Annotated in this window: 45 protein-coding genes and 9 pseudogenes (2 of these 54 only partly in view); 24 read left to right on the top strand and 30 right to left on the bottom strand. The window is 72.6% G+C overall.

Features of this window, described 5'->3' with window-relative positions; all coding sequences use genetic code 11:
• Positions 1-185 carry the end of an SMI1/KNR4 family protein gene (locus OV079_RS10195; RefSeq protein ID WP_267767844.1) on the top strand. The gene continues 565 nt to the left of window position 1, outside the view, so the window shows 185 of its 750 coding nt (coding positions 566-750); its start codon lies off the left edge, out of view; its stop codon occupies positions 183-185.
• A 114-nt stretch (positions 186-299) separates the two neighbouring features.
• Here the strand turns inward: OV079_RS10195 and OV079_RS10190 are convergent, their stop codons facing one another.
• From OV079_RS10190 to OV079_RS10165, 6 genes are all read right to left on the bottom strand, one after another.
• A complete protein-coding gene (locus tag OV079_RS10190; protein WP_267767842.1) occupies positions 300-1,280 on the bottom strand; it encodes an oxygenase MpaB family protein in 981 nt (326 codons plus the stop codon).
• A gap of 127 nt (positions 1,281-1,407) precedes the next feature.
• On the bottom strand, positions 1,408-1,707 hold the full coding sequence (locus OV079_RS10185) for a hypothetical protein (protein WP_267767840.1): 300 nt from the start codon (positions 1,705-1,707) through the stop codon (positions 1,408-1,410).
• A 159-nt stretch (positions 1,708-1,866) separates the two neighbouring features.
• On the bottom strand, positions 1,867-3,132 hold the full coding sequence (locus tag OV079_RS10180; protein WP_267767839.1) for a hypothetical protein: 1,266 nt from the start codon (positions 3,130-3,132) through the stop codon (positions 1,867-1,869).
• Between the two features lie 61 nt (positions 3,133-3,193).
• Positions 3,194-4,468 carry a hypothetical protein gene (locus OV079_RS10175; RefSeq protein ID WP_267767838.1) on the bottom strand — a complete coding sequence of 425 codons (1,275 nt, stop codon included), beginning with the start codon at positions 4,466-4,468 and terminating at the stop codon, positions 3,194-3,196.
• Positions 4,469-4,645: 177 nt separating this feature from the next.
• On the bottom strand, positions 4,646-4,987 hold the full coding sequence (locus tag OV079_RS10170) for a hypothetical protein (protein ID WP_267767837.1): 342 nt from the start codon (positions 4,985-4,987) through the stop codon (positions 4,646-4,648).
• Positions 4,939-5,202, bottom strand: coding sequence for a hypothetical protein (locus OV079_RS10165; protein ID WP_267767835.1), 264 nt, complete (start codon positions 5,200-5,202; stop codon positions 4,939-4,941). Before OV079_RS10165 ends, OV079_RS10170 begins: the two co-directional genes overlap by 49 nt.
• Here OV079_RS10165 and OV079_RS55700 point away from each other — a divergent pair.
• Both OV079_RS55700 and lon read left to right on the top strand, forming a co-directional pair.
• Positions 5,174-5,542 carry an LON peptidase substrate-binding domain-containing protein gene (locus OV079_RS55700; protein WP_338089062.1) on the top strand — a complete coding sequence of 123 codons (369 nt, stop codon included), beginning with the start codon at positions 5,174-5,176 and terminating at the stop codon, positions 5,540-5,542. The two genes, OV079_RS10165 and OV079_RS55700, sit on opposite strands and share 29 nt — an antisense overlap.
• The gene (lon, locus tag OV079_RS10155) at positions 5,539-7,662 is read left to right on the top strand and encodes an endopeptidase La (protein WP_267767832.1); all 2,124 of its coding nucleotides are present in this window, start codon (positions 5,539-5,541) and stop codon (positions 7,660-7,662) included. Before OV079_RS55700 ends, lon begins: the two co-directional genes overlap by 4 nt.
• 89 nt (positions 7,663-7,751) lie before the next feature.
• Here lon and OV079_RS10150 read toward each other — a convergent pair whose 3' ends face one another.
• The 8 genes and pseudogenes from OV079_RS10150 to OV079_RS57575 all read right to left on the bottom strand — a co-directional run.
• Positions 7,752-8,114 carry a hypothetical protein gene (locus OV079_RS10150; protein WP_267767831.1) on the bottom strand — a complete coding sequence of 121 codons (363 nt, stop codon included), beginning with the start codon at positions 8,112-8,114 and terminating at the stop codon, positions 7,752-7,754.
• Positions 8,090-11,341 carry a hypothetical protein gene (locus OV079_RS10145; RefSeq protein WP_267767829.1) on the bottom strand — a complete coding sequence of 1,084 codons (3,252 nt, stop codon included), beginning with the start codon at positions 11,339-11,341 and terminating at the stop codon, positions 8,090-8,092. The genes OV079_RS10150 and OV079_RS10145 overlap by 25 nt, the downstream gene beginning before the upstream one ends.
• Before the next feature lie 317 nt (positions 11,342-11,658).
• A complete protein-coding gene (locus OV079_RS10140; RefSeq protein WP_267767826.1) occupies positions 11,659-13,272 on the bottom strand; it encodes a DUF3857 domain-containing protein in 1,614 nt (537 codons plus the stop codon).
• A gap of 379 nt (positions 13,273-13,651) precedes the next feature.
• Positions 13,652-13,999: pseudogene (locus tag OV079_RS10135) on the bottom strand (tetratricopeptide repeat protein); the annotation flags it as partial.
• Between the two features lie 572 nt (positions 14,000-14,571).
• On the bottom strand, positions 14,572-15,471 hold the full coding sequence (locus tag OV079_RS10130) for a hypothetical protein (protein WP_267767825.1): 900 nt from the start codon (positions 15,469-15,471) through the stop codon (positions 14,572-14,574).
• 95 nt (positions 15,472-15,566) lie between these two features.
• Positions 15,567-17,521: pseudogene (gene acs, locus OV079_RS10125) on the bottom strand (acetate--CoA ligase).
• A 384-nt stretch (positions 17,522-17,905) separates the two neighbouring features.
• On the bottom strand, positions 17,906-18,469 hold the full coding sequence (locus OV079_RS10120; protein ID WP_267767824.1) for a DNA-processing protein DprA: 564 nt from the start codon (positions 18,467-18,469) through the stop codon (positions 17,906-17,908).
• 59 nt (positions 18,470-18,528) lie between these two features.
• A pseudogene (locus tag OV079_RS57575) lies at positions 18,529-18,621 on the bottom strand (hypothetical protein); the annotation flags it as partial.
• Between the two features lie 343 nt (positions 18,622-18,964).
• On the opposite strand from OV079_RS57575, the gene OV079_RS10110 reads away from it, so the two are divergent.
• The 5 genes and pseudogenes from OV079_RS10110 to OV079_RS10090 all read left to right on the top strand — a co-directional run bounded on the left by OV079_RS10110 (position 18,965) and on the right by OV079_RS10090 (position 28,913).
• Complete coding sequence (locus OV079_RS10110; protein WP_267767821.1) at positions 18,965-19,522, top strand: hypothetical protein; 558 nt, start codon at positions 18,965-18,967, stop codon at positions 19,520-19,522.
• Positions 19,523-19,532: 10 nt separating this feature from the next.
• Positions 19,533-20,643: pseudogene (locus OV079_RS10105) on the top strand (S-(hydroxymethyl)glutathione dehydrogenase/class III alcohol dehydrogenase).
• Positions 20,644-20,854: 211 nt separating this feature from the next.
• Positions 20,855-25,111: a serine/threonine-protein kinase gene (locus OV079_RS10100; RefSeq protein ID WP_267778495.1), complete on the top strand. Its 4,257-nt coding sequence runs from the start codon at positions 20,855-20,857 to the stop codon at positions 25,109-25,111.
• Between the two features lie 110 nt (positions 25,112-25,221).
• A complete protein-coding gene (locus OV079_RS10095; RefSeq protein WP_267767819.1) occupies positions 25,222-25,737 on the top strand; it encodes a hypothetical protein in 516 nt (171 codons plus the stop codon).
• A 113-nt stretch (positions 25,738-25,850) separates the two neighbouring features.
• Positions 25,851-28,913 carry an NAD(P)-binding protein gene (locus OV079_RS10090; protein WP_267767817.1) on the top strand — a complete coding sequence of 1,021 codons (3,063 nt, stop codon included), beginning with the start codon at positions 25,851-25,853 and terminating at the stop codon, positions 28,911-28,913.
• Positions 28,914-29,051: 138 nt separating this feature from the next.
• Here the strand turns inward: OV079_RS10090 and OV079_RS10085 are convergent, their stop codons facing one another.
• Complete coding sequence (locus tag OV079_RS10085; RefSeq protein WP_267767816.1) at positions 29,052-30,683, bottom strand: serine/threonine protein kinase; 1,632 nt, start codon at positions 30,681-30,683, stop codon at positions 29,052-29,054.
• Between the two features lie 160 nt (positions 30,684-30,843).
• A complete protein-coding gene (locus OV079_RS10080; RefSeq protein ID WP_267767814.1) occupies positions 30,844-33,057 on the bottom strand; it encodes a serine/threonine-protein kinase in 2,214 nt (737 codons plus the stop codon).
• A gap of 225 nt (positions 33,058-33,282) precedes the next feature.
• On the opposite strand from OV079_RS10080, the gene hutH reads away from it, so the two are divergent.
• The 3 genes from hutH (at position 33,283) to OV079_RS10065 (ending at position 36,719) form a co-directional block, all read left to right on the top strand.
• On the top strand, positions 33,283-34,830 hold the full coding sequence (gene hutH, locus OV079_RS10075) for a histidine ammonia-lyase (protein ID WP_267767813.1): 1,548 nt from the start codon (positions 33,283-33,285) through the stop codon (positions 34,828-34,830).
• Between the two features lie 600 nt (positions 34,831-35,430).
• Positions 35,431-36,228, top strand: a complete 798-nt coding sequence (locus tag OV079_RS10070; RefSeq protein WP_267767811.1) for a hypothetical protein — start codon at positions 35,431-35,433, stop codon at positions 36,226-36,228.
• Between the two features lie 8 nt (positions 36,229-36,236).
• Positions 36,237-36,719, top strand: coding sequence for a hypothetical protein (locus OV079_RS10065; protein ID WP_267767809.1), 483 nt, complete (start codon positions 36,237-36,239; stop codon positions 36,717-36,719).
• 194 nt (positions 36,720-36,913) lie between these two features.
• Here OV079_RS10065 and OV079_RS10060 read toward each other — a convergent pair whose 3' ends face one another.
• The 3 genes from OV079_RS10060 to OV079_RS10050 all read right to left on the bottom strand — a co-directional run bounded on the left by OV079_RS10060 (position 36,914) and on the right by OV079_RS10050 (position 40,320).
• Positions 36,914-37,054, bottom strand: coding sequence for a hypothetical protein (locus tag OV079_RS10060; protein WP_267767808.1), 141 nt, complete (start codon positions 37,052-37,054; stop codon positions 36,914-36,916).
• A complete protein-coding gene (locus tag OV079_RS10055; protein WP_267767806.1) occupies positions 37,036-38,604 on the bottom strand; it encodes a sodium-dependent transporter in 1,569 nt (522 codons plus the stop codon). Before OV079_RS10055 ends, OV079_RS10060 begins: the two co-directional genes overlap by 19 nt.
• A 114-nt stretch (positions 38,605-38,718) precedes the next feature.
• Positions 38,719-40,320 carry an aldehyde dehydrogenase family protein gene (locus tag OV079_RS10050; RefSeq protein ID WP_267767805.1) on the bottom strand — a complete coding sequence of 534 codons (1,602 nt, stop codon included), beginning with the start codon at positions 40,318-40,320 and terminating at the stop codon, positions 38,719-38,721.
• A 103-nt stretch (positions 40,321-40,423) separates the two neighbouring features.
• Here OV079_RS10050 and OV079_RS10045 point away from each other — a divergent pair, with 103 nt between their 5' ends.
• Positions 40,424-41,269 carry an arylamine N-acetyltransferase gene (locus OV079_RS10045; protein ID WP_267767803.1) on the top strand — a complete coding sequence of 282 codons (846 nt, stop codon included), beginning with the start codon at positions 40,424-40,426 and terminating at the stop codon, positions 41,267-41,269.
• On the opposite strand, the gene OV079_RS10040 is transcribed toward OV079_RS10045, so the two are convergent.
• Positions 41,259-42,107, bottom strand: a complete 849-nt coding sequence (locus OV079_RS10040; protein ID WP_267767802.1) for a ribulose phosphate epimerase — start codon at positions 42,105-42,107, stop codon at positions 41,259-41,261. The two genes, OV079_RS10045 and OV079_RS10040, sit on opposite strands and share 11 nt — an antisense overlap.
• Before the next feature lie 205 nt (positions 42,108-42,312).
• On the opposite strand from OV079_RS10040, the gene OV079_RS10035 reads away from it, so the two are divergent.
• Positions 42,313-43,641, top strand: a complete 1,329-nt coding sequence (locus OV079_RS10035) for a hemolysin family protein (protein WP_267767800.1) — start codon at positions 42,313-42,315, stop codon at positions 43,639-43,641.
• Positions 43,642-43,904: 263 nt separating this feature from the next.
• On the opposite strand, the gene OV079_RS10030 is transcribed toward OV079_RS10035, so the two are convergent.
• A complete protein-coding gene (locus OV079_RS10030) occupies positions 43,905-44,417 on the bottom strand; it encodes an NUDIX hydrolase (protein WP_267767799.1) in 513 nt (170 codons plus the stop codon).
• Positions 44,418-44,588: 171 nt separating this feature from the next.
• Here OV079_RS10030 and OV079_RS10025 point away from each other — a divergent pair, with 171 nt between their 5' ends.
• The 4 genes and pseudogenes from OV079_RS10025 (at position 44,589) to OV079_RS10015 (ending at position 46,326) form a co-directional block, all read left to right on the top strand.
• Complete coding sequence (locus OV079_RS10025; protein WP_267767798.1) at positions 44,589-45,395, top strand: hypothetical protein; 807 nt, start codon at positions 44,589-44,591, stop codon at positions 45,393-45,395.
• Between the two features lie 59 nt (positions 45,396-45,454).
• Positions 45,455-45,508 (top strand): annotated as a pseudogene (locus tag OV079_RS57570) (hypothetical protein); the annotation flags it as partial.
• 52 nt (positions 45,509-45,560) lie between these two features.
• Positions 45,561-45,938, top strand: a complete 378-nt coding sequence (locus tag OV079_RS10020) for an RNA polymerase sigma factor (protein ID WP_267767797.1) — start codon at positions 45,561-45,563, stop codon at positions 45,936-45,938.
• Positions 45,916-46,326 (top strand): hypothetical protein, encoded by a 411-nt coding sequence (locus tag OV079_RS10015; protein ID WP_267767796.1) that lies wholly within the window; start codon positions 45,916-45,918, stop codon positions 46,324-46,326. Before OV079_RS10020 ends, OV079_RS10015 begins: the two co-directional genes overlap by 23 nt.
• Before the next feature lie 327 nt (positions 46,327-46,653).
• Here OV079_RS10015 and OV079_RS10010 read toward each other — a convergent pair whose 3' ends face one another.
• The 6 genes and pseudogenes from OV079_RS10010 to OV079_RS09990 all read right to left on the bottom strand — a co-directional run bounded on the left by OV079_RS10010 (position 46,654) and on the right by OV079_RS09990 (position 48,906).
• Positions 46,654-47,274 carry an HTTM domain-containing protein gene (locus OV079_RS10010; protein ID WP_267767795.1) on the bottom strand — a complete coding sequence of 207 codons (621 nt, stop codon included), beginning with the start codon at positions 47,272-47,274 and terminating at the stop codon, positions 46,654-46,656.
• Positions 47,238-47,495: a hypothetical protein gene (locus OV079_RS10005; protein WP_267767794.1), complete on the bottom strand. Its 258-nt coding sequence runs from the start codon at positions 47,493-47,495 to the stop codon at positions 47,238-47,240. Before OV079_RS10005 ends, OV079_RS10010 begins: the two co-directional genes overlap by 37 nt.
• Positions 47,488-47,937: a hypothetical protein gene (locus OV079_RS10000; protein ID WP_267767792.1), complete on the bottom strand. Its 450-nt coding sequence runs from the start codon at positions 47,935-47,937 to the stop codon at positions 47,488-47,490. Before OV079_RS10000 ends, OV079_RS10005 begins: the two co-directional genes overlap by 8 nt.
• A 36-nt stretch (positions 47,938-47,973) precedes the next feature.
• Positions 47,974-48,111 (bottom strand): hypothetical protein, encoded by a 138-nt coding sequence (locus OV079_RS09995; protein ID WP_267767790.1) that lies wholly within the window; start codon positions 48,109-48,111, stop codon positions 47,974-47,976.
• Positions 48,112-48,169: 58 nt separating this feature from the next.
• Positions 48,170-48,478: pseudogene (locus OV079_RS57565) on the bottom strand (YhjD/YihY/BrkB family envelope integrity protein); the annotation flags it as partial.
• The gene (locus tag OV079_RS09990; RefSeq protein ID WP_267767788.1) at positions 48,418-48,906 is read right to left on the bottom strand and encodes a YhjD/YihY/BrkB family envelope integrity protein; all 489 of its coding nucleotides are present in this window, start codon (positions 48,904-48,906) and stop codon (positions 48,418-48,420) included. The gene OV079_RS09990 and the pseudogene OV079_RS57565, both read right to left, overlap by 61 nt.
• Positions 48,907-49,022: 116 nt before the next feature.
• Between OV079_RS09990 and OV079_RS09985 the strand changes: the two genes are divergently transcribed.
• Both OV079_RS09985 and OV079_RS09980 read left to right on the top strand, forming a co-directional pair.
• Positions 49,023-49,895 (top strand): 23S rRNA (adenine(2030)-N(6))-methyltransferase RlmJ, encoded by an 873-nt coding sequence (locus OV079_RS09985; protein WP_267767787.1) that lies wholly within the window; start codon positions 49,023-49,025, stop codon positions 49,893-49,895.
• Positions 49,896-49,907: 12 nt separating this feature from the next.
• The gene (locus tag OV079_RS09980; RefSeq protein WP_267767786.1) at positions 49,908-50,507 is read left to right on the top strand and encodes a hypothetical protein; all 600 of its coding nucleotides are present in this window, start codon (positions 49,908-49,910) and stop codon (positions 50,505-50,507) included.
• A gap of 92 nt (positions 50,508-50,599) precedes the next feature.
• On the opposite strand, the gene trpA is transcribed toward OV079_RS09980, so the two are convergent.
• Together trpA and trpB are read right to left on the bottom strand one after the other, a co-directional pair.
• Positions 50,600-51,376, bottom strand: coding sequence for a tryptophan synthase subunit alpha (trpA, locus tag OV079_RS09975; RefSeq protein ID WP_267767784.1), 777 nt, complete (start codon positions 51,374-51,376; stop codon positions 50,600-50,602).
• Entirely contained in the window at positions 51,261-52,754 is a 1,494-nt protein-coding gene (gene trpB / locus OV079_RS09970; RefSeq protein ID WP_276602658.1) for a tryptophan synthase subunit beta, read from the bottom strand. Before trpB ends, trpA begins: the two co-directional genes overlap by 116 nt.
• Positions 52,755-53,018: 264 nt before the next feature.
• Between trpB and OV079_RS09965 the strand changes: the two are divergent.
• The 4 genes and pseudogenes from OV079_RS09965 to OV079_RS09945 form a co-directional block, all read left to right on the top strand.
• Positions 53,019-53,999, top strand: a pseudogene (locus OV079_RS09965) (sensor histidine kinase); the annotation flags it as partial.
• Positions 53,918-54,346: pseudogene (locus tag OV079_RS57560) on the top strand (response regulator); the annotation flags it as partial. The pseudogenes OV079_RS09965 and OV079_RS57560, both read left to right, overlap by 82 nt.
• Positions 54,347-55,202: 856 nt before the next feature.
• Positions 55,203-56,041 (top strand): annotated as a pseudogene (locus tag OV079_RS57555) (SPFH domain-containing protein).
• Complete coding sequence (locus OV079_RS09945; protein WP_267767776.1) at positions 56,038-56,238, top strand: type II toxin-antitoxin system antitoxin; 201 nt, start codon at positions 56,038-56,040, stop codon at positions 56,236-56,238. Before OV079_RS57555 ends, OV079_RS09945 begins: the two are co-directional and overlap by 4 nt.
• A gap of 368 nt (positions 56,239-56,606) precedes the next feature.
• Here the strand turns inward: OV079_RS09945 and ygfZ are convergent, their stop codons facing one another.
• Positions 56,607-57,515, bottom strand: a complete 909-nt coding sequence (gene ygfZ / locus OV079_RS09940) for a CAF17-like 4Fe-4S cluster assembly/insertion protein YgfZ (RefSeq protein ID WP_267767774.1) — start codon at positions 57,513-57,515, stop codon at positions 56,607-56,609.
• Between the two features lie 120 nt (positions 57,516-57,635).
• Here ygfZ and OV079_RS09935 point away from each other — a divergent pair, with 120 nt between their 5' ends.
• Positions 57,636-57,671: the beginning of a TolC family protein gene (locus tag OV079_RS09935; RefSeq protein WP_267767772.1), read on the top strand. Its footprint extends 1,683 nt past the window's final position; 36 of the gene's 1,719 nt are visible here — the first part of the coding sequence; it begins with the start codon at positions 57,636-57,638; its stop codon lies off the right edge, out of view.

Genomic DNA, 57,671 nt, shown 5'->3' with positions numbered 1-57,671 from the left:
CGCTCTTCGAGCGGGAGGACATGGTGATGATCACGACCTCGTCCAGCCCGGCCGAGGCGCCAAGTCGGCATGTGTTCAGGCTCGCCGGCCCCGACCCCGCCATCCTGCGCAGCGTGCTCGGCACGATCATCGACGAAACCCCGCTGCGCCTCGAGCAGCTCGAGTGGCGGCCGCCCCTGCCGTGATCCACCGCGGCCGCAGGCCACCCGCGGATCGCGGGCTGAGCGGCGGCCGACACATCTCGCTTCAGAGCATGACCATGACTCCCAGGACAGGTCCTCCGGGACATGTGGCCGAGATCATCGCGACCGCGGGCTGAGCGGCGGACGATTCCGGCCCCGCCGCGCGTTCACCCCGAACCGGTCGCCGCGGCCGCCGGCGGCGCCACGCGGGCCAGCAGCGCCTCCTGGCGGCGCTGGCTGAGATACAGAATTCGCGGGCAAGCCGAAGCGCAGCGGCGCCTGCGTCGACGGGGCGTCCTTCGCCGGGAACCGCTCCGCCACCGCCGCGGCCGCGCGCACCAGCATGCGATCGACTGCGCCCAGGTCGTACTCGGCCCCGAGCTGCAGCTTCGCCCGCACCGGCGCTGGCACGATCGACACCGCCGCGCGTGCGACGGCCCGGTAGAAGAACCCGAGCGCCCGCGCCTGCCCCTTGCCCGTCTTGATGATGGTGAGGAACTCGTCGACGATCGGGTGCGCCTCGAAGCGCGGCGCCAGTCGGTGCATCATCGCCTCGAAGTCGGCCTCGCTCGTGAGGACGTTCTGGACCCCGTAGAGCCGCGCCACCGGCCCGCTCTCGGCGAAGTAGCGGCGCCGGTCGGCGGCAGACACGGGCGCGACGAAGCGGTCGTAGGCGGTGAGGAACCCGTACACCGCGGTCGCGCTGACCCAGTCGAGCAGCTCCGTGTCGAGGGCGCGGTACGGTTCACCGGCCGGCGTCGCGCCGTTCACCTTCGCGTGCAGCTTGTTGACCCCGGCGATCACGCGCCGCGCGGCGCTCTGCGGCCCGTACGCGCCGACCATCGCCGCGATCGCGGTCCTGCGCGAGCGCCCGACCGGGTCGGCCTTGTACGTCGAGTGGTCCCACACGCCGCTGCGGATCCGCGGATCCGCGAACTCGAGCAGCACCGCCGCCACCCCGCCGATCGCCAGCGCCACCGGATTTTTATAAATCCGCCAGTGCACCGAGTCCGGCCCGACGAAGCCGGGCTCGCCTCGCGGGTTCGCGTAGTCGATCCGCCACCCCATGTACTGCGTCTGCGAACCCCTGGAGTCCATGCCGCGCCTCCTCGCCGGCGATCGTATGACGCTTCGCCCGGCCGCGGGCAAGACGCACCGCAAGAACGATCGCGGGGCGACAACGAGCGGCCCGCTTGGAGCTCCGGGAGCCAGGCCGCAGCCGCGGTCAGGCCAGAGAGGAGTCGTTTCGGCCCGTCACGGCCTCGAACAAGGTCCGCAGGCGACCGACCTCGACTCGACAGTTCGGCCTGGTCACCTCGAGTGCGTCGAAGAAGACCGCGTCGAGGGTCCGCATGCGCCTCAGGTATTGAATGACACCAAAAACAAAGCCTTCGAAGCTCTGCCCAGGAGTCAGCGAACACAAGACGGCGGAGCCGTAGGTATCTGCGAGAAAAATTTCCAGCTCATCCCGGCTGAAGCATTGGACGAGCAACTTCCGCAGCTCTGTTTCCGGAAAAGCCGACACTCAACGAGATATATTCTCGTCGCCGGGAAGCATCAACAAAAATCTGTAATCCAATACATTTTGGGACTCTTTGGTTCGGCGCGAAATCGCCTCAAGAAAGAAGAGGGCCCGCGCCGGAGCGGCGGCGGGCCTCACGTCGCGCCTGGAGGCGCCAAAGCCTCAGAAGTTGAAGCCGAAGCCGAAGCCCTGCATGCCGCGGCTGAGGATCGGGCCGCCGCGGACGTTCTGGATCCGCGACACCGACTTGAGGCTCTTCTCGGTCTTGATGAAGTCCTTCGCGTCGGTGCGGTCCTGATAGATGATGACCGCGAGGACGCCGGCGAGGAGCACCGTGGTGAGGAGGGCGACGTCGCCGCCGATCAGGCGGTTGCGCATCGTGTTGCCCTTGTCGGCCACGTCGGCGGCCATGCGGGTGTACTCGTCGGACTGCAGCGGGTCGGTCTTGTCGAGGCCCGAGTTGTTGAGGTCGTCGAGCGCCGACTTGTAGGGCCCGCGGGCCGCGAGGCCGAGCGAGTAGAAGATGCCGGTGGTGAGCAGCGCGCCGGCGGTGAGGCCGAGGGCCACCCACGCGCGGGTCTGGAAGTAGCCGAAGGTCGGCCCGCGCTTGCACACCGGGCGCAGGTCTTTCGGGTCGTCCTTGTTGACGCGCGGCTTGGCCGGGCCGGTGCGGCAGAAGTCCTTGAAGTCCTTCTTGAGGTCGACCTGGACGTTGCTGGTGTCGATGAGCTCGCCCTGGCCGGCCGCGACCTTGCCGACGGCGTCGTCGATGGCCGCCTTCTCGGCCGCCAGCTCCTCGGGCGTCTTGGCCGGCTCGTCGAGCTCGGCGAGGATCTTCTGCTCCTCGGCCGTGGCCGAGGCGGCGGGCGTGCGGTAGTTGTTCAGGTTGGCGACCATCGCCCGCGGCAGCGCGAGCGGGAGGATCAGGTCGTCGGGGTTGAGCGACGGCGTGAACTCCTTGACCTTGGCCTTCTTGGCGACGTCGTAGATGACGATCGAGCTCGCGCCGGTGGGACCGCCGACGTTGCCGTAGATTAGGTAGTCGTAGACGGTGCCGGACTTGGCGGCGCCCTTGTTGAGCCACTCGATGACCTTGCCGACGCACGCGTCGGCCCCGCCCTTGCACTTGACCTTGCCCGCCGCGCCCTCGATGTCGAGGGCGACGCCCTTGACGTTGTAACCGGCGGCGCTCATGTCGGTCAGGATCTGCGAGCGCAGCGCCTCGGCCGACGCCGGGTCGCCGCTCAGGCGAAACAGACCGATGGTGTTGCCGGTCGAAGCAGGAGCCGGCGCCGCGGCGAACATGCCGAAGGACGCCGGCGAAGCCGCAGCCGCGGGCAACGGCGAGAAAGCGAGCGCCGCACAAAGGACGCCGGTGAAGGCGCGGAGGAGCGGCGACGGGCGAGACGACGTGATGGCTGCGGTCATGTGCGGGTCTGGGAAGCGCGGGGATGATAGCGGTCTGGTTTTGGCCTGAGAAGCCCCAGGATCATGGCCGAGGCGCAGGGGTCGCAGAATCCGACGCGGAACGGACCCGCGGGACCAGCACCAGACCTGCGAGGGTGATCAGGACCCCGACGCCGAGGGCGATCCACAGGGTCCGGTTCGACTGCGCCGCCAGGGTCTGGCGCCCGGCCACGACCACGATCACGGCGGCCAGCAGGTGCTCGGCGATCGCGGGCCAGCGCCGCCCGCCCGGCACCGCCAGCGCCAGGCCGGTGCCCGCCATCCACGCCATCGCCGCGGCCGGCGCGAGCAGGGCGGCCGCCCCCGACGACATGCGCGACAGCACGAGCAGCGCCGCCGGGACGATCACCGCGAGGAGCGCCAGACGGGCCGCCAGCACCGGCCTGCGCGGCGCCAGCGCGGAACCCGCGAACCGCACCACCGGGCCGAGCAAGGCCGCCAGGAGGCCGACCAGCAGCGCGACTGCCGAGGCGGCGACGACCCCCTCGGCGACGTCGACGCCGAGCCCGCTGCTGCGGTGGAGCCCCTCTCCCAGCCCGGCGATCACCCCTGCCAGGGGCACCGCCTGCGCCGGACCTGTCGGCGGCGTCAGCTCCGGCGTCCACCAGGTCGCCGCCGCCAGGCTGCCCGCGAGCCCCAGGGTGCCGGCGACCACCGGCAAGATCCGCGGGACCAGCCCGCGCCAGCCGCTCCTCGTCGCGGGCGCCGGCCCGGCCGCGATCGCGGCGTGACCTGACCCGAGGGCCAGGAGCGCGACCCACGGCGCCAGCGCCCACGGCACCTCCCAGGCGGCCGGCCGGGCCCAGCTCTCGACCTGTACCGAGAGACCTGGCGCGAGGAGCATGAGCGAAAGGACAGCCGCGATCGCGGCCACCGCCCCGCCCCAGCGCGACAGCCCGGCCGCGGCCCGCCCCCTGGGCCCGCAGGCGGCCAGGAACACCAGGCCGAGGGCGATCCACGCCCACGCCCGCAGCTCGCCGGTCACCCGCTCGCGCGGCCACCCGAGCGCGCGCCCGAGCGACAGCCGCGGCTGGCCGAGCACCTCGGTGTAGCCGGTCCAGCGCCCGGTCAGCCCGAGCCCGGCGCTGGCCTCGGAGCTGTACTTGTCGGGGCACATGCGCTCCATCACCGCGTCGGGCTTGCGCGGGCGCGGGTCGTTCGGCGCCCCCGGGCACACGAACTCGACCCGCGAGGCGCGCCCGACCCCGCCCGAGGTCACGTGGAGCCGCGGCTCGGTCGGCGCCTCGGACGGCCGGTCGAGCCGCTCGCGCGCCTCGGGCAGGTCCTCCGCGGCCACGGTCGCCTCGGCGAACGCCTTGTACGCGCGCCGGCCCGTGCTCGGCGTACTGCAGCTCCGCGATCTTCTGCAGGTCGCGGGTCAGCGCCTCGGCCAGCGCCGCCGGCCCGTAGCCCTTGCTGCCGTCGGGCTCGACGTAGTCGTTGATCGGCAGGTCGAACGGGCCGTAGCCGTCGATCACGATCGCGGTGGTCTGGAACGGGTGGATGCCGAGGATCGGCCCGCCCCACGTCTCGCCGCGCGCGTGGGCCCCGGCCGCCTCGAAGCGGGCGCCCCAGGCCCCGGCCGCGAATGTCCCGAAGACCAGGGCGCAAGGACAAGTCCTTGCGACCATGTCCTTCGGACCAGGGGCAAGATCGCCGCCGCGAGCACGGCCGGCGCGGCCGCCCACAGCGCCGCCGGATAGGCGACCACGACCCCGGCGATGGCCCGCGCGGCGACGGTGGCGAGCGGGATCGCCGGGGCCAGGATCAGGGCCGCCAGCGCGATCCGGCGCGCCTGCGGCAGCGCGGCGACCACGGCCGGATCGGGGCTCCCGGGCCGCGGCGCGCGACCAGCACGAGCACGCCGAGGCCGACCAGCACGGCCGGGACGAGGCCCCACGTCAGCGGCACCGACAGGCCCGCGACCAGGCCGACGCCTGCGGCGACCGCGACGCCGCCGAGGTCGGCCACGGCCGGCGCGGGCCCGGACGAGGGCGGCACGATCTCGGAGGCGGCAGGGCCCGCGGACACGCGGCTCTTTTACCAGAGCGGCGCGGCGAGGCGGCGCAGATCGGCTAACCTCCCCGCCGATGTCCTCTCCCGCGATCACCGGGCCGCTCCCCTCCTGCCCCTGCGCGGCGCCATCATCCTGCCCGGCGCGACCCAGCCGGTCGACCTCGGGCGCAGCTCGCCGGCCATGCAGGCGGTGCGCGCGGCGCAGGACCGGGCCCGCGGCGGCGCGGGGCGCGTCATCGCCGTGCTCCTGCGCGACACCTCCGCCGCCACGCCCGACCTCGATCAACTCTACCCGGTCGCCATCGCCTGCGAGGTGGTGCAGGTGCTGGCGGGCACCCCGGCCGCACCTCGGTGACGCTGCGCGGGCTCAGCCGCGTGCGCGTGCACGACATCTACCCCGAGCGCGACTACCAGATCGCCGAGTTCGACGCGGCCGCCGAGATCGTCCACGAGCCGACCCTCGCCTACGCGCTGGCCGGCGCGCTGCAGGACCTGGTCAAGCAGCACGACGGCCTCCAGCCGACGGCCGCGAAGTCGAAGGCGCGGGCGCAGGCGCAGGCGACCATCCTCGCCGAGCGCTCGCCGAGCCTGATCGCCGACCTGTCGGCCGCCCACGTCGAGCTCGACGGCGACGAGCGGCTGGCGATCCAGCAGGAGGTCGACGTCGTCGTCCGCCTGCGCAAGGTCATCGAGCTCATCAGCCACCGCACCAACGTCCTGCAGGTCAAGCGCGACCTCGACCGCTACGTCCGCGAGCACCTGTCGAAGCACGAGCACGACGCGCTGCTGCGCCACAAGCTCAAGGCGATCCAGCACGAGCTCGGCGAGTCGGAGGGCGAGGCCGAGGAGCGCGCGCTGCAGGACCTCGAGCGCCGGCTGCAGGCCGCCGAGCTGCCGACCGACGTGCGCGCCGCGGCCGACCGCGAGCTCGGGCGCCTGCGGCGGATGAACCCGCAGAGCAGCGAGGCGACCACCTGCCGCACCTGGCTCGAGTGGATCGCCGACCTGCCGTGGAGCCCGGCGACGCTGACGGAGGACAAGCTCGACATGGGCGCCGCGCGGGCCCTGCTCGAGGACAAGCACTACGGCCTGCAGAAGGTCAAAAAGCGCGTCCTCGAGTACCTGTGCGTGCGCAAGCTGGCGCCCGACAAGCGCGGCCCGATCCTCTGCCTCGTCGGCCCGCCGGGCGTCGGCAAGACCTCGCTGGGCCGCAGCATCGCCGACGCGCTCGGCCGCCGCTACGTCCGGATCTCGCTCGGCGGCATCCGCGACGACGCCGAGATCCGCGGCCACCGGCGCACGTACATCGGCGCGCTGCCCGGGCGGTTCATCCAGGCGATGAAGCGCGCCGGCAGCAAGAACCCGGTCATCGTCCTCGACGAGATCGACAAGCTGGTCGGCGCCAACCTGCGCGGCGACCCGGCCTCGGCGCTGCTGGAGGCCCTCGACCCCGAGCAGAACACGGCCTTCCACGACCACTACCTCGGCGTCGACTACGACCTGTCGAAGGTCATCTTCCTGTGCACCGCCAACGACCTCGGCACGATCCCCGGCGTGCTGCGCGACCGCCTCGAGATCATCCAGCTCACCGGCTACACGATCGAGGAGAAGCTGGAGATCGCCCGCCGCCACCTGCTGCCGAAGCAGCGCCAGGAGAACGGCCTGGCGAAGGTCGCGGTCGAGATCCCCGAGGACGTGCTGCTGACGCTGGCGACGCAGTACACGCGCGAGTCCGGGGTCCGCAACCTCGAGCGCGAGCTGGCCTCGCTGCTGCGCGACGTGGCCATGCAGATCGCCGAGGGCAAGCAGCCGAGCCTGGTCGTCGGCGCCGACGAGGCGCTGCGGATCCTCGGGCCGCCGCGCTACTACGACGAGCTCGCGGCCAAGGAGCCGTCGCCGGGCCTCGTCACCGGCCTCGGCTGGACGCCGACCGGCGGGACGATCCTGTTCGTCGAGGCCACCCTGACCCGCGGGACAGGTCACCTGCGGCTCACCGGCAAGCTCGGCGAGGTGATGAAGGAGTCGGCCCAGGCCGCGCTCAGCCTGGTGCGCAGCCGCGGCGCCGAGCTCGGGGCCGACGCCGCCGTGGTCCGCGACCTGATGAAGCACTACGACGTGCACATCCACTTCCCCGCCGGCGCCGTGCCCAAGGACGGCCCCTCGGCGGGCATCGCCATCTCGACCGCGCTGGTGTCGCTGTTCTCGCGCCGGCCCGCGCGCGTCGACGTGGCCATGACCGGCGAGATCACGCTGCGCGGCCAGGTGCTGCCGGTCGGCGGGATCCGCGAGAAGGTCCTCGCCGCCCACCGCGCCGGCATCCGCGACGTCATCCTCCCCGACCGCAACCGCAAGGACGAGCCCGAGATCCCCGAGGCCGCCCGCGCCGACATGCGCCTCCACTACGTCAAGCACATCCGCGAGGTCCTCGAGGCGGTCCTGCTGCCGGCCGAAGACGCCGAGGCCGCCGCCGAGTAACCTGCCTCTCGGGGCATGCGCGAAGGGCCATGACCGTTTGGTCATGGCCCTTCGACATGCCCTGCAGGACACGCGGCCCTGCCCCGGGCTCACTTGGCGCGGATGACCTGGTCCTCGGCGGCCTTGATCTTGCGCGTGTAGTCGACGATCTCCGGGTAGCGGGCGGCCTCGTAGGTGCCCGTCACCAGGGTCGAGCGCGTCGTCATCTTGATCTGGCCGGGGCCGAGCTGCTTGACGGTGCGGCGGTAGGTGCCGAACGGGCCCTCGATCGCCTCCTCGGTCGGCGGCGCGGTGAAGCCGGCGCCGTCGAGCTTGATCGTCAGGCTGGCCTCGAGCAGCGGCGCGTACGGCATCGCCCAGCCGGTCTTGCGCTGCGGCAGCGAGGCGTAGTTGAGGCCCATGTTCATCGGCACCGAGTTGGCGCGCATCAAGAGCTCCCCGCCCTGCTGCACGATCGCGCCGCGGACCTTGGCGGTGAAGCGCAGGCGCAGCGGCTTCGGCAGGTCGAGCTTGTGCTCGATGTCGAGGTCGACCAGCTCGGCGCCGGAGCCGACCAGGATCGCGCCGAGCTCGGCGCGCTCGAAGCCCTCGTTGATGCGGTCGGCGTCGAGCGTGCGCAGGCCCTCGCGCCAGGCCGCGGCCTCCATGCCCTGCAGCTCGATGGTGCCGCGCAGCTGCCGGTGCCGTCGCGCGCCAGCTCGAGCTCGAGGTCGTAGCTGCGGCGGTCGGCCAGGCTCGGCGGCGAGGCCGGCAGCTTGACCGGGCCCGGCGCCGGCTCGTCCTCGCCGAGCTGCACCCGCATGCCCTGGGCCTGCGACAGGCCGGGCATCAGGTAGCCGATCGGCAGCACCTTCGAGCTGGTGAGCACCATCGTCGGCGCCTTGCCGCCGGTGTCGACGGCGAGGATCGGCACCTCGTAGTTCTCGAGCATCGGGCTGCCGCCGGGCAGCGGCTTGAGCGAGAAGTTGTCGCGGACCAGCCACAGCTCGGAGCGCACGCCGGCCTCGCGCAGCAGCACCTTGAGCAGCGTCAGGCGGTTGCCGCGGCGGGCCGACAGCGTCGCGGTGGCCGGCGCGGTGATGTCCCCGGCCTCCTCGATCTCCTCGACCACCCACGACCACAGCGCCTGCAGCTTGGCCTGCGGCGAGCTCGCGTTGCGCGTCAGATTGGTCGCCAGGGCCCGCAGCTCCGGGTTGGCGCGCTGGCCGGTGTAGATCCGCAGGCCCAGGCTGGCGAGCCACTTGTTCGGGTCGACCTCGGTGTAGACGCGGACCGACGGCACCTCCTCGAGGATGTGTCGCATCTGCGGCTCGACGCCGATCCGCTTCGAGCGCTCGACCTTCCATGTCTTCAAGACCAGGTCGGTGCCGGTCAGCGTGCCCTCGACGGTGGCCGGCGCGCCGGCGCGCCGGTCGACCTTGATCGCCACCGACTTCGGGTGCGCGACCAGCAGCTCCGACACGTGGAACGGGGTCTCGGCAGACTGGAAGCGGAACGTCGTCAGGTCGATGTAGCCGGGCAAGAGGCCCAGCGGCTCGCGGTCGAGCAGCAGCTCGTACTCGACGCAGTCGCCGATCTGCAGGCCGCGCAGGCTGAGGCCGCTCTTCTCCGGGATCGACTCCGGTTCGAACACGGTGCCGTCGGCCTTGATGGTGTGCAGGGTCAGCACCTTCGCGCCCTCGGGCGGCGTGATCTCGCCGTAGCGATCGATCGCCTCCTTGCTGCGCAGCTCGATGATGGTGTGGACGATCTGGCGCTGGCTGCCGTCCTCGTAGACCCGGATCGCGCTGCGATCGAGCACCAGCACCTCGCTCGCGCCCTCGTAGTCGGTCGGGCGCGGGGCCGCCTCGGCGCCCGCAGGAGCCGCGACGGCGAAGTTGCCGGCCCGGTACGCCGCGACCAGCGGCACGCCGTCGACGCGCAGCCGCTGCAGGTCGTCGGGCATCCCGAGACCGGCGGCGATCGTGTGCAGGGTCGAGCTCTGCGGCGCCTTCTCCAGCGCCGCCTTCACGCTCGCGCGCGCGGCCGCGGGGTCGCCGGCGCGGGCCTGCAGGTCGGCGGTGGCCACCAGCGTGCGCGCGCCGAACGGCCGCAGCGCCAGGATCTTCTTGCGCCACGCGATCGCGGCCGGGTAGTTGCCCTCGGAGATCTCGAGCTCGGCCAGCTGCTCGATGACGTCGAGGTCGTCGGGGGTCCGCTCGAGCAGCTTGAGGAGCAGCGCGCGGGCGTCGGCGTTGCGGCCGCGGCGGAACGCCAGGGCCGCGCGCGAGCCGGTGGTGCCGGCGCAGCGCTCGAGCTCGATCGCCAGCGCGTCCTCGCGGGCGACCTCGCTGCGCCGCTGGGCCATCGTGCGCTGGGCCTTGAGCACGGCGCAGGCGCGCGGGTGGATCGCGGCGGCCCGCGTCAGCGCGGCCTCGGCCAGCGGCTCGTTGCCGCGGGCCAGATAGGTGGCGAAGCGCACCAGCTCGCCGGGCACGTGGCGCAGCGCCTTCTCGGGCAGCGCGGCCAGGGCCGCCTCGACCTCGCTGATCTCGTTCTTCTCGAGGTCGAGCTCGAGCAGGCGGACGCGCGCGCGATCGAGGTCGGGCGCGAGCCGCAGGGCCTCCTCGATCGCCTCGCGCTGGCGCGACGTCGAGGCCGTGCGCTCGCGGGTCGGATCGGCGATCTCGAACGCCGCGACCAGCACCTGGCCCTCGGGGAAGTCGGGCCCGTAGGCCTGCAGGTTGCCGGTGTAGCGCTCGGCCGCGTCGGAGTCGCCCTCGGCGAGCGCGTCGGCGGCCGCCAGGTAGGCGCGTAGCGGCAGGTAGCTCGGCCCCGCCAGCGGCCCGCGGTCGGCCAGCAGCTCGTGGTGGCCGACCCGCACCGGCTCGCCGGTGAACGGGGTGGACGCCGCCGGGCCGTCGGCCGTGGCCGCGATCGGCTTGCCGGCGGCGTCGGTGGCCCGCACCAGCACCCAGGTCTTCTCGCGCGCGGCCGCGGTGTGGACCTCGAGCCGGTGCGGCCCGGGCGCGACCTTGAGCTGCAGCAGGTTGTCGGCCGCCGGCCAGCGGTCGCTGCGATCGCTGCGGAAGATCGGCTTGCCGTCGAGGTAGACCCGCATCGGCTCCTGGCTCGACAGGCCGAGGACGAGGCTGTCCCCGGGGACAGCCAGGCTCGTGCGCATGCGCCTCACCCCGCCGCGCGGCGTCAGGTTCCACGTGCGCACGGCGCAGGCCAGCGGCGTCAGCACGGCCGTCGGATCGGCCTTGAACTTGTCTGTCCCGGAGGACATGTCCTTCGCGGCAGCCCGCAACTCGAGCGCCTCGAGGCTGCCCTCGACCGGGCCGACCGCGAACGCGCGCACGCAGCCCTGCTGGTCGTAGTACTGCAGGTAGGGCTGGTCGAGGCGGCGGGCGATCTGGGCCCGCAGGCTGACCAGCGGCTGGACGACCTCGACCGGCAGACGGCCCTTCGCCAGCTTGTCGTAGAAGCGGACGAAGTCGTCGTCGTCGTCGGGCAGCTCGCCGTGGTTTTCGCCCAGAAGGCGCGCGGCCAGCTCGGCCAGCCCGGCCTGGACGCGGCGGGCCTCGGCGTCGGCGCCCGGCGCGGCGTCGGCGCCCGGCGTGGTGGCGCCGACGATGAGCGCCTGGGCCATGCTGCGGGTCGTCTTCAGGTCGAGGCGGGCGTCGGCGAAGATCATCCGCGAGGCCTGGGCGACCGGGTCGCCCTTGGCGGCCAGGCGGTCGAGGATCGGCCGCGCCTTGTCAGGCTGTTTGAGGAACAGCCAGTGCAGGTGGGCCGCCTCGCGCCAGGCGGCGTCGTCGTCGGGGTGCGACTTGACGCGGGCCTCGAGCGCCTTGAGGCGGGCGCGCGCTGTCCTCGGTGTGCGGCTCGCTGGTGCCCTGGCGCGGCTTGCAGGCCGGGGCGGCGGCGGCGAGGAGCGCGGTCGCGATCAGGGCTGCACGAAGGGACATGCGCGAACGAACAGGGTGGAAGGGCAAGGTGCTCCGGGACATGTCAGTTCGCCCCTCGCGGCTCGGGGCGGAGCTCGAACGCCTGCTCGAGGGCGCCGTCGACCTGGCCGAGGAACTCGCGCAGGGCGCGGTAGTCGGCGGCCTTGAAGCGGTGGGTGCGGTACTCGAGCTCGGTGCGGACCTCGACGCGGTCGCCGCGGCCGGCGACGTCGAGGGTGAAGCGGGCGAACGGGGTCTCGAACGACTTGCCCGCGGGGGACTGGCCGAAGGTGTAGCCCTTCGGCGCGGTGACCTCGATGACGTTGACCTCGGTGGCCGGAGCCGCCATCACCAGGTCGTGCTCGCGGGCCGCCTGGCCGGCGAGCCCGCGCTGCAGCCCGGTGCGGTGACCGAGCACGTTGAAGCGCAGCACGTCGCCCTGGCGCTGGGCCCACGCGGGCACGCTCCAGGCGCTGCGGATCTGGACCGGGTGCAGCACGTCGCCGATGTTCGGCGCCTCGAGCTCGCGGATCTCCAGGCCCGGGAACTGGCCGCCCCACACCTGCGTCAGCCGCTCCTTGCGGTTCTCGGCCGCCTGCAGCGCGCTGCGCCACGAGGCCGCCGAGGCGCCGGTGACGGTGAACAGGTGCTTCACGTCGGCGCTGCCGTCGGGCTTCAGCTCGACCGTCTGATGCACGATCTGCTTGTTGTCGCCGGGCAGGCTGACCGGGATGGTCTTGAACTCGGCGCCCTTGCCGTCGCGCACCACCAGCACCGTCGCGCCCTGGTCGCCGGTCGGCAGCTCCTCGGGCCCCGAGAACTCGGCGGTGCCGTCGAGCCAGAGGTCGAGGCTGGGGACGTAGGTGATGGCGTGGTTGAAGGCCGACAGGCTGGCCGGCGTGGCCCCGAGCGTGCCCTGGTCGCGGGTGCGCACCAGCACCAGGTGCGAGGCGATGCCGGCCTCGGCGAGCATGACCTTGAGCAGGCTCGCCTTGTCCTTGCAGTCGCCGAAGCGGCGGTCGTACACGTCGGTGGTGCGGTACGGCTTGAAGCCGTGGATGCCGAACTCGAGCCCGACGTAGCGCGTGGAGGTGATCACGTGCTTGTACAGCGCGCGCACCTTGTCGCGCTCACCTGCCCCTTTGGGCAGGCTCTTCAGGACATCCTGGACGGCGGCCTTGATCTTGGCGTCGACGACCAGCTGCTCCTTGACCAGGTTCCAGTACCAGCGGCCGACCGCGTCCCAGTCGCTGAAGGTGCTGACGTGGAGGTACTTGACCAGCTCGGTCCACCCGGGCATCCCGCTCTCGGGCTTGATCCCGCGGCGCTCGCCCATCGACACCCGGTAGCGCACGGTCTCCTTGGTGGGCCCCGGCTCCTGCTCGACGGGCTGGTTGAAGTAGAGCTTCCGCGACGACGGCGCCTCGAGCACGTACTCGCGCAGCAGCTGCGGCTCGAACCCCTCGAGCGGGACCATCTCGCCGAAGTAGTCGTCGAACTTGTTACGCAGCGCGGTGTCGCGGCGCACGAACGCGACCTCGAGCACGTCGCCGACCCGCAGGCCGCTGAAGTTCACCCGCTGCTGCCGCTGGTCGTAGAACATGCGGTAGCCGGCGTCGGTCAGCGAGACGACGGTGGGATCGCCGATCTCCTCGACGCGCCCGTCGGTCCGTCGCACGCGCGCGGCGGACGTCGACGTAGGCCTCCTCGGGGTCGTAGACCATGCCCTGCACGGCCTGGCTGCGGATCCCGCGATCGTCGAGGACGCGCACGACGCGGTGCTCGAGCCGCTCGGTGAGGCCGTTGGGCAGGACGCGCACGACGGTGCGGTGGAGCAGGACCCCGGCGTCCTTGCCGGCCCACGACTTCGGGGTCGGCTTCTTGGCCAGGGCCTCGAAGTCGACCGGATAGCGGGCCAGCAGGTCGTCCTTCTGGGTGGCGTCGAGGGTCGCCAGGTAGTCGCGCAGCTCGGGCTGCTGCGGCCGCAGGGCCAGCGAGCGCCGCACGCTGCGGATCGCCGCCGCCCCGTCGCCGTCGCGCGCGGCCAGGCGGGCGAGCGCGGTGTGAAGGTCGGCGTCCTGCGGCGCGAGGTCGACGGCCTCCTGCAGCGCGGCCCGGGCCTTCGTCAGGTCGCCGCGCGCCTCCTCGAGCCGGGCGACCTCGCGGAACGCCTCCGGCAAGCCGGGCACGGCGGCCGCGCGCCGGCGGCCGACCTCGGCGGCCGCGTCCGGCTTGCCGAGCCGCAGCTTGCCGTCGGCGATCTGCCGCGCCAGCCCGCCGTCGGTCGGCCGGTCGCCGGCCAGCTTCTCCAGCAACGCCAGGGCCGGCTCGGTGCGCCCGAGCTCGAGCAGGCGGTCGGCCCGGTCGCGCAGGAGCAGCGCCGACCCGGGGTAGCGCTTCAGCATGTCCTCGATCCACTCGAGCGCGGCCAGCGGGAAGCCGTCGCTGGACAGCCGGGCGGCCAGCATCAGCTCGATCAGCGGGTCGTCGGGGGTGATGGCGAACGCCTCGTCGAGCAGCGCCCGCCCGCGCTCCTCGAGGCCGAGGCTGTGGTAGCGCAGGCTCAGGTCGGCCAGCATCGACGCCAGCAGCGGCGCGCTGGCCTTGCCCTCCTTGCGCGCGCGCTCGATGCCGGCGAGCAGCGCGGTCCGGCTCGAGTTCTGGTCGGGGTCGAGGATCGCCAGCAGCTGGGCGCTGCGGGCGGTCTTGACGGCCTCGTCGGCCTCGCGCGCGCGGTCGACCGCGGTGCGATCCTCGGGGGCGAACGGCGAGGTCCAGCGGTAGAACTCGACCAGCGCGAGCCGGTCCGCGGGCCGCGGTCGCGAGCCCTGGGCGCGCGCCTCGAGCAGCCCGCGGAGGCTCCGGACCGGCTTCAACTTGGCCGGTGATTTTGCGCCTGATTTCGCGTCCTTGGGCCCCGATTTCTCACCTGACGCTTGAGCCGCTTCGGGCGGGCTGCCGCGGACCTCGAGGCCGGTCAGCGGGGCGCCCGACGGGGCGCTGACGCGGGCGTAAAACCCCACAGTCCCTCGTCGGCGCCGAGCTTGACGAGCAGGCGGTTCCACCCCGCCTGCAGGCGCATCGGGTGAGCGTCCTGGAGCGCGTTGGGCGAGTGGTAGCTGTCGGCCTGACCGACCGGGACGCCGTCGAGCCAGAGCTTGTAGGCCCCGGCGGCGCCGATGTGCAGGGCGGCGTCGACGGCCTTGTCGCTGCGGATCCACAGGGTCGCGTAGCCGGTGACGTCCGTGTCCGGCTGGAGGAGGTCGCCGAGGTTGACGAAGCCGTGGCGCGGCGCCTTGGCGTGGACGAACGCGCGCCACGGCAACGGCTCGCCCGGCAACTTGCCGACGAAGGTCTGGCCGGCCGAAAACGGCGCCTTCTCCGGCTCGAACTCCTGGTCGTGGCCGGCGCGGCCGCTGTTGTCGAACGGGCCGACGATCTGCCAGTCGAGCAGGTAGCCCTCGGCGCGGAAGGCCGCCTCGGCGTTCGGCGCCTGCCCCTGCCCCTCCTGCTCGAGCAGCTGGCCGCGCACGTAGCCGGCGTAGCTGGCGACCAGCGGCTCCCGGTGCTTGCGCGCGCCGTCGACGAAGGCCAGGAGCTCGTCGCGCGGGACCTCGCCGTGGAGGTCGAAGACCAGGCCGAGCAGCGCGAGGATGGCCGCAGGGCCAGGTTCGTTGCGGAGGATCGCCTTGCGGCGCTCGAACTCGCGGACCCATCGCCCGGGGTGGGCGGCGTCGAGGACGCCCGGCTTGAACAGCGGGGCCTGCGGCGGCGCGGCCGTGGGCGGGGTCGGAGCAGTGGACGGAGCGGCCGGTCCCGGGGCCACGGCGAGCGCGAGCGCGAGCCAGGCGTGGCGGGCGGCTGTGACGGCGAGCATGGGCGGCCCATGATGCGGGAGTTTTCCCCGGTTGCCACCGTTCGCGCTCAAATGCGCGAAGAGGTCGCCGCGCCCGGCCGGCGAGGCGCGCGTCCTCAACCGCGGCCGCGGGCGAGCGCGACGATGTCGTCGACCACCGCCGGCTCGGCCAGGGTGCTGGTGTCGCCGAAGCCGGACGGGTCGAAGTCGCCGGCCGCGATCCTGCGGAGGATCCGGCGCATGATCTTGCCCGAGCGCGTCTTGGGCAGCCTGCGGACCAGCAAGATCCGGTCGGGCGTGGCGATCGGGCTGATGACCTTTCGGACCTGTTCCTTGAGCGCGCCGGCCAGCTCCTCGCGGTCCCAGGCGTCGAACTCCGGCCGGGTGATGACGTAGGCGCAGATCCCCTGCCCCTTCAGGTCGTGCGGGAAGCCGACCACCGCGGCCTCGACCACGGCCTCGTGGGCCACCAGGGCGCTCTCGATCTCGGCGGTGCCGAGGCGGTGGCCGGCGACGTTGAGCACGTCGTCGACGCGGCCGGTGATCCAGTAGTAACCGTCGCCGTCGCGCCGGCAGCCGTCGCCGGTGAAGTAGTAGCCGGGGAAGCGCGAGAAGTAGGTGCCGAGGAAGCGCGCGTGGTCGCCGTAGATCGTGCGCGCCTGCCCGGCCAGTTGCCGGCGAGGCACAGGTTGCCGGCGACGTCGGTGCCCTCGAGGACCTTGCCGTCGTCGTCGACGAGCAGCGGCTGCACGCCGAAGAACGGCAGGGTCGCGGAGCCGGGCTTGCAGGCGATCGCGCCGGGCAGCGGGGCGATCAGGATGCCGCCGGTCTCGGTCTGCCACCAGGTGTCGACGACCGGGCAGCGACCGTCGCCGACGACGTCGAAGTACCAGCGCCACACGTCGGGGTTGATCGGCTCGCCGACGGTGCCGAGCACGCGGATGCTGTCGCGCCTGTACTTTCGGACAGGCTCGTCGCCCTCGCGGAGCAGCGCCCGCAGGGCCGTCGGCGCGGTGTAGACGATGGTCGCGCGCAGGTCGTCGACGACCTGCCAGTAGCGCCCGGCGTCGGGGTAGGTCGGGATCGACTCGAACATCACGGTGGTGACGCCGTTGGCCAGCGGGCCGTAGACGATGTAGCTGTGACCCGTGATCCAGCCGGCATCGGCGGCGCAGAAGTGGATGTCGCCCTCGCGCGCGTCGAACACGTAGCGGTGCGTGGTGGCGGCGTAGACGAGGTAGCCGCCGGTGGTGTGGAGCACGCCCTTGGGCTTGCCGGTCGAGCCCGAGGTGTAGAGGACGAACAGCGGATCTTCGCTGTCGACCCACTCGATCGGGCAGGTGGCGCGCTGCCGGACCAGCTCGTCCGCGAGCCACAGGTCGCGGCCGGAGACCATCTTCACGGCGGCGCCGGTCCGCCTGGCGACGAGGACGCAGCGCACGCTGTCGAGCCCGGCGACCGCGGCGTCGACGACCGGCTTGAGCGGCACGCGCTTGGGCCCGCGCAGGCCCTCGTCGGCGGTGATGACGACGGCGCAGTCGGCGTCGAGGATCCGCTCGCGCAAGGCCTCGGCGCTGAAGCCGGCGAACACGACCGAGTGCACCGCGCCGATCCGCGCGCAGGCCAGCATGGCGCACGCGAGCTCGGGGATCATCGGCAAGTAGATGCAGACGCGGTCGCCCTTCTTGACGCCGTGGGCCCGCAGCACGTTGGCGAACCGCCCCACCCGCTCCTGCAGGTCGCGGAAGGTGATCGTCTCGTACTCGCCGGGCTCGTTGCGAGCCCACAGGATCGCCGGCCGATCGGGCGTGAGCGCGGCGTGGCGATCGACGCAGTTGTAGCTGACGTTGAGGCGACCGCCGGTGAACCACGCGATCTCGCCGGGCCGCTCGTTGGCGTCGCAGACGGCGTCGTACGGGCGATGCCAGGCGATCCGGGCCGCCTGCTCGCCCCAGAAGCCGGCGGGATCGTCGATGCTGCGGCGGTACAGCGCCTCGTAGGCGGCGCGCGAGGACACGAGGGCGCCCTGGGCGAACGCAGGCGGCGGTGGGACGAGGATCGACTCGGACATCGGCCGCAGGATAGCGGCTCGCCGCGGCGCGCGGAGGATTTGGCGAAGAACGGCGCTCGCCGGGGGCAAACCCGGCGCGGACGCGGTGCCGCCCGGCGGGTCGGCTCGGGCGCCGTCAGCGACCGGCGACACGACCCCGGGACCGAGGCGCCGCGCGTCGACGTCGGCGTCGATGCGGGCGACCAGGCTCGACAGGCTCGAGCCGGCATGGCCGTCGATGCGGCCGAGGTACACGTCCTCGATGCTTTGAATGCGGAGATCGACGCGCGTCGGTCGCGACCGTGCGTGGAGGAGCACGCTCCGCCGACAGCAGCCAGACCCGAACACGAGCCCGCGGCGCCGGCAGGTCGACGCGCCGCGAGGATGCCTGACCTCCGCGACGGCTCAGCCCACGCGCCGGTAGCGGCCGGGCGGCGACTCGACGATGAGCCCGAGGCGCTGCGCCGCCAGCAGATCGACGAGTCGGTGCAGCGGATCGGGGACGGCGTCGAGGCTGAGGCCGCGCGGACCGGCGGCGGCCAACGCTTGCTCGAGCCAGGCTAGCTCGACCGGGAAGCGGCGCGGCGACGGGGCCTCGCCCGCCAGCCAGGCCGCGAACGCCGGCGCGAAGGCGTCGGGCTCGCACGGCAGACCCGTCGCCCCGCGCGCCGCGAGGTCGGCACAGCCGGGGCTGCCGAGCACGACCGCGAGCCGCCGCTTGCGCTTCAGAGCGAGCGCGCCGGTGCCGTGGCTGCCCGAACGCGCCGCGGCCTCGATCACCAGCACGGCGGTCGCCAGCTCGACGACGATCGCGTTGCGGCTGGCGAACATCTGCCGGCACGGCTCGGTGCCGGGCGGGTGGCAGAAGAGCAGGCCCGAGCCCGGCGCGGCGGCGATCGACCTGTACCATGGGACATGTTGCGAGGGATAGGGCCGATCGGCGCCGCACGGCAGGACGGCCAGCGGCACGCGCCCGTCAGCGCCGCGCGGTGGGCCGCGATGTCGACGCCGATGGCCCCGCCGGACACCAGCGCCAGACCTGCGGCCTGCATGGCGGCGAGCGCCGGGCCGAGCAGCGCGAGGCGATCGCGACGAGCCGCGCGACTGCCGACGATCGCCACGCGCGGACCGGGGGGCAGCGCGCCGGCGAGGAAGAGAGGACCCGCGGTGGCGAGGCCGAGGTCGATCGAGGTGACGGTTCGCGTGGTGAACACATGGAGTAGTCGTTCGCCGGCCGCCTGCTCTTGCACGAGGTCCGCCCACGAGCTTTGGGAGGCTCGGACGTTTCGCGGGATCGTGCGGTCGCCCCGCGGCCGGATCGGCGTTGCGAGCGCGTGTCCGACCCCTGACAGGGATGTCCCGACCGCGGGCCACCCGCCGCTTTGAATATATTCATCATGCCGGAATCGTTGATGATTTCACGGCTGCTCGGCGCGCCCGTGTCGTGCATCGCCGTTCGCTGTCATGGCCCGTCACGTCAGCCTCCTGGTCACCCTCCTCGCGCTCGCTCCCGCCTGCGCCGCGGACACCACTGGCACCTATCTCCAGGCCGGCGACGACGGCGACGGCGACGACGCGGGCCCGGACCCCGACGAGAAGGAGGCGATGGAGGAGCCGTTGCCGCGGCAACTGCTCGAGTGCGAGCTGTCGGTGCCGTGCGAGTTCCCGTTCTTCGGCGCCGGGCTCGACGCCAGCCTGAAGCCCTCGGCCTTCAGCCCCAGCGATCTCTGCGTGTTCACCAGCCTGGCGCGCGGCGAGCCGGGCCTCGTCGAGACGGTGGCCGAGTTCAGCGACGCGACCGCGCGCCTCGACTACGCGATCGTCGGCCCGGGCGTGGCGCTGCGACAGGCCTCGGGCGAGAGCGACGCCGGCGGCCGCTGGCTGAAGGGCGTGTACCGCTGCGAGCTGCAGCCGAGCGCCTTCTTCCTCGACTGCCTGCAGGCGCCCTCCGCGGCCTGCCTCGACCCCGAGCAGTGGGTCGTGGGTTGCGAGCCTCTCGACAACTTGGTCTGCCCGGGCTAATCGTCCCCGGGTGAAGGTCAAGGCTGCAGTCGCTCATCGTGCCGGGGCGCCCCTCTCGATCGAGACCGTCGATCTCGAAGGGCCACGCGCCGGCGAAGTTTTGCTCGAGATCAAGGCGACGGGGGTGTGCCACACCGACGCGTTCACCCTGTCCGGCTCCGACCCGGAGGGGCTGTTCCCGACCATCCTCGGCCACGAAGGCGCCGGCGTGGTGGTCGACGTCGGCCCGGGCGTGACCTCGGTGAAGAAGGGCGACCACGCGATCCCGCTCTACACGCCCGAGTGCCGCCAGTGCAAGTTCTGCCTGTCCGAAAGGACCAATTGTGTCAGGCGATCCGCGCGACCCAGGGCCAGGGCCTCATGCCTGACGGCACCAGCCGGTTCTCGATCGACGGCAAGAAGCTGTTCCACTACATGGGCTGCTCGACGTTCGCGAACTACACCGTGTTGCCCGAGATCGCGGTGGCCAAGATCCGCGAGGACGCCCCGTTCGACAAGGTCTGCTACATCGGCTGCGGCGTGACCACCGGCGTCGGCGCGGTCATCAACACCGCCCAGGTGCGCCCGGGCGACAACGTCGTGGTGTTCGGCCTCGGCGGCATCGGCCTCAACGTCATCCAGGGCGCGCGCATGGTCGGCGCCAACATGATCGTCGGCGTCGACCTCAACCCGGGGCGCAAGGCCATCGCCGAGCGCTTCGGCATGACCCACTTCGTCGACGCCAGCCAGGTGCCCCAGAACGAGCTGGTGGCCCACATCGTCAACCTCACCGGGGGCGGCGCCGACTTCTCGTTCGAGTGCGTCGGCAACGTCCACGTCATGCGCCAGGCGCTCGAGTGCTGTCACAAGGGCTGGGGCACCTCGGTGATCATCGGCGTCGCAGGCGCCGGCCAGAGATCAGCACGCGCCCGTTCCAGCTGGTCACCGGCCGCGTCTGGAAGGGCTCGGCGTTCGGCGGCGCCAAGGGCCGCCGCGACGTGCCGAAGATCGTCGACTGGTACATGGACAAGAAGATCAACATCGACGACCTCATCACCCACGTCCTCCCGGTCGAGAAGATCAACGACGCGTTCGACCTCATGCACCACGGCGAGTCGATCCGCACGGTCGTCACCTTCTGAGCCCGGCCGCGACCCCGGCGACGAACGGCCCCCGCGGCCGTTTTTCGCGTTCGAGGGCCGCGCGCGGCACCGACAGCGGCGTCCGCCCGCCGACACGCGCCGCCATGCGCGGCCGTGATCCGGCGCGCGAAGGTGCGTGCGCCCCGAAGTCTCACGGGGTCGGCGCGCCGGGCGAAACTCGCGGACTGCTACACTGCGCGCGCTCGTGCCCATGACGCCGCAGATCTTCGGCCGCTACACCCTGATCCAGCGGATCGGCGAGGGTGGCATGGCCGACGTGTTCCTCGCCGAGGCCGGCGTGGCCGAGGGGCTGAAGAAGCGCGTCGTCATCAAGAAGATCCGCAGCGACGTCGCCGACCAGCCCGAGTTCATGCGGATGTTCGTCGCCGAGGCCGAGGTCGCGCTCGGGCTCAACCACGCCAACATCGTCCAGGTGTTCGACTTCGGCCGCGTCGGCGGGGCCTTCTACCTCGCCATGGAGCTGGTCGAGGGCGTCGACCTGATGCGCATGGTCCGGCTGGTCGGCCAGCGAGGCGAGCGCGTGCCGATCGTCGTCGCCGCGTACATCGCCCACCAGGTCGCCGCCGGCCTCGCCTACGCGCACGCCAAGCGCGACGACTTCGGCCGCCCGCTGGCCATCGTCCACCGCGACATCAGCCCGCACAACATCATGCTGAGCCTCGCCGGCACGGTGAAGATCCTGGACTTCGGGATCGCCCGCACCGCCGCGCGAGCCCGCCGCGACGGCGGCGCCGAGGACAGCACGATCCAGGGCAAGATCGCGTACATGTCGCCCGAGCAGGCCAACGGCTGGCCGCTCGACGCCCGCTCCGACATCTACTCGCTCGGCGTCGTGCTCTACGAGCTGCTGATCGGCGATCTGGTGTTCCGCGACGCCGACCGCATGGCCGCGCTCGAGCAGGTCCGCACGCGCCCGCTGCCGCCGCTGCGCCGCGTCGCCCCCGAGGTGCCGGAGGAGCTGGCGGCGGTGGTCGACCGCGCCCTCGCGCGCGAGCCGAGCGAGCGGTGGGACAGCGCGCGGGCGATGCAGAGCGCGCTGGCGGCGTTCCTTCACCGCGCCGATCCGGTCGTCGACGACGAGGTGCTGTCGGCCTTCGTCGCCGCGCGCGTGCCCGATCCGCTGTACGCCCGCGGCTCCGGCGACGCCGAGGTCACGCGCGAGATCGAGGGCTCGCAGTCGCAGCTGCACGCGCCGGCGCGGCCCGAGGTCCGGCGCGTCGTCTTGCTGAAGGCCGCCCTGGCCCCCGCGCCCGGCGTCGACGCCCCGGCCGAGCCGGCCCGCTTCTACGCGCTCGCCCGCGACATCGCCTACAAGCGCGACGCCCACGTGTGCGAGCTCGGGCCGCGCGGCCTCTTGCTGGTGTTCGGCGCCGTGCTCGACGCCGGCGACGTCGACGAGGCGGCGCTGCGGGCCGCGCTGGCGCTGCGCGAGTCGGCCGGCGAGGCCGCGCCCGGGCACCAGATCGGCGTGGTCCTGGCCGCCGCGCCCTTGCCGATCCGACATGTCCCTTCGGGCATGCCGACGGTCGAGGTCGGGCACGACCTGCGGCGCCACCTGCAGGCGATGGCCGACGGCGTGCTCGACGGGCCGGTGCTGGTCGCGGGCGACCTGGCGGCGCGGCTCGGGGCCGCGTGGCAGTTCGGGCCGCCGCGCGCGATCGAGGTCGCGCGCCCGCGACGGGCGGTCGACCTCACCGGCGGCGTGCTGCCGCCGTGGGCCAGCGCGCTGGCGCAGGCGGTGCCGCTGCTCGGGCCGGCGGTCGCGCCGCGGCTCGTGACCGGCGGCGGCCGCCAGCCGCTGTACGGCCGCGAGCTCGAGCTCAAGCTGCTGCGCGACAACTTCGCCGAGGCGATCCGCACCCGGGTCGCGCGCACCGTGCTGGTCGTCGGCGGGCCCGGGATCGGCAAGCGCGCCCTGCTCGACCGCTTCCTCGCCGCCCTGCCCCGCGGCGGCTGCGTCGTCCTGCGCGCGCGCGGCCAGTGGCGCCGCCGCAACGTCCCGCTCGGGGTGTTCCACGAGATGCTGCGCCAGTTCCTCGACGCCGGCCCGGACACCAGCGCGGCCGACATCGAGTCGCGCCTCGTGAGCGAGCGGGTGATCGGCGCCGGCGAGCTGGCGCAGGCCCTCGCGCGCGCGCTCGGCGTGTCCCCGGGGACAGGTACCATCGCACATGTCCGCCAGGACAGCGAGGCTGCCAGCGATCCGCAGTCGCGGCGCGAGCGCTTGTGGCGGCCGATCCGCCGGCTGATCCGCGCCCTCGCCCAGCGGCGCCCGGTGCTGGTGGTGGTCGAGGACCTGCACCACGTCGACGCCCACAGCGCCGGCCTCTTGCGCGAGTGGCTGCAGGAGCCGCACAGCCTGCCGCTGATGGGCCTCGCCACCGCCCGCCCCGGCCCGCGCGCCGACGAGCTGCGGGCCATGCCGCGGGTCCACACCATCGAGCTGCGCGAGCTCGACGAGCACGCCCGCCGCGAGCTGGTGGTCCGCCGCTTCGACGACCCGGCCGAGGCCGAGGAGCTGGCCGCGGCGATCGTCGCTCGCACCGGCGGCAACCCGTTGTTCATCGAGGAGACCCTGGCCGACCTGCTGCGCCGCGGCGTGATCGGCCCCGGCGACGACGGCCGGCTGTGGCGCGTCCACCAGCGCGGCGCTCGCATCGAGGTCCCGCCGAGCGTCGAGGACGCGCTGCTGGCCCGCCTCGACGCGCTCGACCCCGAGGCGCGCGCGCTGGTCGACGGCGCCGCGGTGCTCGGCCTGACCTTTCGGACAGGCGAACTCGCGGCCCTGCTGGGGCGTCCCCAGGCCGAGCTGGTCGCGCCGCTGGCCGCCCTGGTCGACGCCGGCCTGCTCGAGCGCCCGCCCCAGCCCGCGGGCGCCCCGCCGGCGGCCCGTTTCGCCACCCTCAGCCTCCACGAGGTGGCCCGCACCAACCTGGCCCCGGGGACATGTGAAGCCATGCACGCCCGCTCGGCCGAGCTCAAGGCCGCGCGCGCCGACTACCAGCCCGGCCGCGACGACGGACCTATCGCCGACCACTGGGCCCAGGCGCGCCGGCCCGAGGCGGCGATCGAGCCGGCCCTGCGCGCGGCCCGGTTCGCCCGCGACGTCGCCGGCAACGTCGAGGCCTACTACTACCTGTCGCTGGCGCTGCGGTCGATGCGGCCCGAGGCCGATCCGCGGGCCTGGGACGCGCTGCGCGAGCGCGAGTCGATCTTGGCCGCGTGGGGCCGCCGGCGGGCCCAGGGCGCCGATCTGCGGGCGCTCCTGCGGCTCGCGCTCGGCAACAACGAGCGCGAGGTGTTCGCGCTCGGTCGCCTGCTCCGCTTCTACCTCGACTGCGGGCGCATCCAGCGGGCCGAGCAATTGTTCCCGCGGCTGGCCCGGCAGACCGAGTCGCTGCCCGACGCCGACCCGCACCGCGGCCTGGTCGGCGAGCTCGGCTCGGCGCTGATGCTCGCCCGCGACCGGCCCGAGGAGGCCGAGCGCCTCGCCGCCGCCGGCCTGGCCCACTGCCCGCCCGAGGCCGCGGCCCAGCGCTGCCGCCTCCACGCCGCGCTCGGCCGGGCCCAGCTCGCGCAGGGCCGGCTGGCCGAGGCGGTGGTCAATTCCGAAGCCACGCTCCACCTGGCCCAAAAGACAGGCCTGTTGCGGCTCGAGGGCGAGGCGCTCAACAGCCTCGGCGAGGTCGCCGGCCGCGGCACCCGCTACCAGGAGGCGGTCGACTACTTCCGCGCCGCGCTGCAGGTCGACCGCGACCTCGGCGACCGCGCCGCGACCGGCACCAAGCTGGCCAACCTCGGCATCGTCTACACCGCGATCGGCCTCTACCGCCGCGCCGAACGCTACCTCCGCAAGGCGCTCGAGCTGCACGAGGCGATCGGCCACCCCGGCCTGCTCGTCGAGGTCGTGGTCAACCTCGGCGAGGTCTCGGCCGAGCACGGCGACGTCCAGGCCGCGCGCGCGCTGCTGCTGCACGCCGCCGACATGGCCGCGGCCCGCGGCGACGCCCGCACCGAGCTGCGAGCCCGCGCCCGCCTGGCCCGCGCCCTGCTCGACGGCAGCCCCGACGACCTCGACGAGGCCCGCGCCCTCGCCGAGGACGTGCTGACCCGCGCCCGCGGGCTCGGCCTGCGCACCGCCACCTGTCGCGCGCTACATGTCCTTTCGCGCCTGTCCGAACAAGCAGGTGATTCGGCGACCGCGCGCAGGCTCGAGGAAGAGGCGGTCGAGCTGGTCCGCGTCGGCGCGGCGCCGATCGACGGGGTGCTGTCGATCCACCACCTCGGCCGCCTGCTCGCCGACGTCCGCCCGGCCGAGTCGGCCGCGCTGCTGGCCGACGCCGCCGCTGCCGTGCGCGCCCGCCTCGAGGGCCTGCGCGACGAGGACCTGCGCCGCGGCTACCTGGCCCAGGCCAAGGTCCGCGAGATCCTCGGCGAGGCCGAGTAGGTACCTCCTTCGCAACGGCGCCGCCAGGCGATCGCAGGCCCTCGCGCTCACGACGGGACCGCGTCGTTCTCTGCACCCGGCCGCGACCGACCCGACTATCCTCGAGCCGCGTGATGCGGCCCGCCGACCTCCTCGAGCACGCCGGCTTCTGGCGGGCGCACTACTCGTTCTGTCTGTCTCCCGCGGCCCTGGACGCGCTGTTCGCAGGCGTCGAGCGAGACACGCCGCTCGAGCGGACGCCCTTCTATCTCGCGCTGTTCGGCCTGGCGAAGCAGGCCGCCGCGCTGCGGTCGAAAGAGATCCGCGCAGCCGGGAGCGTCGATGCGGCGATCCAGCACGCGCTCGCAGCCGACCCGATGTGTGCGCTCTGGCCGGAGATGGGCGACGCGATTCGGGCCGATTACCGCGCCGCCGAGGCCCGCGCCGCCGCGGCGCACGCGATGGTCTGCGAGCGCGCTGCCCGGAACTCCACCTGTCCGTTCGGGCAGATTGGAACCCGCCTCGCGCGCTGCGCCACACTCTCGGGCCGGACCGCTGGTCATGTCGAAGGATGGCGCGAGGTCGAACACGATCGATCCATGCTCCCCAGCTCTGTGCCGACGCCGAACTTTCGCTCGCGTCGGTGAAACATCGGCGATGCGCGACCGCAGCGACCTCTCCGAGCACGCCGTGCGAGCGGACTTTCCTCGCGTCTCGCCACGATGATCTGTGAGGCCGCGCCGCACCGCTGACTTCGGCGATGGTTATTTCACTTAGCAAGCCCGAGCGGATCGTGGTCGTCGGCGGCGGCATGGCTGCGCTCACCACCGTCTTCGAGTTGACCTCGCGCCCCGACTGGCGCGAGCGGTACGACATCACCGTCTATCAAATGGGCCACCGGCTCGGCGGCAAGGGAGCCAGCGGGCGCAATCAGAGGCGCTTCGATCGCATCGAGGAGCACGGCCTCCACCTCTTCTACGGCTTCTACGACAACGCCTTCTCGGTCCTGCGCCGCTGTTACGAGGAGCTCGATCGGCCCGAGGGCGCCCCGCTGCGCACCCTCGAGGACGCGTTCCATCCCCACTCTCTGGTCGTGTTCGAGGAGCAGCGCGGCGGACAGTGGCAGCACCAGCCGCTGCTGTTCCCGCGCAACGAGGAGCGGCCGGGTCTCGGCGCCGCCACGCCCACGCCGGCGGAGCTCATCCCGAAGATGCTGACCTTCCTCCTCGACCTGTTCGACGAGCAGCCGCTGCTGAAGAACCCCGCGGCCACGCGCAGCGATCGCGCCGCCCTGCGGCTGTTGCGACGCGGCGTCGCCGGCCTGCTCGGCGAGCTCGGCGAGTTCCTCCAGCGCCCCGGCGACGGCCTGCTGGTCGTCCGCCGCGAGGCCGTGCTCGGCCGCCTGCTCGCCTTCTCGCGCTGGACCTGGCGCCTGTGTGCGCCGCTGCTGGGGCGCCGCCCCGACCTGCGCGTCGCCTGGACCGCCGTCGACGTCACCCTGGCGATGATCCGCGGCATGATCGCCGACCGCCTGGTCGAAGAGACAGCCGTCGACTGGCTCCGCCTCGACCACGAGGACTTCCGCGCCTGGCTGCGTCGTCACGGCGCCAGCGACGAGGCGGTCGCCGCCTCCACGGTCGCGGGTGTCTACGCCGGCGCGTACATGGCCGACCAGGAGATCGGCGCCGGCACGGCCCTGCACTGGACGCTGCGCATGCTCTACACCTACCGCGGCGCGCTCTTCTACAAGATGCAGGCCGGCATGGGCGACGTCGTGTTCGCGCCGCTCTACCTGGTCCTGCGCGCGCGCGGGGTCAAGTTCCGCTTCTTCCACCGCGCCGACGCGCTGCACCTGTCGGCCGATCGCAGCCGCGTCGACGAGGTCGTGTTCGGGCGCCCGATCGCGGTCGCGGGCGACCGCGAGTACGAGCCGCTCTACGACGTGAAGGGCCTGCCCTGCTGGCCGAGCGAGCCGCTCTACGATCAGCTCGAGAACGGCGACGCGCTCGCGCGCAGCGGCGAGAACCTCGAGGACTGGGGCACGCAGTGGCCCGACGCGCAGGAGCCCCTGGTGCTCCAGGCCGGCCGCGACTTCGACCGCGTGCTGCTCGGCATCGGCCTCGGCGCGGTGCCGGCCCTGTGCGCCGAGATGATCGCCGACCCGAACAACCCGCGCTTCGCCGCGATGGTGCGCGCGGTCAAGACCACCCACACCGCATCGGCGCAGCTGTGGTTCCGCGGCGACCTGGCCTCGACCGGCTGGCATGCCGCCGCCGGTCGTGATCCCCTACGCCATGCCGCTCGACACCTGGGCCGACATGAGCCACCTCTTGCCGCGCGAGAGCTTCCCGGGACATGTCCTTGCGGGCAGCTGCGCCTACCTCACCGCCGCGATGGACGACAACGAGGAGCCGCCGGTCCGCCGCGAGGACGCCGACGGCTACTGCGCGCGTCAGACCAACCGGATCCGGACGCTCGTCGAACAGCACCTCCGGACCCGCAGCGCGCACCTGTGGCCGGCCGCGCAGAAGCCCGGCGGCGGCCTCGATCACCGCCGCCTCGTCAGCACCGACGCCGGCGTCGACCCGCTCGACTGGCAGCACTTCAGCCCGTGCCTCAACCCGTCCGACCGCTACGTGCGATCGATCTGCGGCAGCACCTTCCACCGCCTCGACGCCGGCGCCTCCGGCTACGACAACCTGGTCCTGTGCGGCGACTGGACCATGAACCCGATGAACCTCGGCTGCGTCGAGGGCGCGACGATGTCGGGCATCCGCGCGGCCCAGGTCATCAGCGGCGAGGCGTTCGCGCTGCACGACGACTGGCTGGCCGCGCGGCGCCCGGCCCTGCGCCCACCCCCGTGCGCGAGCGGCCGCGCTACATCCAGCGCGCGCTCAACGAGTCGACCTCGCCGCCGTACGAGGCGCGGGCCACCGCCATGTACGCCGCCGTCCTCGCCGCCGATCCCGAGCGCCTCGCCGATCTGTGCGAGCGCCACCTCGGCCTCAACCCCGAGCGCTGCTACCTCCCGCTCGGCCCCTCGGCGGTGTTCTACGCCCAGCACAACCACGCGCTGTCGGCCGTCGACGCCCCCGGCGTGGTGCCGGAGCGCGACTTCGGCTTCCTCGTCCCGGTCGCGGTGTGCGAGCGGCGGGCCGGCAAGCTGAGACCCGTCGGCGTCGCCGTGTACATGCCGTACCTCTGGGTCGACCTCGGCGCGGCGCTCCTCGGCGGGCGTGAGGTCCTCGGCTTCCCCAAAGGCCAGGCGACCCTCGGCTTCCCGACCGCCCCGACCGGCGCCGTCGAGCTGCGCGTCGACACCTGGATGCCGCCCGCGACCGGCCAAAGCGGCGCCTGGCGCGAGGAGCGGCTGATCGACGCCCGCCTCGACGGCAGCGCGAGGAGCCGCGTCCGCTCGCTCGCCGACGCCCTCCGCTCCGGCTTCGACCCCGCGTGGCTGGCCAGCCGCGGCGTCGACCTGGCCGGCCAGCTCCGCCTGCTGCGCGCGCTCACCCTGACCCTTCGGACAGGCGGCCTGCGCATGGTGTTCCTCAAGCAGTACCGCGACGCCGCCGCCTGCGACCGCGCCTGCTACCAGGCGATCGTCGAGGCCCCCTGCACCCGCGCCGGCGCCCCGCGGGTGGCCGCGCAGCTGCCCGGAGCGCTGCAGCTCCGGATCTTGCGCCGCTCCGGCCTGCTCGGCGAGCTCGGCCTGCGCCCCGAGGGCGGCGACCCCGAGCGCGCTCGCGTGCCCGCCCTGGCGACCTTCTACACCGAGCTCGACTTCACGATCGGCGCCGCCGACGTGGTGTGGGCCGCCTGACATGGCACGAAGGGCATGTCTTAATAGACATGCCCTTCACGACAGGTCCCAAGGAGCATGTCTCTGCCGACATGCCCGAGACGACAGCAGCCGCTCGCCTGTCCTTTCGAGCATGCCCTCTCGGACACGCCCGCCGCTCTAGCCGCCCATCTTTTTGAACGGATCCTTGAGGCCGAACTTGGTCCCGCTGCCCGGGTTCTCGGGCGGCGGCGTCTCGACCGGCGGCTTCTTGCCGTCGGCGGGATCTTTCGGCGGCTTGCTGGTCTTGACCACGTTCGGCTTCTTGGCCTTGGCCTTCAGCGTGTACTCGAACCGCTGGCCCTCCGTCGGGTCCTTGACCTCGACGAGCAGGTCTTCGTGCTGGGCCGCGCGCAGCAGCAGCTTGTGCGGGCCGGCGCCGGCGAGGGCCACGCCCACGTCGCCGCTCATCCCCAGGCGCTGCGTCCCCGCGGCGTCGAACACCTCCGCGGGCGTGTTGGTGGCCACGACCACGCGCACGGGCGCGGGCGCGGCCGGCGGGTCGGGCGGCTTGACCGGCGGCGCGTCGACCTTCGTCGGCGTCTCGACCGGCGGCGGCGCGGCGACCACGACCTGCTGGGTCGGCTGCGGCGTGTCCTTCGGGGCAGGTTGCTCCGTCGCCTCCGCGGCCCCCAGGCCGTACAGCGCCACGGCGCTGCCGCCGAGCATCGCCGCGACCGCCAGGGCCACGCCGAACACCCCGCCGCGGCGGCGCGCCGGCGTCTCGACGGTGGGCAGCGTGATCGGAGCGGTGCGCGGGCGGAACTGCGTCGGCCCGGTGTTGGGCCGGCTGACGCGGTTGGGCACCACCACGACCGGGGCGGCGTCGGTGCCCACGTCCTGGATCGCCTCCATCAGCTCGCGCAGGCTCTGGAACCGCAGCCCGCGATCCTTCTGCATCGCCTTGAGGATCAGCGCCTCGACCTCGGGCAAGATCCCGGCCTCGGGCGCCGCCTCGCTGGGCGCCGGCGGATCCTCGAACATGTGCTTCGTCAGGATCCCCATGAAGTTGTCGGCCGTGAAGGGCACCTTCCCGGTCACGAGCTCGTAGAGGATCACGCCGACCGCGTACACGTCGGCGCGGTGATCGACGCGCTCGCCCTGGGCCTGCTCCGGGGACATGTACGTCGGCGTGCCGAAGATCATCCCCGTGCTGGTGAGGCGCCCGGAGCTGCCGTCTTCGCCGGTCAGCTTGGCGATGCCGAAGTCGAGCACCTTGATGAAGTCGGGGTTGCCGCTCCGCTCGATGCGAAAGCAGTTCTCCGGCTTCATGTCGCGGTGGACGATGCCCTTGTCGTGCGCCGCCTGCAGCGCGCGGCAGATCTGCATCGTGATGCCGGCGACCCGCGACCACGGCAGCGGCGCCGAGCGCTTGATCGTCTCGGACAGATCCTCGCCGACCAGCATCTCCATCACGAAGAACACCGAGCCGGTCGGCGTCGCGCCGAAGTCGGTGATCTCGACGACGTTCTCGTGGCCGATCATCGAGGCGGCGCGGGCCTCCTGCAGGAAGCGCTCGACCAGCTCGCCGCGGTGCGCGAACTCGGGGTTCAGGATCTTGATCGCGCAGCGCTTCTTGATCGTGACGTGCTCGGCCTCGTAGACGGTGCCCATGCCGCCGACGCCGAGCTTGCGCAGCAGGCAATAGCGATCGAGGAGCAGCGTGCCGGTGAGGTCGGGCGCGGCCGGGATCACCGGCAGCGAGACATCGAGGGGCGGATCGACCTGGGCCCTGGGCGGCGAGGTGACCAATGGGCTGTCCTCAGAGACAGCTTCCGAACTCGCCCTGCCGTAGATCAACGTCGCCGCCTGGTTTGACACGTCCGCAATGCTCCGGCTGCCCGCGTGCTTACCACCTTACTGGCCGGTCCGGGTACTGGGCCATTCGCCCCCGGACCTCACGATCGACCCGTCACTTCTTCTTGGGAAACGGGTTCTTCAGCTCGCCGATGTCGCTCTCTTCGGCTTCCGGCTCCGGCGACTTTTGCTCCGCCGACTTTTGCTCCGGTAGCTGCGCCGGGGTGGTCTCCGTCGCCGGGGTCTTGGACGGCAGCGGCGGCTTGGCATTCCCCTTCGGCGTCTTCGTGCCCGTCTTTGCATCGGCGGGCGCGGGCGTTGGCGCTGGCGCTGCCGGCGTCGTTGTCGGCGAGGTGTCCACGACCGCGGGGACCGGCTCCACGGGCGGGCTCGGCGGCGGCGCCGGAGGCGGCAGGGGTCGCATGACCACGCGCACCTTCTCGTGAGACTTGCCCGGTGCGACCTCGGTCGCCGTGTCCTGGTGATCTGCGAGGCGAAACACGTATCGGCGGAGCGGCCCCTGGGGATCGACCGCGAACACGAACGGCGTCACCCCGAGCTCCTCGACCCCGTCGCGCAGCACCTTGGCCCCCGGCGGATCCGACTCGAAGGTCAGGTTGACCCGCTCCGGCGGCAGCGGCAGCACGGCCGGCGCCGTCACGGCGGGCTGCGCAGCTTGAGGCTTGCGGTAGTACTGCTTGTAGAGCGTCACCGTGAGCGCGGCGCCGATGCTCGCCGCGGCCGCGACGATGAGCAGCGTCGGCGGCCCGCCGTTCGCCGCTCGGGGCGCAGGCATGAGGCCGGTGATCGGCGGGCGCCCTGGGATCTCGCCGGTCTGCGCCCTCGTCGGCGGCGCGGCGATCCGCTCGACGTGCGTCCCGTGCTGGACGATCACGCTGGGCCGCCGCTCGATCCGCCCCGACGGCGACACCGCCCGGGTCGTCGCCGCGTCGCCCAGCTCGTCGGAGTCCGGCGCCGCGGGCGGCACCGGCGTCTCGCCGCGAGCCGTCGTCTGCACGTTGCCCTCGGCCACGCCCCACGATCCGAGCGTCACCGTCGGCCGGCGTCCGCGGCCCGCGTTGGGCGCCGCGTCGAGCTCGGCCGCCGCCTTCAGCAAGCTCAGCGCCTCGGCCGCGGTCTGCGGCCGCTCGTCGCGGTTCTTCGCCAGCAGCAGGCGGATCAGCCGCTCGATGTTCGGCACGTCCGGCGCCTGCGGCTCGACCTCTCGCAGCCCCGGCGGCGTGTCGAAGATCTGCGCCGACAACACCATCGCCACGGTCGCCAGCTTGAACGGCACGCGCCCGGCCAGCATCTCGAACAGGATCACGCCGAACGCGTAGAGGTCGGAGCGCTCGTCGGCGTCCTGGCCCTGCGCCTGCTCGGGCGACATGTACGCCGGCGTGCCGATCAGCGCCCCGTTGGCGGTGAGCCGCGTCTTCTTGTCGCGCACGCGGGCGATGCCGAAGTCGAGGATCTTGATCTGCAGCCCGCCGTCGGGCCCGTCGCACAGGAAGATGTTCTCGCTCTTGAGATCGCGGTGGATGATCTTGCCGGCGTGCGCCGCCTGCAGCCCGGCCAGGATCTGCGCCGCGATCTCGAGCGCCAGCTGCGGCTCGAGCCGACCGCCGCGATCGATGCGGGCCGCCAGCGTCTCGCCGGTCAGGAACTCCATCGCGTAGTACGCGGTGCCGCCCGGGATCTGGCCGTAGTCGCTGATGTCGACGATGTTCGGGTGCTTGACCCGCGACGCCACCTGCGCCTCGAGCAAGAAGCGCTTGATGATGTCGGCCTGCGTCGCGTGCTCCTGGCGCAGCAGCTTGATCGCCAGCGGCTTGTCGATGATGACGTGGCGCGCCTTGTAGACCACGCCCATGCCGCCGAACCCGATCGGCTCCTCGATGCGATAGCGCTGGTCGAGCACGCGACCGACCAGCGCCTCCTCGGGCGGCGCCGCCTTGAGCGCCTCGCTCTTCGGCCGCGACAGCCCGCCCGCCGGGAAGAACGCCCCGTTCGGCAGCGACTGCTCGACCGGCACCGCCGCGGCCGACGGCGCCTGCATCAATGCGGCGCCGCCATTGCTGGCCTTTGGGACCTGCCCCTGAGGACCTGGCCCAACGGGCGGGCGCAACGCGAGCACGGTGCGGGCGGGTGAGCGCGAGTCCGCCACCTGGACCGCAGCCTCTGCCACCGGGCTCTCGGACGCACGCGCCGGGACCCGCCAGTCCTGGTTCGTGCGCCCGCTCGATTCCTCGGCCAGCGGGTTGCCGTCCATCGGGCAAAAGCCTTGAGACACGGGGTACTCCGTGCCGCAGACCGGGCAGCGCTTCATGTCCGGCCCAGCCTAAGCGGGCAGCGCGGCGCGGTCAACGCAGACAGGGCCTGCCCCGAGCGCCGCCGCCGCGACCTGCTGGAGCGAGCGAGCTCGCCGGCGCGATCGGGCCGACGCGCCCGCGAGCGCCGTTGCCTGCGCTGCCGCATGCACGTCGGCCGCGTGCGGCACCTCCCTGCCGGCCGCGCACACGGTTCGGGGTCGTCGGGGGTAGGCTCCCTCGCCATGACGAGCCCTGATTCCGTCGTGATCGGCCACACGATAGCCCTGCGCGACGTGGACGCTGTTGCCCGCCGCGGCGCCGCCGTCTCGCTCGCCACCGAGGCGCGCGACGAGCTGCGACAGACGCGGGATCACCTCGAGCGGGCCCTGGCCGGCGGCGCGATCATCTACGGCGTCAACACCGGCTTCGGCGCCCTGTCCGACGCGAAGATCGCCCCCGACGAGCTCGGGATCTTGCAGCAGAACCTGCTGCGCAGCCACGCGGCCGGGGTGGGTCCGGCGTTCGCCGCCGACGTCGTGCGCGCCCTGCTGCTGCTGCGCGCCCACACCCTCGCGCTCGGGGCCAGCGGCGTGTCGCCGGCCGTCCCCGAGTTCCTGCTGCAGATGCTCGCCCGCGACGTCCTCCCCGTCGTCCCCTGCCAGGGCAGCGTCGGCGCCAGCGGTGATTTGGCCCCGCTGGCCCACCTCGCGCTGGTCGCCATCGGCGAGGGCCTCGCCTGGTCGGAAGGACAGATCATCCCCGGCGCCGAGGCCCTCGCGCGCGCCGGCCTGACCCCGCTGCGCCTCGGCCCCAAGGAGGGCCTGAGCCTCATCAACGGCACCCAGGTCACCACCGCCGTCGGCGCCCTCGCCCTGTGCGACGCCGCCGAGCTGATCGCCGCCGCCGACATCGTCGGCAGCCTCAGCCTCGACGCCCTGCTCGGCACCGTCTCCGCCACCGACCCGCGGATCCACGCCGGCAAGCCGCACGTCGGCCAGCGCGAGAGCGCGGCGGTCGCCCGCGCCCTGCTCATCGACTCGCCGCTCCGCGCCTCGCACCGCGACTGCGGCGAGGTCCAGGACGCCTACGCCCTCCGCTGCATGCCGCAGGTCCACGGGGCCGCGCGCGACGCCTTCGCCTACGTCGCCGGCGCCGTGCGCATCGAGCTCAACAGCTTCACCGACAACCCGCTGGTGCTCGCGCACGAGGGCGGCGGCTTCGACGTCCTGAGCGGCGGCAACTTCCACGCCGGCACCGTCGCCCTCCCCCTCGATCACATGACCGCCGCGCTCACCACCCTCGCCACCATCAGCGAGCGCCGCACCGACCGCATGCTCAACCCGGTGACCTCGCGCGGCCTCCCGGCCTTCCTGGCCGAAAGGCCAGGTGTCGAGAGCGGCCTGATGATGGCCCACGTCACCGCCTCGGCGCTGGCCAGCGAGTGCAAGTCGCTCAGCTTCCCCGCCTCGGTCGACACCATCCCGACCTCGGCCGGCAAGGAGGACCACGTCAGCATGGGGCCGATCGCCGCCCGCAAGCTGCGGAGCGTGGTCGACAACCTCGCGCGCGTGCTCGCCATCGAGGCGATCGCCGCCGCCCGCGGCCTCGACCTGCGCGAGCACTCGACCAGCGCCCCGCTGCGCCGGGTCCACGCGGCCATCCGCGCCCACGCCGGCCCCTGGACCGGCGACCGCAGCCCCAGCGCCGAGACCGAGGCCCTGGCCGCCGCGATCGTCCGCGGCGAGCTGCGCCAGGCCGCCGGCGTCGCCTCGCCGCTCGACCGCGCCTGAGCCGACGCCCGAACCTTCGCAGTCGGAGGTCGCAGCGACACGCCCTCGTTCCCGGCGATCGCCGTCGCGCCTCCCGTGCGAGGCCATGCGGCCGCAGCGATGCGCGCTCGCTCCCGGCAATCGCCCTCGGGCTTTCCCGGCGAGGCCATGGCCCGTCGTGCGGCCGCAGCGATGCGCGCTCGCTCCCGGCAATCGCCGTCTCGCCTCCCCTGCGAAGCCTGGGGCGTCGTGAGGCGGGGCGCATCACAAGTCCTTATGGACATGTCTGAATCGCCATGTCCATTCGGCCCGCCACGCCTCGGGTGAGCCCCAGCGACTCGCCGCACCCCCGCCCTCCGTGACACCGGGTTCGCCGCAGCTCACATGTCTTCCGGGACAGCCGGGACCGGCTCGCCGCGACCTCACGCTCGAGCGGTGTCCGGATCGCCGGACCCGCGCGGGCGCACATGGCTTTCAGGACATCTCATGGGCGACCTCGCCCGCCGCCGCGGTTCGCCCTCACCGCTCGACGCGAGCGGACCCGGTAGTCGGCGCGCCGTCCGGCCCCCGGCCCCCGCCCTGCGCTTGCGACGCGCCCCGGTCCGCCCTACGCTCCTGGCCATGCGCTCGCTTGACTTCGCAGTCGCCCTCGCCGCCCTGCTCGCCTGCAACGGCGAGCCCGGCACGACCGAGACGACCGTCAGCACCGGCACGGCCACGACCACCACGAGCACCAGCCCCGGCACCACCGCGCCGACCGGCGACCTCACCACCACCACCGGCGGCACCGCCACCGGCGGCATGACCTCCGCGCCGACGACCTCGACCTCGACGACCGCGACCACCGAGCCCGCGACCTCCACCACCGGGCCCGCGACCTCCACCACCGAGCCCGCGACCTCCACCACTTCGAGCACCGCAACCGCGACCACCGACGACACCGGCGCGGTCGACCCGCAGTGCGCCCCGGCCACCGGCGACTACGGCGAGTGCGCGGCGGTCCTCGGCTTCGCCTTCGACGGCACCGAGTGCACCTTGCGCTCCGGCTGCAGCTGCGCCCCCGACTGCGACAAGTTCTTCCCCAGCGCCGCTGCCTGCGCGCTGAGCTGCGCCGCCGCCGATCACTGCAACCCCGACAAGTTCGACGGCGCCGGCCTGGCCAAGCCGCCCATCACCCAGGGCACCCACTGCGACGGCGTCTACATGTGCCCCGGCGCCGACCCCGAGCTCAAGCAGGCCTACCAGACCATCTTCCCGCTCCTGACCTGCGAGCCCGGCGACTTCCCCTGCAGCGAGAACGGCGAGCACTGCATGGGCCTGCTCTCCGGCACGCTCGGCCCCGAGGAGTGGGCCAAGATGTGCGCCGCCAGCCTCCTGCCGAACTCCGGCCCCTTCATCTGCACCGTCTTCGGCCCCTGAGACCCGCGATGGACCTGCCCGCCGAAGCCACGCGCCTCCTGTCGCGCGAGCACCTGGCCACCATCGAGGCCTGGTGGGCCGGCCTCGACGACGCCGCGCGGGCCGAGTTCACCGTCCTCTACGATCAGCGCGCCGAGGACACCGCCTTTTACGCCACCATCGTCGACGGCAAGACCGAGTGGCACGAGCTCCCGATCGAGCTCCACGGCATGTACGTCGACCCCGAGAACGCGCCCGAGACTGCGATGTGGAAGCAGGAGCTGTGCGAGTTCATCAGCAACACGGGCGTCCAGTTCTTCCTCGTCGAGCGGACCTTCCACATCTGCCGCGCCCACCCGCAGGCCCGCCTCGCCCTCGCCCGCGGCGCGATCCCGGCGGGCTTCGCCTGCCCCTTCGACCAGGCCGCCTGTCCCTTCGAACAGGCGCTCGCCACCCGCCCCGGCAAGTCGATCCTGCTGCTCTCGCGCCTGCGACCTGCCGGCGCCGTCTGACCCGCCGCGGACCGCTCACGGCGCCGGCGACGACAACGTGAGCGCCAGGCCGACCAGCCCCGAACGGCCGAGAAGCGCCCTCCAGCGCCCTGTCTACGGCCGCGGCGGCGTGCGCAGCACCTTGGCGATCAAGTAGATCGCAAAGCCCCCGACCAGCAGCCACGTGCAGCTCAGCATGATCCACGCGCTCGTGCTCACGACGCACCTCCTTCTTGCTCGTCCGGGCGCCGCGTGCTCGCCTCGATGTTGCGGCCGCGGAACGCCCGCCACACCAGCGCCGCGATCATCGCGAACACCGTCAGCAGGATCACGCGCGTCAGGTCCTTGACGAACATCGGCGTGATCTTGCCGCTCGCGTCGAAGTAGCCGCCGGTCTCGCCGACGTGGAGCAGCTTGCCGAGCACGCTGTCGACCGCGAACGGCCAGCTCCGGTGCTCATCAGCTGCGACGCCGCCTCGCTCCAGCCGACGCTCGGCTTGACGAGCGCCCCGAACAGCACGACCAGGATGAACAGCGGCGTCACGTACTTGATGACGTACTTGTAGAAGCTCGGCAGGCGCAGGTCGGCGCCCTTGTTGAGCTCGGCCCAGCCGCGGTCGATGCCGAAGATCCAGCCGAAGATCAGCACCTCGGCCAGCGCGAACACGATGAGCGAGAACGTCCCGGTCCAGAAGTCGAACTCGTCGAACGTCCCGCCCGGGTACAGCACCACCACCAGCCCGCCGAGCAGCAGCGTCGCCAGGCCGAAGCCCAGCGCCGCCTTCTCGCGCTTCACCTTGAACTCGTCCTGCAGGAACGCCAGCACCGGCTGGCCCATCGCCAGCGACGACGTGATGCCGGCGAAGAACAGCAGCCCGAACCACATCGCCCCTGCGATCGGCCCGAACCAGCCCCATTGATTGAACAGCGTCGGCAGCGTCAAGAACCCGAGGCCGAAGCCCGAGCCGCCCGCGGTGGCCGCCTGCACCGCCGCCAGGCCGAGGTAGGCCGTGGCGATCGGGATCAAGATCGACCCGCCGAGGATGACCTCGACGAACTCGTTGACCGTGCCGGCCGTCGTCGCGTTGAGGGCGATGTCGTCGCGCTCGCGCAGGTACGCCGCGTAGCAGTGGATCGAGCCCATCCCGACCGACAGGGTGAAGAAGATCTGCCCGGCCGCCGCCAGCCACGTGCTCGGGTTGAACAGGCCCGACGCTTGCGGCTCCCACACGAAGTTGAGGCCGACCAGCGGGCTCTCGACCACCCCCGGGTCACCTGTCCCGAGGAGCAGGCCCTTGATCGCCAGCACCGCGCCGAAGCCGAGCAGCAGCGGCATCCCGATCTTGGCCGCCAGCTCGACCCCGCGGACCAGCCCGCGCGACAGCAGCCACACGTTGAGCGTCAGCGTGGCGAGGAAGAACCCCGCCGCCTCGTACGGGATCGCGGCGATGTCGGAGTTGGTGGTGCCGAGGTACTCGGGGAAGAACGTCGTCGGCGGCGTCGCCTCGAACGTCCCGCGCAGCGAGTGCCACACGTACGCCAGCGTCCACGACTCGATGTAACAGTAGTAGGCCGCCACCGTCAGGTTGGTGAACAGGCCGAACACGCCGACGTACTTGAGCCAGCGCGCGCGGCCGAGGCGGGCGAACATCCCCGGCGAGCTGTGGTGGCCGTACTGCCCGCCGTGGCGGCCGATGGCCCACTCGACCCACAAAAGCGGCAGGCCCATCAGCACGAACGAGATCAGGTACGGCACCAGGAACGCGCCGCCGCCGTTCTGGGCCGCCTGGGCCGGGAAGCGGAGGAAATTGCCGAGGCCCACGGCGTTGCCGGCGACCGCCAGCACCAGGCCGACGCGCGTGCCCCATTGCTCCTTCTTCGCCCCGGACGGTGGACCTGACGCCATCGCCGGCGAAGGTACCCGGCGGGCCCGGCTTGTTCAACCGCCGCGGCCCGCTCGCGGCCCACTCGCCGCCCCGCCAACCTGTCTTCCGGGACAGGCGGCCGGCCCGCCCGCCTGTCACTTCGGACGCGTCATCTTCTTGCGGAGGCCGAGGAAGCCCTTCACCAGGCTGCCCAGGCTGCGGGTCGTGATCCCCTTCAGCAGCTCGAAGCCGTGCGACACCTTGCCGGCGTACGGGAACCACAGCGGTTCGCTGTTCAGGAACCCGCGGTCGACCATGATGCCGCGGGTGTTCATGAACGCGAGGATGCCCGCGTCGCCGTGGTAGCGGCCGATCCCCGACGAGCGAACCCCGCCGAACGGCAGCGCCGGGTGGCCCACCGACTGGATCACGTCGTTCACCGACACCTGCCCGCACTCCATGCGCGAGGCCAGGCGCAGCCCCTTGTCGATGTCCTGCGTCCACACGCTGCCGGCCAGCCCGAACTCGCTGGCGTTGGCCAGGCGCACCGCCTCGTCCTCGTCGCGCACGCGGATCACCGGCAGCACCGGCCCGAACGTCTCTTCGCGGAAGATCTCCATCTCCGGCGTCACCCCCGTCAGCAGCGTAGGCGCGAAGAACTGGCCCGGGCGCTGCAGCTTCTCGCCCCCGAACACCACCTTCGCCCCCGCCGCCACCGCCGCGTTCACGTGGCGCTCGACGATCCCGAGCTGCGCGCTCGACGTCAGCGGCCCCATGTCGGCCTGCTCGTCGGGCCCGCCCACGGTCACCCTGGACACCTTCTCGCGCACCTTCTCGACGAAGCGGTCGTGGATCGCGTCGACCACGAAGATGCGCTCGACCGACACGCAGGCCTGACCGCAGTTGACGAGCCCGCCCCACACCGCGGCCTCCGCCGCGCGCTCGAGGTTGGCGTCGGCGCACACGATCATCGCGTCCTTGCCGCCGAGCTCGAGCTCGACCGGGATCGGGCGCTGGGCGGCCGCCGCCATCACTTTGCGGCCGGTCGCCACCGAGCCGGTGAAGAACAGCATGTCGACCTCGGCCCGGGTCAGCGCCGCGCCCGTCGAGCCGTCGCCGTGGACGATCTCCACCACCCCTGCGGGCAGGCCGATCCGGCGGAACAGGTCCTCGACCACGCCGGCCACGATCGGCGTGATCTCCGACTGCTTCAGCACCACGGTGTTGCCGCCGATCAGCGCCGACAGCACCGGCACCACCGCCAGCTGGAACGGGAAGTTCCACGGCGAGATGATGCCGATGACCCCGCGCGGGAAGTGCTCGATGAAGCCCGACTTGCCGGGCAGGACGATCGGCGTCGACACCTTCTGGCGCCGCAGCAGCACCGGCGCGCGGCGCAGCATGTAATCGAGCAGCAGCGGGACCGCGCCGATCTCCATCATCGTCGCCTCGAACGTCGGCTTGCCGGTGTCTTCGCTGATCTTGCGGGCGTAGTGCTCGCCCTGCTCGGCGAGGACCTGCTTGACGCGGCCCAGGACCTCGATGCGGCTCGCCAGCGGCGTGTCGCGCCACTCGGGGAAGGCCGCCCGGGCCCGGGCCACCGCGGCGCGGACCTCGGCCTCGTCGGCCACGGGGAAGTCGCCCAGCCGGGCGCCGCTGACGGGGCTCAGCTTCTCGAGCAGCCGGCGCGGCGAGGCGGCCCCGTCGGGGCCCGCGGGACGAGGAGAGGAAGGGGCGGAGGTCTGGGAGGCGCTCATGTCCAAAAGCCTTCGGTCGCGGGCGGCGGCCCGTGCGAGGGGGGTGAGTTTAGCAAAGGGCCGCCCCGCCGCGACGTGCCCGCGGGCCCGAGATGCTGCTACCATGCCCCGTGCTGCCATGACGACCAGCCGTCCTGACGACCTGTTCCGCCGCTACCTCGGGCTCCTCGGGTGGGTCGGCGACCCCGGGCTCCACGAGCTCGTCAGCAGCCACCTCATCAAGATCCCGTTCGAGAACGTGTCCAAGCTGCTGCGCCCGGCCGACGCGCCGAAGAACGCGATCCCGCCGATCGAGGAGTTCTTGCGCGGCATCGGCGACCAGGACCTCGGCGGCACCTGCCACGCGCTCAACGTCCACTTCGCCGCGCTGCTGCAGTTCCTCGACTACGACGTCGAGCTCCTGGCCGCCGACGCCGGCGGCGTCCCGCGGGCCCACGCCGTGTGCCGAGTGAGCTTCGAGGATCAGCTGCACCTGGTCGACGTCGGCCACGGCGCGCCGTTTTACCACCCGATCCCGCTCGACTCGCTGCCGCTGCAGATCCCGCACGGCGACGTCAGCTACACCCTCGATCGCCACGCCTCGCACCGCGAAGCCGTCGAGGTCGTCACCCTGCGCAAGAACACCCGCGTCCACAGCTACGTCGCCAAGCCGCCGCCGGTGGCCCCCGACGGCTTCGGCGCCGCCATCGAGCGCACCCACGCGACCGACGCCCCGCTGATGCGGCGGCTCAAGATCATCCGCTTCTTCGCCAGCCGCGTGCTCGAGATCGACAACAACCGGCTCGTCACCACCCACCACAACATCACCACGGTCACCCCGATCCGCGACATCGACGAGCTCGAGGCGATCGTCCACGAGGCGCTGCAGCTGCCGCGCATGCCGGTGCGCGAGGCCGTCGACGCCCTGCGAGCCCGCGGCGTCGACATCTTCGACGGCGCTACTGCTTGATCCCGCACAGGCCCACGTCTTCGAGCCCGGGCGGCGCCATCCCCTGATCGAAGAACGGCAGGCACTCCTGGTCCGGCGCGCCCGAGCACATGCCGGGCATCGACTGCGCCAGCGACAGGTCGCAGAACTCGGTGCAGCAGCCCGGCGCGTCGCAGCCCGGCACGTTCGTGGCGGCCGCGCACAGGAGGCCCGGGTCGCACACGTTGAGGAACTCGCACGGGTCGCCATAGAAGCCGGCGTCGCCGCTGACGTCGCCGTCGCAGACGAAGCCGATCGACATGCTCGGGATGCAGATCTGTCCGATCGGGCAGGTCGGCGCCAGCGGGTTGCAGGTCGTGAGGCACAGCGGCAGGAGCCCGCCCGTCGACACGTCGCACACCAGCCCGCCCTCGCACGTCGGCGAGGCCGGCGTGCCGCCGCACATCGGCGTGCAGGTGCCGAGGCCGTCGGCGTCGAGCAACCAGCACAGCAGATCGGCGTCGCAGTCGTCGAGGCCGACGATCCCGCCCTCGGCGGTACAAGGATCGCCTGCCTTGCCGGCCGGGCTGGCGATCTCGACGCAGCGCGTGCCGTCGACGACCCCCGTGCCGGTCGAGTCGAACGGCACGCACTTCGCGCCGGGGGGACAGTCTTGCGTCCACACGCTGCACTCGCCGGAGACCTCGCCGGTGGTGCCGCTGGTCGTCGGCGCCGACGACGAGGTCTGCGCCTCACCCGTCGTCGCCGACGCGTCGGAGCCGCCGGGGCTCTCGGTCTCGGACTCCCCACCTTGCTCGCCGGTCACGCAGCCCGCGAGTGTGAGAAGCACGACGAACCCCGACGCTCCGAGCCTGGTCATCAGGGTAGCCTACCACGCGCGCATGGCCGCGCAGCGCCTCTGGGGCCGCTTCTGCGGCCTCGCAGTCGCCCTCGCGCGATCGCCGCCGCAGGCGTGCACGGTGGCGCGCGTCGCGGACAAAGCTTGCTACACTCTGCGGACCCTATGGGCGACCCCCCAGTAAGGCCCACGGCCGATTGGACGGGCCGAGGAGCAGCGACAGTCGATGAGCGACCTCCTGCGACTCGTCTCGCTGTTCTTCCTCGTCTTGATGAACGGATTCTTCGTCGCGGCCGAGTTCGCGCTCGTCAGCGTGCGTCGCACCCGGATCGAGCAGCTGGCCAACGAAGGCAACACGTTCGCGCGCCTGACCCACAAGGTGCTGCAGGACCTCGACCTCTACATCGCCGCCACGCAGCTCGGCATCACGATGGCGAGCCTCTTGATCGGCTTCATCGCCGAGCCCGCGATCGAGCACCTCGTCGCGCCGAGCCTGCTCGAGTGGGGCGTTCACGCCGACAACGTGAAGACCATCTCGTTCGCGCTGGCCTTCGGCCTGTCGACGGCGCTGCACATCGTGTTCGGCGAGCTGGCGCCCAAGTCGCTGGCGCTGCAGCGGGCCGAGCAGGTCTCGCTGGCGATCGCCGTGCCGATGATCGCCTTCACGACGCTGTTCCGCCCGGTCATCTGGCTGCTCAACGTCACCGGCAACGGCGTCGTGCGCATGTTCGGCCTGCGGCCCGTGCCCGGGCATCACTCGGCCCACTCCGAAGAGGAGATCCGGATGATCGTCTCGGCCTCGCGCCAGGAGGGCGTGCTCGAGGAGCAGGAGAAGGAGCTCCTCAACAACGTGTTCGACCTGTCGGACACGCCGGTGCGCGCGATCATGACCCCGCGCGTCGACATGATCGCGCTCGAGGAGAACCTCTCGCTGCGCCGCTTCATGACGATCAACGAGGAACACCAGTACTCGCGCGTCCCGATCTACCGCGACACCAACGACAAGATCGTCGGCATCGCCTACGTCGGCGACGTGCTCAAGTACCTCGACCGCCTCGACGAGGTCACCCTCGGCAGCGTCGCCCGCCCGGCCGTGTTCGCCCCCGAGAACATGAAGGTCATCGACCTGTTCTCGCTGTTCCAGAAGAAGAAGACCCACATGGCGATCGTCGTCGACGAGTTCGGCGGCACCGCCGGCGTCGTCACCCTCGAGGACGCGCTCGAGGAGGTGGTCGGCGAGATCTACGACGAGAACGACGAGCCCGAGGAGGAGAAGCAGGTCCGCGACGTCGGCGACGGCACCTACCTCTTCGACGCCATGATCAACGTGTCCGAGGTCGAGAAGACCCTGGCGGTCGATCTGGACGACGAGATCCAGGGCAACTACGAGACGCTCTCGGGCTTCCTGTTCCACAAGTTCGAGTACATCCCGCAGGTCGGCGAGGAGGTCGAAGCCGAGGGCTGGACCTTCCACGTCGCCGAGGCCGACGAGCGCCGGGTCATCAAGATCCGCGCCTACCGCAAGCAGCCCCCGACGGCCGAATCGGCCGCCTGACGCGCCCGTCGGGCGCACACGAACGGCGAGCCCGGCGAACCTCGACGCCGCCGGGCGCGCGCCGAACGGGCGACGGCCCGCGTCACCACCGGCGACGCCGCGCACCGACCTGTCCTGCAGGACAGGCTCGGCCTCCCGCGCCGACGTGTCCCGAAGGACATGCGTCGTACACGGGGTTCGAACCTGTCCGCCAGGGCATGTGCGCCGCGCGGGCGGCTCGACATGTCCAGAAGGACATGCCCTTCACCCGCCCGCCCGCCGGGCTACAGCACCGCCAGCGCCCGGCGCAGCGCCAGCTCGGCCAGCGCGTGGGCGAATCGCCCCTCGCGCAGCGCCGACTCGACCGCCTCGCGCCCCATGAGCACCGGCGTCACCACCTCCTCCGCGTCAAGGTGCGGCGCCCCCACGCGCACGACCCCGCGCACCAGGAAGAAGTGGCAGCGGTTGTCCTGCAGGACCGGGTTGGGGTGCGTGAAGCCCAGCGGCTCCGCCGTGGTCCCCGCGTAACCTGTCTCTTCGCGCAGCTCTCGCAGCGCCGCGCGCTCCGGCGGCTCGCCCGCGTCGACCAGCCCGCCGGCGGGCTCCACCGTGTCCGCCGCGATCCCGAAGCGATACTGGCGGACCAGCACGAACTGCCCCGCCCCGTCGATCGCCACCGCCATCACCCAGTCCGGCATCCGCAGCAGCGTCACCGGCGACGCGCGGCCCTCGAGGCTCACCCGCTCGACGCGAAAGAAGCCGGCATCGAACACCTCCAGGCGGTCTCGCTCGCGCATCGCCGCGGTGATACCACGCCCACGCCGCGACCGTCCCCACGCATGCCTCCAAGGACATGTCCTCAGAGACACCAAGCGCAGCCAGCGCGGCATTCGTCGCCACCCCGAAAAAATTCTCGAAGGCTCGCCGGCCCCGCGCGTAGAGCCCGATCGACCCCACCCCGGAGCCCCATGCCCCGCCCGAGCCACCGCCTCCTCCTCGCCTTCCCCCTCCTGTTCGCCTGCCAGACCCCGCCGGCCGCGCCCGTCCCCGCGGCCCTGCCGGCCCCGACAGTCGCCGCCGAGCCCGCCACCAGCGACGAGCCGCTCCTCCGCACCTACGCCGTCCCGCCCGAGCAGTCGCGCTCGATCGAGCAGGCCCTCGCCAGCGCCCTCTCGTCCGGCAAGGACCTGCCCCCGCTCGGCACCGTCGAGCGCTTGCCCGACGGCCGCCTCGTCGTCGTCGCCCCGCCGGGGATCCAGGACGGCGTCGCGGCCCTGATCGCCGGCCTCGATCCGAGCAAGGCCCCGCCCGTGCGCACCGCGGAGCTGGACTACTGGATCGTCGTCGGCGAGCCCGCCCAGGCCGCCGAGGGCCTCGACACCGTCCCCGACATCGCCCCCGCCTTACAAGCGATCGTCGCCTCCCAGGGCCCGATGCGCTTCCGCCTGCACGAGTCGATGCACCTCTCCTCCCTCGTCGACGACGGCGCCGAGGCCGACGGCGCGCGCATGCGTGCGCGCCAGATCGTCTCCGAGGTCGGCGGGCGCCTCGTCGCCGACCTCGACATCGCCGTCGCGCAGCAGACGAAGGAACGCAGCAACCTCCGTGTCTGCGCCGAGGACTGCAACCAGCTCAAGTCGCGCGTCCACCTCGACCCGGGTCAGCTCCTCGTCGTCGGTCAAGCCGGCCTCGAGTCGAGCGACACGAGGGCCCAACCTGGCCCGAAGACCTTGTTCTACATCGTCCGCGGCCAGCTCCGGACCGGGGGCGTGTGACCGACCCGGCCCCCACGCTCGGCCTGACGGTCGGCGACGTCGAGCGGCTCTTCCTCGAGATGGAGCGCCCGCTGTACAACGTCGTCTACCGCTGGCTGTGGGACCGCGACGAGTCCGCCGAGCTCGTCCAGGAGACCTTCGCGCGGCTGTGGCAGGCGCGCGCGCGTGCGGCCCGACACCGCCGGCGCCTTCGTCTACCGGATCGCCGTCAACCTCGCGGCCAGCCGTCGACGCTGGCGGGCGCTGCGTCGCTTCGTCGCGTTCGACGACGACTCGCCCGCCACCTCCGAAGCCCAGCCCGACCTCGCCGTCCTCGGCGCCGAGCGAGCCGCCGCCGTGCGCGCCGCGGTCGACGCCTTGCCCGAGAAGTTGCGCCGCGTGCTCGTCCTCTGCGAGCTCTCCGAGCTGCCGTACGCCGACATCGCCGCGGCGCTCGGGATCCCCGTCGGCACCGTCGGCTCGCGCCGCCACGCCGCCGCCGAGCGCGTCCGTCGCCACCTCCAAGCCCAGGAGCCCCGCCGTGAAGCCGCAATCCGAAGATGACCTGAAGGACATGTTCGTCATCCTCGATCCACCCCCTGGCGGCCTCGCGCGCCTGCGGGCTCGCCGGGACGCGCCCGCCCCTGCGCGCTGGCCCTGGTGGCTCGCGGGCGCCGGTCTGGCCGCCGCGGCCGCCGTCCTCGTCCTGTCGCTCCGCCCGGTCGCGCTGCCAACGCCCGCCGCGCCGACGCCTGCGCCCGCGCCCGTCGACCTCATCGCCGGTCGCACCGACCTCCACCCGGCCTGGATCGGCCTCGGCCGCGTGGCCCCGCCGCCCGAGCCGCTGCAGCTCGCCCCCGAGCTCGCCGGCGCCCTCGCCTCCCGCCGCGTCGCCCTGCCCCGCCAGGACGTCGTCCTCTACATGCTCGACACCAAGGGACATGTCCGATGACACATGCATGAAACGACATGTCGCCGCGAACATGTCCTCGATCGCATGCCGCGCGATCTTGCCACGGGCTCTTCACCGCCGACCGCACGCGCCATGCCCGCTCCGGCCCATGAACTATCGCCACGGTTTCCACGCGGGAAACGCCGCAGACGTGCCCGAGCACATCGCCTCGACGCTCCAGCGGCTCGGTCGGGCCGCCCCCTCCAGCGCCTGCGGTGAAGGTTCGCGGTGGGCGAGCGGCCGGCTCCGCGGCGAGCGGCGAGGTTCCGGAACGGGCTGTGATCCGGACGCTGCCAGACGCACCCTGCTCGCGCCCGGACCCTGCCCTCAGTCCGCGTCCCCGCGGCGCCCGAAGAACAGCAGCAAGTGCAGCAGCATCAGCGCGTGGAACAGCAGCGACACCCGCATCGACGCCGCGATCCCCGCGTGCAGCAGCACCAGCGCCAGCGCGGCGACCTTGCGCGTGCGGGCGAACCACAGCCCGAACCCGATCGCCAGCTCGAGCGCGATCGTCGACCAGGCCAGCATCTGCGCCAGCGGCCCCGGCGTCAGCGACAGCCACGCCGACAGCAGGTGCTGGCCCTGACGTGCCGAGCGGAACACCAGCACCACCGCCTCGCCGCTCCACCAGCCTGTCCCTTCGACCAGCTTCGACAGCGCCGCGAACACGTACACCGCCGACAGCTGCAGCATCAGCAGGCGTGCCGCCCAGCGCGGGCCTCGCGGTCCCGTCGGCGCCAGCGCCACGAACAGCCACTGCAGCGCCGCCAGCTTCGCGTAGGCCCGCGGCGGGCTCGCCTCGAGCCCCACCAGCAGCCCGAACAGCGCCGCGACCGTCACTCGCCCCGCCCGGCCGCCGCGCCCGGCCGCCACCGTCGCCGCCGCCGCCAGCAGCACCACCAGCAGCCCCGTCACCAGCGCCGGCGGCGCACCCAGCCGCCCAGCCACGCCTCGAGCCAGCCCTCGCGCAGCACCGGCCGGCTGTACAGCTCCTCGCGGTGCGACCACTGCGTCAGCGCGTACGCACCTGTCCACAAGGCCAGGCCGCGCGCGAACCGCTGCGTCCGCGCCGTCCCCTCGGCGGCGAAGAAGAACCGCGCCAGCGGCCCCGGCCCGCGCCGCGCGCGGACCTTCTTGGCGAACACCGGCAGCTCCGTCGCCTCAGCCACCGCCCACCCTGTACTGCCCGATCGTCGCCGCCCCCGTCGAGCCGTCGCGGAGATCGACCCAGCCGCGGACGAGCCGCACCTTGTCGATCGGCTGCCCGTCCGCGGCCATGCGCGCCGCCAGCCACGCGGCGAACGCCTGCCGCTCGCGCAGGTGCCCCGACTCGAACACGATCGCGCTGTACTCGTACGCGCGCTCGCCCGTGGCCCCGCGCGTGTGCCGGAAGTAGCGCTCGAGCGGAATGGGCACCCACGTCCCGTCGCTCGTCCGGCCCTCCGCCGTCAGCGTGCGCTCGAACGGCGACGGGTCGCTGAACATCCGCCACGGCAGGTGGGCCCCCAGCGGCGGCGGCAGCGGCAAGAGCCCGCGGACCAGCGCGATCGCCTGGGCGGCCAGCCACACCGCGACGACCACGACCGCCAGCCTGTGTGGTTGTTCGGACATGTCCCGAAGCCCATGCCCTCGCGGGCAGGTCCGCGCTCAGCCCTGCTTGACCCCGATGGTCTCGCTCTCGGGCGCCGCCTCGTACCACGGCAGCCCGGCCTCCTCGCTGTGCTGCAGCTCGGAGATGATCTGCGCGCCCAACAGGATGATGAGCGTGCCGATCTCGAGGGTCAAGGGCGATGATGACCGTGGCCAGCGAGCCGTAGACCACGTTCACCAGCGAGATCTTGGAGAAGTAGACCATCAGCGCCCGGCGCAGCACGTCCCACAGCAGCGCCGCCGCCACCCCGCCGGTCAGGGCGCGGCGCCACGACACCTCGGTGATCGGCATGACGCGGTAGGCCGCGGTGAACATGAAGATCAGCGTGACGATGCCGCTCAGCTTGAGGACGAACGCCGGACCTGACCCGAGGGACAGCTGATAGCCGAACAGCACCACCTCGGCCTCGGCCAGGCGCTCGAGCAGCGCGACCAGGATCGTCAGCACCAGCAGGCCGCCGGCGATGGCGACGATGAAGATGTAGGGCAGCAGCGCCGACATCCAGAGCTGCGCTGGCGGCGGGCGCGGCTGCGGGCGAAGATCACCGCCAGCGCGCCCTCGAGCATCTTGAACGCCCACGTGCTGAAGAACAGCATCACCCCGAGCCCGATCCCGCCGACCAGGTCGCGGTTGTCGAGCAGGTTCACCACCTCGCCGATGATCACGTCGGCCTGGTTGGGGATCAGCAGGTTGAGCTCGTGGCTGATGATCTCGGTCAGCTGCTCGACGTCCCACACGTGGGTCAGCGCCACCAGCACCACCGCCAGCATCGGCACGATCGACAGCAGCGCGTTGTAGGCGACCCCGCCGGCCAGCAGCAGCGCCTTGTTCTTGCCGAGGTGGCGGAGCACCCGCAGCAGGAAGCTGCCGAGCCGCCGGAGCAGCAGCGAGGCGGCAGCGAGCGCAGCGGAGGAGCGGCCTTCGGGCATCGGCGCGGCTACCATACGCCGTTTTACGCCGCTCGGGGACCGCGCCGGGTCACGCCGCCGGACGCTGTCACGGTCTTTTCACCGCCGGCCGGGCCTGCTATGCCGCGCCCCGGCGCATGAACTACCGCCACGAGTTCCACGCCGGCAACGCCGCGGACGTGTTCAAGCACGTCGTCCTGCTGCAGCTCCTGCGCCGTCTCCAGCTCAAGCCGGTGCCGCTGTGTTACGTCGACACCCACGCGGGCCGCGGCCGCTATGCGCTGGACCACGGCGGCGCCGTGCGTTCGCGCGAATTCCAGCGCGGCATCGCCCGACTCTGGCCCGCCCGCGGCGCTGCGGACCTGCCGCCGGAGGTCGCCGACTACCTCGGGCGCGTCGCCGAACTCAACACCAGCGGCGCGCTCGTCACCTACCCCGGCTCGCCGCGGCTGGTCCGGTCGGTCTTGCGGCCCGACGATCGCATGATCCTGTGCGAGCTGCAGCCGGCCGAGGCCGCCGCGCTGCGCGACGAGTTCAGCGTGCGCACCGAGCACGGCCCCCGACGCGACCCGCAGGTCGCGGTCCACCAGCGCGACGGCTACGAGGCGCTCGCCGCCTTGCTGCCGCCGACCCCGCGTCGCGGCCTCGTCCTCATCGACCCGCCCTACGAGCGGCCCGACGAATTCGCCGCCGCCCTCGCCGGCGTGGAGCTCGCGCGCCGGCGCTGGCCGCAGGCCTGTACCGCGTTGTGGTACCCGATCAAGGGCCCGCTCGCCGCCACGCTGCTGCACGCCGCCGTGCTCCGCTCCGGCCTGCGCGACGTCCTCTGCGTCGAGCTGCGCACGAGGCCTGAGGACCCCGCCGTGCTCAGCGGCTCCGGGCTGCTCCTCGCCGGCGCGCCGTGGCAGACCGACACCGTGCTCGGCGCGCTCCTGCCCCGGCTTGCGACCCTCCTGGCCGAGGACGAGTTTCCCGGCGACGCCCGCGTCGACTGGCTGGTCCCGCCCTGATACCGTGCCGGCATGGACGTGGACGTCGCCCTCTGTGCGTTCTGCGAACTTCCGCACCCGAGTGACAGCCTCCGCCGCGACTACGAGCTCGACTTCTGCGAGCGCTGCGCCGAAGGCCACGCCGAGGTCGCCCTGCGCGAGCGCGGCCACACGATCGTGACCCGCGAGTGGCAGACGCGCGACCGCGTCGGCAGCGAGTTCTACACCTTCTATCACTTCTCGATCACCGCCCGCCCGCGCGTCAGCCTGGCGTTCCGCGCCAGCTTCGCCCGCGAGAGCACCCTCGATCGCCAGATCAAGGTGTTCCGCAAGGATCTCAAGGTCGGCGATCCGATGTTCGACGACTTCATCTACATCAGCACGCGCGACCGCGCCCAGGTCACCGCCTTGCTCGACAGCACCGGCGCCCAGACGACGCTGATGGACCTGGTCAGCCGCTTCAACAGCGTGTTCTTCGACGGCGGCGCCTTCGAGGTGCGCGAGCGGGGCACCGAGCCGATCAGCCCCGACGCCCCGGCCATGCTGTCGGTCGCCGCCATGCTCGTCCACCTCGAGCGCACCGCCGCGGCCCCGCCCGCCCCGGCCCCGACCGAGGACCTCGACGAGCCCTGAGCTTCGGGACATGTCCCTGGGGACATGCCCATGCGCACATGCGCGAAGGAGCATGCCCTATCGAGCATGCTCCTTCGGACCTGTCCCCGCCGTCAGGCCCGCAGGGTCCCGCCGCGCAGCGACTTCACCAGCTCGCCGAGCGCCGCGGGCCCGCGCTGACCGGCCTCGACCAGCGCCGAGCCGACCACCACCCCGTCGGCGTGCCCGGCCAGCGCGCGCACATCCTCGGCCTTGCGCACGCCGAAGCCGACCACGATCGGCAGCGAGCTCGCGCCGCGCAGCGTCGCCAGCCCGGCGTGCAGGGCCGGGTCGCTCGGGTCGAGCGGCGCCCCGGTCACGCCGGTCAGGCTGACCGCGTAGACGAACCCGCTGCTGGCCGCCAGCACGCGCGCGCGGCGGGCCGGCGTGGTCGTCGGCGCGACGAGGCCGACCCACCCGAGCCCGCGGGCGCTGGCCGGCCCGCGCAGCACCTCGGCGTGCTCGGGCGGCAGGTCGACCACCAGCAGCGCGTCGGCCCCGGCTTCGGCTGTCTCTCGGGACAGGCGCTCCGGCCCGTAGCTGATCAGCGGGTTCGCGTATGAGAACAGCACGATCGGCAGCTCGAAGCGGCGCCGGACCTCGGCCGCCAGCGCCAGCGCCCCCGACAGCGTCGCCCCGCTGGCCAGCGCGCGGGTCATCGCCGCCTGGATCGTCGGGCCGTCGGCCGTCGGGTCGCTGAACGGCACCCCGAGCTCGAGCACGTCGAGCCCGCCCTCACAGGCGGCGAAGATCCGCTCGAGCGAGCCGTTGCGATCGGGGTCGAACCCGGTCAGGTAGCCGACCAGGGCGGCGCGGTTCTCCGCGCGCGCCCGGGCGAACGCATCCGTCACGCGATCCACTCCGGCGCTCATGCTCCTCCTTGCCCTCGGCGCGGAGCTCGTGACCGTCGACGATCAACGCCTCCTCGCCTCCGTGCCCCGCCGCCGCCTGGTGGGCCGCGCGGGCCGCCTTGCGCCCGCGCTCGGCCTCCTCGATGAGGGTCAGCGTCGCCGGGTCGAGGTGGGTCATCACCGTGTGCATGTCCTTGTCGCCGCGGCCCGACACGTTGACGATCACCACCGCCTCGGGCCCGAGCTCGCGGATCACCGCCGGCAGCGCCGCGATCGCGTGCGCGGTCTCGAGCGCCGGGATGATGCCCTCGGTGCGGGCCAGCAGCTCGGTGGCGGCCAGCGCCTCGCGGTCGGAGATCCCGAGGTAGCGCGCGCGCCCGGTCGCGTGCAGGTGCGCGTGCTCGGGGCCGATGCCCGGGTAGTCGAGCCCCGCCGAGATCGAGTGGGCCTCGAGCAGCTGCCCGTCGTCTGTCTGAAGGACCAGGCTGCGCATCCCGTGGAACACGCCGATCCGGCCCTTCGCCATGGTCGCCGCGTGGCGGCCCTGCAGGCCCTCGCCGGTGGCCTCGACCCCGAACAGCTTGACGTCGGCGTCGGGCACGAACGCCGCGAACAGGCCCATCGCGTTCGAGCCGCCGCCGACGCACGCCACCGCCGCGTCGGGCAGGCGCCCGATCCGGTCGAGGATCTGCGCCCGCGCCTCGTCGCCGATCACCCGCTGCAGCTCGCGGACCATCAGCGGGTACGGGTCCGGCCCCATCACGCTGCCGATCACGTAGTGCGTGTCGGCCACGCTGGCGACCCAGTCGCGCAGGGCCGCGTTGATCGCATCCTTCAGGGTCGCCGAGCCGCTCGTCACCGGCCGGACCTCGGCCCCGAGCAGGCGCATGCGCACCACGTTCAGCGCCTGGCGGGACACGTCCTCCGCGCCCATGTACACCGTGCACGGCATCCCGAAGTACGCGCAGGCGGTGGCCGTCGCCACCCCGTGCTGCCCGGCCCCGGTCTCGGCGATGATGCGGGTCTTGCCGAGCCGGCGGGCCAGCAGCACCTGGCCGATGCAGTTGTTGATTTTGTGCGCCCCGGTGTGGTTCAGGTCCTCGCGCTTGAGGAAGATCCGCCCGCCGCCGACCGCCTCCGGCAGCCGGCGGGCCTCCGTGAGCGGCGTCGGCCGGCCGACGTAGTCGCGGAGGATCGCCCGGTACTCGTCGACGAAGGTGTAGTCGGCCCAGGCCTTCGGCCAGGCGCGAGCCAGCTCCTCGACGGCCGGCATCAGGGTCTCGGCCACGTAGCGCCCGCCGAATTCGCCGAATTCACCCAGCAGCTCGGGCGGGCCGCCGGGCAGGTTGTCATCCTCGGAGTGGGGTGCCGCGGTCATGCGCCGGGGGATGGTAGCACCGATCGTGCAGCGGCCTGCGCGGGCGCTTTCGCCACGCCGGCTGCGTCTGCGTCGCGCACTCACCTGTCCCGAAGTTCAGCTCACACCCGCGACCACGGCGGGCGGGCCGACCGCGCTCGCCTGCATTCGGGGTCTCCCAACCTCTCAACGAGGCTCGCGGGCCCCAGGCCGAGTCGCGGATGGACCTCGGGGAGCTGCCGGCGCCGCCGCTCCCACCACGTGAATGGGATATCGTACGGCCCAATGCGTGAGGCGGCGTCGAGCGACAGGGTCTCCGCCCTGCCCGCACCCGCGGGCCCCGAGCGCGCGAGCCCACGCCGTGGTGTCGTTCCGTTGCTCGTGCTCGTGCTCGGCGTCGCCGGGCTGGGCCTGGCCGTCGTCCTCTTCGTCGGCGGCGCGCCGCTCCTCCACGCCGCCAGCGCATTCGCCGCGGGAGCCGTCTTGCTGTGGTGTGCCCACGCCCTGCGGGTCCGCGACAGCCTCATCCACGACCTCACCGCCGAGCGCATCGTCCTGCAGGCGTCGCGGCAACAGATCGACTCCGTCAGCCGGGCCAAGAGCGATTTCATCGCCAACATCAGCCACGAGATCCGCACCCCGCTCGCCGGCGTCCTCGGCACCACCGCCCTGCTCGCCGAGACGTCCTTGAACGACGAGCAGCGGGCCTACCTCACCGCCATCCGCGGCGCCGCCGAGGGCCTCATGGCGCTGCTCGGCGACATCCTCGACATGTCGAAGATCGAGGCCGGGCACCTCACCTTCGAGCGCTCGCCGTTCGACCTGCGCAAGCTCGCCGAGGACGTGATCGCCATGTTCGGCTACGTCACCCGCGACAAGGGCGTGGTCCTGCGCCTCACCTACGCCGAGGGCGCGGCGCGGGTGTTCTTCGGCGATCCGCTGCGGATCCGCCAGGTCCTCACCAACCTCGTCAGCAACGCCGTGAAGTTCACCGCCGCCGGCGAGGTGCGCATCGAGATCCGCGTCGGCCCGACGCTCCACGACGAGGCCACGGTCGAGCTGCGGGTGCAGGACACCGGCATCGGCATCACCGCCGAGCAGCTGCCGCGGATCTTCGACAGCTTCGTCCAGGCCGACGCCTCGACCACCCGGCGCTTCGGCGGCACCGGCCTCGGCCTGGCGATATGCCGCGCCCTGGTCCGCGGCATGGGCGGCAGCCTCGAGGTCGAGAGCCAGCCCGGCAGCGGCTCCACCTTCACCGCCGCGGTCCCGCTCACCGTCGCCAGCGAGCACGACCTGTCCGAAAGCCAGGTTCCAGCGCCACCAGCGGGCGCCGGCTCAAGATCGTGCTGGCCGACGACAACCGGATCAACCGCACCGTCGTCCTCGCCCTGCTCGAGCGCGCCGGTCACACCGTCATCCCCGTCGAGAACGGCCTGGCCGCCGTCGCCGCCGTCGAGGACCACCGCCCCGACATCGTCTTCATGGACTGTCAGATGCCGGTCATGGACGGCTACGAGGCGACCACCCGCCTGCGCGAGACCGGCTGCACCGTCCCGATCATCGCCCTCACCGCCAACGCCCGCGCCGACGATCGCGAGCGCTGCCTGGCCGCCGGCATGACCGACTACCTGACCAAGCCGATCCGCCCCGAGGACCTCCACCTCGCGCTCCAGCGCCACGCCCTCGCGCCCGCCCCACCCGCGAGCGACTCCGCCTCGGCCGCGCAGTGAGCCCCGTCGGCGCGGGCATCTCGCCCGCGCTCGTCTGTCCCGCGAGCGACTCCGCCTCCGCCGCGCAGTGAGCCCCATCGGCGCGGCCATCGGGTCCCCGCACTCACCTGTCCCGCGAGCGCCTCCGCCGCGCAGTGAGCCCCATCGGCACGGGCCTCTGGTCCCCGCACTCACCTGTCCCGCGAGCGCCTCCACCGCGCAGTGAGCTCCATCGGCGCGGCCATCTCGCCCCCGCACTTACCTGTCCCAATGGACAGATTTTGGCTGCGATCTTCACCTGCCCCTCGGGCCAGTTTCACCGCCGCCCCTCACCTGTCCCTCGAGTCAGCCACCCGGCGCGACCTTCGCCTCACTACCTTGTCGCGTCGACCCACCTATCTGCCCCTCGGGACATCCTCCTCGTCGACAACCTGTCCCTCGGGCCAGCCGTCCAGCACGGCCCCGATATCCCCATCGAGTCTGCCATCGCCTCACGACCCGACCCCGGCCGACCGGCAGTCGCGTTTATCACCCGTCGTGTGAGTCAGCCGCGCCGGGTCGCCCTGAGCTCGCTCGATGCACACCACCTGTCCTTCAGGCCATCCTCTTCGCCTTCCCGGGGATCGCCCCGGCTCCCATCGGCAGACCCATCTCGACTGTGCTGAAACTCCCGTGGCGCCTCCAGTATCAGAGTGATATCATCTCAACATCATCCCGGAGCCCCGAATGACCTCGATCCAGCAGCAGCGCGTTTTCGATCAATGGTTTTATCGCTCTCCTCGCCTGGCTGGCCCTCGCCGGCTACTGCGCCAGCACGATCGTCGACATCGCCCGGACCCAGCAGGTCGCCCAGGCGTGGCAGCCGATCGCCATCGGCCTGGTCCTCCTGCTGTCCCTCGGCGGTTTCTTCGTCAACCAGCCCAACGAATCGCGGGTCCTGATCTTCTTCGGCCGCTACGTCGGCACCGTCGCGGGCGCCGGTTATCACTTCGCCAACCCGTTCGCCGCCAAGCACCCCGTCAGCTTGCGCGTGCACAACTTCAACAGCGAGAAGCTCAAGGTCAACGACGCGCGCGGCAACCCGATCGAGATCGCGGCGGTGATCGTCTGGCGCGTCACCGACAGCGCCAAGGCCCTGCTCGAGGTCGAGAATACCGCGGCTTCGTCGCCATCCAGAGCGAGACGGCCATCCGCGCCGTCGCCACGCGCTTCCCCTACGACTCGCACGACGGCGAGGTCGCCCTGCGCAGCCACCAGGACGAGATCAACGCCGGCCTGCAGCAGGAGGTCCAGGCCCGGCTCGACGTCGCCGGCCTCGAGGTCGTCGACTGTCGCCTCTCGCACCTCGCCTACGCCCCCGAGATCGCCCAGGCCATGCTGCGGCGCCAGCAGGCCGAGGCCGTCGTCGCCGCCCGCCGGCAGATCGTCGAGGGCGCCGTCAGCATGGTCGAGATGGGCCTGCGCCGCCTCGAGGAGCACGGCATCGTCCGCCTCGACGAGGAGCGCAAGGCCTCCATGGTCAACAACCTCCTGGTCGCCCTCGTCGCCGACCGCGAGGCCCAGCCGGTGATCAACACCGGCAACATCTACTCGTGAGCTCCCCATGGTCGAGAAGAAGCGCTTCTTGCTGCGGATCGACCCGAGCTCACGCCGCTCTCGAGCGCTGGGCGGCCGACGACCTGCGCAGCATCAACGGGCAGATCGAGTTCGTCCTCAAGGAGGCCCTGCGCACCGCCGGCCGCCTCAAGGAGCGCGCGACCGACCCCTACCGCACCAGCGAGGACGACGAGTGACTCGCTCCGGCATGTCTCTCGAGACATGCCCGGAAAGACAGATCATGATCGCTCGTGCGCGCCTCGCTTCCGGGCTCGTCCCCGATGACGGGCCCCCCGCGCGAGCGACCGCTCAGGCAGAGCTGCCTGTCTTCATGTGTCCCGAGAGACAGCCGCCCTCACCCGCTCCCCCCATCCGTCCGGACATTCTCGGAAGGACCGAGTCGATCGCTCGTGCGCGCCGTGCTTCCGGGCTCGTCCCAAACTGTGCGGCCCATCGGGTAGCCGTCGCTATTCCGGTGTGATGACGGGCCCCACGCGCGAGCGACCGCTCACGCAGCCTCGCCGCCGTGCGGCCCGTCCTCACGTGTCCCGAGAGACAGCCGCCCTCACTTCCGGCCCTTGACCCCGGGATCGTCCCCGAGCGGCCCCGAGCGGACCTCGACCGGCCCGATCCCCGCGGCGCTCAGCACCGTCCCCGGGCTCGCCGCGCTGCGGTGGACGATCGCCAGCCCGCTCGCGCCGCCGCTCGGGTCGGGCGCCCAGGTCGCGGCGTGCCCCGCCTGCGGGCGGTCGGACGCCGCCAGCTCGACCGGTCCTTCCGGACATGTCCCGGCGTGCACCCGCACCAGCACCCGGTTGACCTGCCCGCGCGCGTGGATGCGCGCCAGCGGCTCCTGGCCCATGAAGCAGCCCTTGTCGTAGCTGACCGCCGCCACGAACCCGACCTCGGGCGGGAACGTGCCCGGCGTGATCTCGCGGCCCCACCCGGGCGCGGCCGCCTCGATGCGCCGCGCGTCCCACGTCGCCGGCGACGCCTCGGCGGCGCTCGCCACCGCCGCCGCCACCGCCGCCGGCGCGCCGAACACCAGCCAGCCCGGCCCCGGGTACTGCGTCGCCAGGCACTCGACGCCGGCGGCGACGAGCGGCTCCGGCCACACCATTGCAAACTCGACATCTTCGGCGCGCGCGAGCGCGACGTCGTCCATGATGATGTGGCGATCGAGCAGCGCGATCGCCTCGTCCGCGGCCTCCGCCGGCAGCGCCAGGTGCAGCGAACCATCGCCGCACGCCAGCAGGATCGCCTCGGTGACGAGCTTGCCCTTCACCGTCAGGATCGCGGCCGGCAGCGCGTGGCCGGGCCTGGCGGCCTCGACGTCGGCCGACAGGATCCCCTGGAGGAAGCGGCGCACGTCGGCGCCCGACAGGCGTAGCAAAATGCGACGCCCGTGCGGCAGCGCGGCGAGGCGGACAAATGTCAGGCCCTGCGGGCCCGCGGACGACTGGAGCGGAGTCACGGGCCAAACCATGGCAATCCCCCGGTCCCGCGCAAGCGCGAGCACATCGCGGCGAACGCACCCCCGCGTCCGCCCCGCGCCCCTTGATCGCCGCCAGGGCCGCCCTTTAAAAGAGTCCCCGTGCCGCAGCCGAGGGCAGCAGGGTTCGTACGCACG

Source organism: Nannocystis pusilla (assembly GCF_026626665.1).
Classification (GTDB): Bacteria; Myxococcota_A; Polyangia; order Nannocystales; family Nannocystaceae; genus Nannocystis; species Nannocystis pusilla.
Note: the sequence above shows the minus strand (reverse complement) of the source record. Positions and strands in the feature narration are given on the sequence as shown.

Excerpts from the sequence above, each read along its gene's own strand:
- OV079_RS10190 (WP_267767842.1), bottom strand. The coding sequence starts at position 1,280 with ATGGACTCCAGGGGTTCGCAGACGCAGTACATGGGGTGGCGGATCGAC.
- OV079_RS10180 (WP_267767839.1), bottom strand. The coding sequence starts at position 3,132 with ATGACCGCAGCCATCACGTCGTCTCGCCCGTCGCCGCTCCTCCGCGCC.
- OV079_RS10145 (WP_267767829.1), bottom strand. The coding sequence starts at position 11,341 with ATGATCTTCGCCGACGCCCGCCTCGACCTGAAGACGACCCGCAGCATG.
- OV079_RS10130 (WP_267767825.1), bottom strand. The coding sequence starts at position 15,471 with ATGCTCGCCGTCACAGCCGCCCGCCACGCCTGGCTCGCGCTCGCGCTC.
- OV079_RS10110 (WP_267767821.1), top strand. The coding sequence starts at position 18,965 with ATGGCCCGTCACGTCAGCCTCCTGGTCACCCTCCTCGCGCTCGCTCCC.
- OV079_RS10100 (WP_267778495.1), top strand. The coding sequence starts at position 20,855 with ATGACGCCGCAGATCTTCGGCCGCTACACCCTGATCCAGCGGATCGGC.
- OV079_RS10090 (WP_267767817.1), top strand. The coding sequence starts at position 25,851 with ATGGTTATTTCACTTAGCAAGCCCGAGCGGATCGTGGTCGTCGGCGGC.
- OV079_RS10080 (WP_267767814.1), bottom strand. The coding sequence starts at position 33,057 with ATGAAGCGCTGCCCGGTCTGCGGCACGGAGTACCCCGTGTCTCAAGGC.
- hutH (WP_267767813.1), top strand. The coding sequence starts at position 33,283 with ATGACGAGCCCTGATTCCGTCGTGATCGGCCACACGATAGCCCTGCGC.
- OV079_RS10070 (WP_267767811.1), top strand. The coding sequence starts at position 35,431 with ATGCGCTCGCTTGACTTCGCAGTCGCCCTCGCCGCCCTGCTCGCCTGC.
- OV079_RS10065 (WP_267767809.1), top strand. The coding sequence starts at position 36,237 with ATGGACCTGCCCGCCGAAGCCACGCGCCTCCTGTCGCGCGAGCACCTG.
- OV079_RS10060 (WP_267767808.1), bottom strand. The coding sequence starts at position 37,054 with ATGTTCGTCAAGGACCTGACGCGCGTGATCCTGCTGACGGTGTTCGCG.
- OV079_RS10055 (WP_267767806.1), bottom strand. The coding sequence starts at position 38,604 with ATGGCGTCAGGTCCACCGTCCGGGGCGAAGAAGGAGCAATGGGGCACG.
- OV079_RS10050 (WP_267767805.1), bottom strand. The coding sequence starts at position 40,320 with ATGAGCGCCTCCCAGACCTCCGCCCCTTCCTCTCCTCGTCCCGCGGGC.
- OV079_RS10045 (WP_267767803.1), top strand. The coding sequence starts at position 40,424 with ATGCCCCGTGCTGCCATGACGACCAGCCGTCCTGACGACCTGTTCCGC.
- OV079_RS10040 (WP_267767802.1), bottom strand. The coding sequence starts at position 42,107 with ATGACCAGGCTCGGAGCGTCGGGGTTCGTCGTGCTTCTCACACTCGCG.
- OV079_RS10035 (WP_267767800.1), top strand. The coding sequence starts at position 42,313 with ATGAGCGACCTCCTGCGACTCGTCTCGCTGTTCTTCCTCGTCTTGATG.
- OV079_RS10030 (WP_267767799.1), bottom strand. The coding sequence starts at position 44,417 with ATGCGCGAGCGAGACCGCCTGGAGGTGTTCGATGCCGGCTTCTTTCGC.
- OV079_RS10025 (WP_267767798.1), top strand. The coding sequence starts at position 44,589 with ATGCCCCGCCCGAGCCACCGCCTCCTCCTCGCCTTCCCCCTCCTGTTC.
- OV079_RS10000 (WP_267767792.1), bottom strand. The coding sequence starts at position 47,937 with ATGTCCGAACAACCACACAGGCTGGCGGTCGTGGTCGTCGCGGTGTGG.
- OV079_RS09990 (WP_267767788.1), bottom strand. The coding sequence starts at position 48,906 with ATGCCCGAAGGCCGCTCCTCCGCTGCGCTCGCTGCCGCCTCGCTGCTG.
- OV079_RS09985 (WP_267767787.1), top strand. The coding sequence starts at position 49,023 with ATGAACTACCGCCACGAGTTCCACGCCGGCAACGCCGCGGACGTGTTC.
- OV079_RS09980 (WP_267767786.1), top strand. The coding sequence starts at position 49,908 with ATGGACGTGGACGTCGCCCTCTGTGCGTTCTGCGAACTTCCGCACCCG.
- trpB (WP_276602658.1), bottom strand. The coding sequence starts at position 52,754 with ATGACCGCGGCACCCCACTCCGAGGATGACAACCTGCCCGGCGGCCCG.